This window comes from Prescottella subtropica, assembly GCF_005434945.1.
Classification (GTDB): Bacteria; Actinomycetota; Actinomycetes; order Mycobacteriales; family Mycobacteriaceae; genus Prescottella; species Prescottella subtropica.
Genome location: NZ_SKCH01000014.1, coordinates 1 through 57,671, shown reverse-complemented (window position 1 = coordinate 57,671; position 57,671 = coordinate 1). Strand labels below are relative to the sequence as shown.

Below are 57,671 nucleotides of genomic sequence, written 5' to 3'. Positions count from 1 at the left end.
GGACTGGTACGACGCCGTCCGCGCGGTGCAGGGATACGAGGCGTGGCAGCAGTACGGCGGTTGGGTGTCGACGGCGACCGGGTCGCTCGGCGACGAGGCCCGCGCGAACTTCCTCGACGCGGCGAAGGTGTCGGAGTCGACGTACCGGCGGGGTCTCGCCGAGGTGGAGGCGGCGGCACGCGTCGTCCACGACGTCGTCGGCGACCGGGTGCTGCTCGTGCCGGCGACCGCGTCACCGGCCCCGTCGACGACCGACGATCCGGCGAATGTCCGTGTCGCCGCCCAGTTGCGGACCACCGGCCTGCTGACGTCGATCGCGGCCGTCGCCGGGCTGCCGGCCGTCACGGTTCCGGTGCGCACCGACGGGTTGCCGGTCGGGCTGTCGGTGATCGGCCCGGCCGGGCGGGACCGCGACGTGCTCGCACTTGCCGCGAAAGCTGCCGGCATCATCGGTTGAGGGCCGAATCGGTTGAGGGCCGAGCCTGTCGAGTGCCAAGGTAGGAGACGAGGGCCTCCTGGAAGTGGGAGGCACCGGCTCGAAGGACACCGTCATGAGCCGACCGTTCGACGCCCCCTGCCGGACCCGCTGCCTCGCTGCCGCACTCGCCGTGGTCGCCGCGGCGGCACTGGGCGGCTGCCGCACCGTGGCAGACCCGCCACCGGACATCGACCCGTCCACCACCCCGACCGAGACGATCGATCCGGGCAACCCCCAGCCGAGCACACCGACGACCAGTCGGTGGGGTCCGTTCGACGAGGGCCAGATCCATGGCCCCGTCCCCCCGACCGCCGTCCCGCCTGCCCCGTGACGGCGCACCGGACCGGCCTGGTCGTCGCGGGCGCCGGGGCGCGCGGCGCGTACGAGGCGGGCGCCCTGTCGGAACTCGTGCCGTGGATGGCGTCGACCGGGCCGCGGCCGAGCGTGTTCGTCGGCACCAGCGCGGGCGCCCTCAACGTCGTCGCCCTCGCCGGACTCACCCATCTCACCCCGGTCGAGGCGGTCACCCAGCTCACCGAGACGTGGTCGGCGGTGCGCCTGCACGACGTGTTCGGCCTCGCCAGCGGCATCGATACCGGCGCCCGCTACCTGGGGCAGCTGACCGGTGTCCGTACCCGACTGCCGAGCCTGCTCGACACCGAGCGCCTGCGGGGACGGCTGTCGGAGTGGCTGCCGCTCGACACACTGCACCGTAACGTCGACGACGGCCTCGTGGCCGCGGTCGCGGTGACCACCACATCCGTCGCGACGGGCGGCACCGTCGTGTTCGTCGAGAAGCACCCGTCGGTGCCGTTGCCGCCGCCCGACACCGGACGCGACATCACGTACGTCGAGACCCGGCTCACCGTCGACCACGTGCTGGCGTCGGCGGCGGTGCCACTGCTGTTCCGGCCCGTGCAGGTGCGTGAACCGGAACGCTGGACCGGCTGGTACGTCGACGGCGGCCTGCGCCTGAACGCACCGCTGAGCCCTGCGATCGCGTTCGGCTGCGACCGGCTCGGAGTGGTCGCGACCCAGCCGATGACCCGGACCGTGTCCCCGCCGCCGCGGGCCCGGGGCCGGACCCACGGCGAACCGGCCGGTGACGGCGTGCAACCCGACGTGTACGCGGTAGGGGCGCTGGCGATGCGGGTGCTGCTCGCCGACCGGATGATCGAGGATCTGCACCGACTCGCCGGCGCCCCCGACCCGGTCGACATCGTGTTCGCCGGTCCCCCGGCCGACCGGCGCGGCGACATCGCCGCGCTCGCCGACGACGCGTTCCGCACCCGCTACGGAACGTTCGGCATGGCTCGCAATCCGTCGATGTGGATGCTGTCCCGGCTGATCGGCGGGGATCCCGACGACCACGGCAACCTGCTCAGCTACCTGTTCTTCGATCCGGCGTTCACCCGGCGCGCGGCCCGACTGGGACGCCGGCACGCGCGGCACCTGCTCGGTACGAGCACCGGCGACGGATGACCCGTCACGACGACGTCCGGCCCGAGACCACGTCCGCGAGCACCGTCGCCTCGCTGATGTCGACCGCCTTCGAAGCGGTGAGCAGAGTCAGGGTGTGGTCGCGGGCGAGGTCCCGCAGATGGTCCACGGCGGCCGCATGCTCGGGTTCGGTGAGTTCGTCGAGGTAGCGGCGGGTGAACTCGTCGAACCGGCCGGGTTCGTGCCCGTACCACTTGCGCAGATCGGTCGACGGCGCGATCTTCTTGCACCACTCGTCGAGGTGGGCGCGGTCCTTGCTCATGCCGCGCGGCCAGATCCGGTCGACGAGCACCCGGGTGCCGTCGTCGGGGTCCGGATCCTCGTAGATCCGGCGTACCTGGACATGTTCCGACTTCGTCGACATCGCGTTCCCTCCCACGATCGGGGCGTGTGTTCGAGCCAACCAGTCCTCCCGGGCACCGTCAACGGCATCCCGGTGGGGTGCGCCGCGGCCCCACCGGTGCCATCCTGGACATGCATCGGCACGTCACGTGCCGCGACATGTCACGACCCGAGGAGGTGGGGACGCCATGAAGTCCGGTCACAGTCTCAGTCCCCATCCGACCGCGCCCGCGGCGCGGACGACCGAAGGGTCGCCGTCATGTCCACCACCGTCACCTTCACCGTTGCAACACCGACACTGCCGCAGCTGACCCCGACCCCGTCCCGGATGTCCGGGGCCGCCGACACGATCTCAGCGGCCGTGGCGCTCGGCAGTCTCACCGGCACCGTCGTCGGCGCCGCGGTCGGCGCCGTCGTCGGCGGGACCGGAACCGCCGTGACCGGCATCCTGCTCCCCGAATCCGTCGCCGCAGCCGTCGGCGGCGCGATGGTCGGTGCGTCGATCGGGGCGTTCGTCGGCACCGTCACCGTCGGCAGCATCGCCCTGGTCGGGGTATCCGCCCTGCTCGTACACGACGCTCTGGCGGCGTAACGTCGAGGTCATGGGCCATGTCGATCGCCCTGCCCCTGATCGACCCTCCGGTTCCACACCGGATGCCCGTGGGGCGGGCAACACCTCCGTTTCCGATCATCGTCCGAGGCTCGAGTCCGGCGACGACGTCCTCGATCCCGACACCTGGGCCGGGCGCATCCCGCACACCGGCGGGATCGCCCCCCGCCTGCGCATCGGCCGCGACAGATGGTTCAACGTCCTGTGGCTGCTGCCGATCGGATTCGTCGCGATCATCACCGCCGTCGCGATCGCCAAGGGCGTCCACAACATCCCGGCGATGCAGGACTTCATGGTGCGGCATCCGGGCACCCACGTGCCCGCCGAACTCGAGGAACACCAGGGCTTCCCGGCCTGGGTGCAGTGGCAGCACTTCTTCAACCTGTTCCTGATGACGTTCATCATCCGGTCCGGTCTGCAGATCTTCGTCGACCATCCGCGGCTGTACTTCACCCGCGACTGCACCCCCGACAAGGAGTGGCTGCGCGTCCAGCACCGGGTGCCGAAGGGTCGCGTGTGGACCGCGAAGGAGGATTCCGTCGGCCTGCCCGCCCAGGTGGGGCTGCCGGGCATCCGGCACTCGATCGGCCTGGCCCGCTGGTGGCATCTCGGCGCCGACGTGCTGTGGCTGCTCAACGGGATCGTGTTCTTCGTGCTGCTGTTCACGACCGGGCAGTGGCGGCATCTGGTGCCGTCCAGTTGGGAAGTCTTCCCGAACGCGGTGACCGTCCTGGTCCGCTACCTGTCGCTGGACTGGCCACCCGACAACGGCTGGATCGTCTACAACAGCCTGCAGCTGCTCACCTATTTCCTCACGGTGTTCGTGTTCGCGCCGCTCGCGGTGCTGTCCGGGCTGGCGATGTCGCCGGCCCTGTCGACCCGGTTCCCGTGGATCAGCAAACCCCTCAACATCCAGTTCGCGCGCTCGATCCACTTCCTGGTGATGCTGTGGTTCGTGCAGTTCATCATCATCCACGTCACGTTCGTGGTGACGACGAGCGCGCTGCGGAACCTCAACCACATGTTCGCCGGACGCGACGACGACTCGTGGATCGGGTTCGTCGTCTTCTGCGTCGCGATGACCGTGACGGTCGTCGCGTGGGTTGCCGCGACCCCGTTCACGTTCCGGCATCCACGCGTGGTGCAGCGCGTCGGATACGCGTTGATCGGGCCGTTCCAGCGGCTGTTCGAGTACGTGAACCCGAAGCCCGGCGCCTACACCGACGACGACATCTCGCCGTACCTGTGGCCCAACGGCACCACCCCCGACAGCGCCGAGTACAAGCACTTGGCGGAGACCGACTTCCGGGACTACCGGCTGCGGGTCTTCGGGCTCGTCGAGCACCCCGTCGAACTGTCCCTCGCCGACCTGCACGCGCTGTCCCACCACGAGCAGACCACGCAGCACTTCTGCATCCAGGGCTGGTCCGGGGTCGCGAAATGGGGTGGGGTGTCGATGCAGACGATCCTCGACCTCGTCCAGCCGCTACCCGAGGCGAAATGGGTGGTGTTCTACTCGCTCGCCGACGGCTCCGACGGCGGCACCTACTACGACGCCCACCCGATCGAACAGATGAGCCACCACCTGACGATGCTCGCGTACGACATGAACGACGAACCCCTCACGTTCGATCACGGGGCGCCGCTACGGCTGCGCAACGAACTCCAGCACGGCTTCAAACACGTCAAATGGGTCGGCGCGATCGAGTTCGTCCGGCACTTCTCCGAGGTCGGCGGCGGCCACGGCGGCTACAACGAGGACCACGAGTACTACGGCCACCGGCAATCCATCTGAGCGCGACCCGCCGCGGGCCACCCGACGAAAGGACCCATCGTGCTCTCTCTCTCGGAATCATCGCCTGGATCGTCATCGGCGGCCTCGCCGGCTGGATCGGCAGCAAGATCATGAAGACCGACGAGCAGATGGGCATCCTGCTCAACGTCGTCGTCGGCATCGTCGGCGGGCTCATCGGCGGCTTCATCCTCAGCGCATTCTTCGACGTCGAGAGCGGCGGCTGGACCTTCAGCTTCCTGACCTGCCTGTTCGGCGCGATCATCCTGCTGTACGTGGTCAAACTCGTGACCGGGCGGCGCTGACGCGGCTCACATCGCCAGCAGTTGCGCCTTGCGGGCCGGCGACGCGAACGACGCCTCGATCGAATTGCGGGCCAGGGTCTCCGTCTCGGCGTCGGTGAGGGCGAGCCGCTCCCGCAGCTGCGCGAAGTTCACGCCGACGTCCCCGCCGAAGTAGGCGGGGTCGTCGGAGTTGACCGTCACCTTCAGGCCGGCGTCCAGCATCGCGCGCAGCGGATGCTCCTCGAGCGACTCCACCACACACAGCCGCACGTTCGACAGCGGGCACACCGTCAGCGGGATCTCCTCGTCGACGAGCCGCTGCACGAGTTCGGGGTCCTCGAGGCAGCGCACCCCGTGGTCGACGCGTTCGACCCCGAGCAGATCGAGCGCCTGCCGGATGTAGTCGGGCGGGCCCTCCTCCCCGGCGTGCGCGACGGCGTGCAACCCCTCCGCGCGGGCGCGGGCGAACACGTCCTCGAACAGGGTCGGCGGGTTCCCGACCTCCGCCGAATCGAGCCCCACCCCGATGATCGGCGCCCGCAGCCGCAGCAGCTCGCCGAGCACCGCTTCCGCGTCGTGCACGGGCTGGTCCCGCAGGAACGACGCGATGAGACCCGTGCTCACCCCGAACTCGCGTTCGCTGACCGCGAGGACGTCGAGGATGCCGTCGAGCGCCACCTGCAGCGGCACGCCCCGGGCGGTGTGCGCCTGCGGATCGAAGAAGATCTCCGCGTGCCGCACCCCGGCGGCCGCGGCCCGGCGCAGATAGTCGCGGGTGAGGTCGGCGAAGTCGTCCGCCGTGCGCAGCACCGCCAGATTCGCGTAGTACAGGTCGAGGAACGACTGCAGATCCGTGAACTCGTAGCGGGCCTCGAGGTCGGCGAGCGAGCCGTACGGCAGGTGCATCCGGTTCCGTTCCGCGAACGCGAAGATCAGCTCCGGTCCGAGCGCCCCCTCGAGGTGCAGGTGCAGTTCCGCCAGTGGTGTCCCGGTCATCTCGTTCAGCGCTCCTTCGTCGCGCAGTTCGCCTCCAACCATCGTCGCACCGTCCGACGGTCGACCCGGCCCGTGGCACCGCGCGGCAGGGCCGGGGCACTCACGCACAGCCGCGGCGGCAACCGGTGACCGAGCGGCACGTCGAGGAAGTCGCGGACCGCGTCGAGCCGCAGATCGGTTCCAGACTCGGGGACCACCAGCACCCCCAGGTCCGGACCACGGTCGGTGTCGACACCGACCGCGACGGCCTCCGCCACCCCGGCACAGCCGAGCACCGCCTCCTCGATCTCCCGGCCGTAGACGACGCCGCGGGGGATCTCGACGGCGTCCGCGGCCCGTCCCGCCACCCGCAGTCCACCGTCCGCCCCGATCCGCACGACGTCCCCGGTGTGCAGCCAGCCGCCGGCGGTCGTGCGGGCGGTGCCGTCCGGGTCCGCCCAGTAGCCGCGCATCACGCTCGGGCCGCGGCACCACAACTCCCCCGCCCCGCCGTCGTCGTCGGCGACCACGAACTCCATGCCGCCGTGCAGCAGGTCGGTCCCGTCCCGGTGCGGCGTCACCGGCAGCACCATGCCCGCGCCACCGGTCTCGGTCATCCCCCACCCGGAGACGATCTCGGCGCCGGGAAACAGCTGCTGCAGTCGGACGATCGTCGCCACCGACAGCGGTTCGTCGTCGAGTGCGACGACCCGCACCGCCGCCGCATCCGTCGACGCGGCCGCGAGCCGCCGCGCGAGGGACGCCGTCACACTCACCCGGTCGACCATCTCCGTGGCCAGGACCCGCAGCAGCGCGTCGGGGTCCGGATCCGGCACCAGGACGACGGTGCCGCCCGACGCGAGGATCGGCAGCACCTGCGCGACGCACGCCGACGCCGCGCCCATCGGCACCAGCACCGCGTGCCGGTCGCCGCCGCGGGTGCCGCGGCTCCGGAGCACCGCCTCGATCGTCGACAGCACGTTCTCGTGACTCAACTCGACACCCTTGGGTGGGCCGGTGGTGCCGCCGGTGTAGAACAACAGCGCCGAATCCTGCGGGGCCGCACCGTCGTCGATGAACGGGGTGCCGTCCGGGAACACGGTGCCGGCGTCGAGGACGAGGATGCTGCCGCTGTCGGCGACGATGTGCCGCACCTGCTCGGATCCGTGTCCGGGATGCACGGGCACCGGCACGCCGCCGGCGAGGAGCACCCCGAGGAACGCCTGGACCCACCGCGCCCCGTTCGGCATCCGGATCGCGACCCGGTCGCCGATGGACACGCCCTGTTCGAGCAGTCCTCCGGCGATCCGGGACGCCGACGTCCACAGCTGCCCGTACGTCAGCCGGACGCCACCGGTCTCGACGACGGCCTCGCGGGACGCGTACCGGTGCGCGGCGGTGTCGAGGAGTTCGGTGAGGCACGCCGGGAGCCCGGTGAAGTGCAGCAGGCCGTCAGGCCGGCGGACGATCGACGACACAGGCCACCTCCACGCGTCGGGAATGGCCACACTATATGACTCAGATCACATTTCCGTCGCGTGAACGGCCCGCCCGAACGTGTCCGGGTCGCTGATCAGCCAACTGTGGCAGCCCGCCACCCGGTGCACGTGCGGGTCCCGCAGCGCCCGCCGCAACGACTCGAAACTCGCCCGCGGAATGAACGTGTCGCCGCGGCTCCACAGCAGGGTCGTCAGAACGCCCCGATCGGCCACGCACGCCGCCTCCGTGCGCAGGTCGGCGCTGCGCGCCAGATCCCCGATCCGCCACACCGACCCCGGCGCGCGCAGCGCGTTGCGCAACGCGTCACCGCCGATCGACGCGAGCGTGGACGCCGGGGTGCCCGAGACGATCGTGTCCACGGCGGCCGAGGTCACCCACCGCCACAACGGCCGGTGCCGGATCTCGCGGACCGTCCCGTCCGGCGACCACGAACCACCGCCGACCGAGTTGACGAGCACCAGACGCGACACCCGGTCGCCGAGCGCATGCGCCGACGCCAACCCCACCCCGCCGCCGAACGAATGACCGACGACCGTGACGGGCTCGTCCACCCCGGCCGCGTCGAGGAACTCCCCGACCCAGCGTGCGTACCCGTCGAAGCCGTCGCCCGACGGCGCCAGCGGGTCGGTACCGCCGAACCCCGGCAGTGCCGGCGCGTACACCCGGTTCCCGGATGCGGCCAGGGCCGCGATCGCACCGCCGTACGTGCGGTGGGTGAGACCGAACCCGTGCAGGAAGACCACCGGCCGGCCGGAACCGGCCACCGTGTACGCCACCGACCGGCCGTCGACCGCCGTCTCCCGTACACACGAGGGAGCGGCGGGAGCGATCGTCGGGCGCGGGTAGGCGGTGCTGCGCATCGGGGGAACCTCGTCTCGTGCGATCGGTGGGAACCGATCCAGAGTCGCGTCCTGCACCCACCCCGCACGACCGTAGAACTACCCGGTTCGGATACGTGTTCTCCCGGTGGCCGGCGCTGCGCTCACGTGGCCTGTTCGTTGCCGTGCTCGACCACCCACGCCGCGATCTGGGTCCGGGACCCGAACCCGAGTTTCGCGAGCACCCGCTCGACGTGTCCCTCGGCCGTGCGCGGCGAGATCACCAGGGTCTCGGCGATCGCCCGGTTGGTCATCCCCTGCGCGACCAGGTCCGCGACCTGCCGTTCCCTGCGGGTCAACGCGGGCGGGGCCTCCGCCGGCACCACGATCCGCAGGGGCGCGGTGGGCGCCTCCGTCTCGCTGCGGGTCAGCATCGGCGCCCCACCGAACCCGCCGGCCCGCCCGGTACCGGTCCGCCCGAGCGCGAAATCGACGGCGTCGGCGAACCGGAAGCTGCCGCCGCGCGCGAATGCCGCGTCGAACGCCCGATCCCCCAGCAGTCGTCGGCACTGCCGACGGCATTCCTCCGGATACGCGAGCATCGTCGGAATCAACACCGGGGGCACCCCCATCTCGCTGCGCAACGCGTGCGCGGCCCCCGACAGGACCGCACCCCGCTCCCCCTCCCGCGCATCGGCGGCCGCCCACGCCAACGACTCGAGGCATCCGGCACCGATGAAGGTGTCGTCCACCGACCAGCACAGCGGCACCGCATCGGCGAACAGGCCGACGGCACGCGCCCGCTCCCCCTCCCGCCACAGGGACAACCCGAGCAGATACATGGCCTGGGCCCGGAACTGGTGTTCCCCCCGCGCCCGGGTGAGGTCCAGCACCTCCTCGTGGCAGGCCCGGGCCAGCGCGATGTCCCCGACCATCCCACCGGCCAGCCCCAGCGCCTCGAGCGCCCGGATCAGCTGGTAGACGTCGGCGGCCGACCGCAGTACCGGCAGGGCCCGGCGCAGGTCGGCGAGTGCGGGTTCCAGATCGCCCCGGTACAGGCTCAGCCGTCCGGCCGCGTGCCGGGCGGCGGCCTCGAGCACGCGGTTCCCACTCGCGTCCGCCAGCTGCTGCGCCCGCTGCACGAGCGCCGTCCCCGCCGCGAAATCCTCCTGCATCGCCGCCAGCTGCGCGGCCCCGCCGAGCGCCGCCACGAGCACCGGCGGCGACTGCTCCCGGTCCTCCGCCTCCAGCACGCGGGTGAACCAGCGGCGTCCCTCGGTCAACGTTCCCCGGCAGAACCACAGCGGGAACAGTGCACGCACCATCCGCACCCCGCGTGCCCCGTCCCGCACACAGAAGTCCAGTGCGTCACGCAGGTTCGCGTCGTCCCGGGTGAGCCGGTCGATCAGCTCCACCTGGCGGGGGCCGACCCAGTTGTCGTACGAGAACTCGGCGAGCCGCAGATACCAGTCCCGGTGCCGGCGGCGGCACTCGTCGACCTCCCCCGACTCCGCGAGTTTCTCCCTGCCGTAGTCGCGCACCGTCTCGAGCATGCCGTACCGGGTCGACGCACCTGTGCCCTCGACGGTGAGGATCGACTTGTCGACCAGCGACGTCAGCAGATCGAGTGTCTCCGTGGACGCCGCCGCGTGCGCGCACACCCCCTCGACGGCGTCGATCCCGAACCCGCCCGCGAACACCGACAGCCGGTTCCACAGGCCGCGTTCGACCGGCGTGCACAGGTCGTAGCTCCAGTCGATGGACAGTCGCAGCGTCTGCTGCCGGGTCGGCGCCCCCCGGCTGCCCGCGGTGAGCAACCGGTACCGGTCGGTGAGCCGCTCGAGGATCTGCTGCGGCGACAGGACCCGGACCCGGGCCGCGGCCAACTCGATCGGCAGCGGCAGCCCGTCCAGCCGGTGGCAGATCTGCGCGATCGCGACCCGATTGTCTTCCGTGGCAGCGAACTCGGGCACCACCGCCTGCGCCCGCTCCACGAACAGGGTCACCGACTCGTACCGGGGCAGCGCCGCCAACGCCGGCGGCGCCCCCGGATCCGGCACCGGCAACGGCTCGACCCGCAGCACCGACTCGCCACCCACCCCCAGACCCTCCCGGCTGGTCGTGAGGATCTGCAGGGTCGGGCAGTCCCGCAACAGCACGTCGACGAGTTTCGCCGCCGAATCCACCAGATGCTCGCAGTTGTCGAGAACCAGCAGCGCGGTACGTCCGGCCAGATGCTCGACCAGCAGGTCCGTCGGGGAACTCGCCGCCTGCTGGTGCAGGCCCAGTGCGGACGCAACCAGGTCGGGAACCGATTCGGGGTCGTGGAGTTCCGCGAGTTCGACCAGCCACACCCCGTCCGGGAACTCCGATGCGACATCGTGCGCGACGTGCAGCGCGAGCCGGGTCTTCCCGACTCCCCCGATGCCGGTCAACGTCACCAGCCGGGACTGGACGAGTTGCCGTTTGGCGGCCGTGGATTCACGGCGGCGCCCGACGAACGTGGTCAACGACGACGGCAGGTTTCCCGTACCGCCTCGACCGCTGCTGCGTACCGCTCGCGACATGGACCGCCACTCTCCCTAGTCCCCGCGAATTCGACGGTACCCGGCCACTACCGTTGTCGGCGTGGACTCGCATCAGATCGACATCGTCCGGCTCGCGTGGGCGCGGGAACTCGGCCTCCCCGATCGGGCGTTCGATACCACCGGGGTCCGGCACGTCCGGGTCGACGACACCGCGGACCGGATCCGGTTCGTGTCGATCGCCGGGGCCGCCGCCCTCGTCGGGCCGGACTGGGCGATCGAACGCGCCCACGCACTCACCGACGACGACCTCGCCGCACCGGGCGGTCTGCTCGCCCTCGCCAAGGACCGGTCGGGGCGCGGATCGGGACCCGTCACTCTGGCCTGGGCCGCCGATTTCGGAGCGGAGACCGCAATCGCCGATCCCCTGATCTCCCACGACCCCGAGCATGCGCGGGTCCTCGAATCGGCATGCCCACCCGACGACGTCGCCGAGGCCGCCCGCACCGGCCGGACCGCGTGGTTCACCGTCCTCGACGCGGAGCACCGACCCGTCGCCTCCGCCGGATACGCCGAGTGGCAGGGCATCGTCGCCGACATGGGGGTGCTGACCGACCCTGCGGCCCGGCGCCGCGGATACGGCGCGACCGCCGGACTTCTCGCGACGAACGACGCCCTCAACACCGGTCTGGTCCCGCAGTGGCGAGCACATCTCGACAACGTCGCGGCTCGCCGGCTGGCGGCTCGACTCGGTTACGAGGAACTGGGAACGGCCGTCTCGATCACGGTGCCGCGCAGTACCGTGTGAGAGGCGTCTGCAACCGGAGTCGATCCGCCGAGGAGCTGATCCGATGAGCGACAACGATGCGGAATTCACCCGCGACATGCACTACCTCACCACCCGGGTCACCGAGGACGGCCGCGACGGCTACCCGGTCGAACCCGGCAGGTACCGGCTGGTCGTCGCGCGGGCCTGCCCGTGGGCGAACCGTGCGATCATCGTCCGCCGCCTTCTCGGACTGGAAGACGTTCTGTCCATGGGGATCTGCGGCCCCACCCACGACGAGCGCAGTTGGACGTTCGACCTCGACCCCGGCGGCGTCGACCCGGTCCTGCAGATCCCCCGGCTGCAGGACGCCTACTTCGCGCGGGATCCGGACTATCCGCGTGGGATCACGGTGCCCGCGATCGTCGACGTCCCGACCGGGCAGGTCGTCACCAACGACTTCGCGCAGATCACTCTCGACCTGTCGACGCAGTGGCGGCAGTTCCACCGTGAGGGTGCCCCGGACCTGTATCCGGTGGATCGACGCGACGAGATCGACGAGGTCGCCGAGTTCGTGTTCCGCGACGTCAACAACGGCGTCTACCGGTGCGGGTTCGCCGGCTCGCAGGACGCGTACGACGAGGCGTACGACCGGCTGTTCGCCGGCCTCGACCGGCTCACCGACCGACTCTCGACGCAACGATTCCTGGTGGGCGACACCATTACCGAGGCCGATGTGCGGCTGTTCACCACCCTCGTCCGGTTCGACGCCGTCTACCACGGCCACTTCAAGTGCAACCGCAGCAAGCTGTCCGAGATGCCGGTGCTGTGGAACTACGCGCGGGACCTGTTCCAGACCCCCGGGTTCGGCGACACGATCGACTTCGACCACATCAAACGTCACTACTACATGGTGCACACGACCATCGATCCGACGCGGATCGTCCCGAAGGGTCCGGACCTGTCGCACTGGCTCGAACCGCACAACCGGGAGGCCCTCGGCGGCCGGCCGTTCGGCGACGGCACCCCACCGCATCCACCGCGCCCCGACGAGGTCGTGCCCGCCGACCACTGGGCCGCCACCACGCGTACCTGAACCCGGCCCGCCGACGTGCCTATAGTCGGTGGTCCGGAATGTGGAGATCGAGGGACAGCGAGACGAGGACCGCAGATGGCCGAACAGTTGGGGCGGATCGAGTCGACCGTCGCCGCCGTCCTCGACAACGCGAGCCGGTTGCAGGCGCCGGCCGTCGCCGCGTACGTCGCCCGGGTCCGCCGCGCCCACCCCGACGAGACGCCCGCGCAGATCGTCGAGCGCATGGAGAAGATGTTCCTCACCGCCGTGACCGGCAGCGGCAGCGCGGTCGGTGCCGCCGCCGCCGTCCCCGCGGTGGGCACCGTCGCGTCGATCGCCGCGGTCGGCGCCGAGACGGCGTTCTTCCTGGAAGCGTCGGCGCTGCTCACCCTCGCGATCGCCGCCGTCCACGGCATCTCGCCGCACGACCATCGGCAGCGCCGCGCCCTGGTGCTGTCCGTCGCGCTCGGCGAATCCGGGATGGAGATCGTGGAACGGGCCACCGGGCTGACCGCCACCAACTGGGCGCGGCTCGTCACCGGACGGATCCCGCCGCAGACCATGAAGGCGATGAACTCGTCCCTCGTCCGCAAGTTCGTCACCAAGTACGCCGCCAAACGCAGCGCCCTCATCCTCGGCAAACTGCTGCCCGCCGGGGTCGGTGCCGTCATCGGCGGCGCCGGAAACCGTGCGATCGGCCGCGGTGTCGTCGACAATGCCCGGGACGCCTTCGGCCCGACACCGCGGGTCTGGCCCGACCACCTCGACCGGCCCGACGGGCGACCGGGACTGTACGTCGTGCCGCCCCCGGACGCCCGCCGCGACCTGGGATCCTGACCGGGGATTCCACGAGCATCCTCCGGGAGGACACCGTGCGCACCGCGAGCACCGACCGACCCCACGTCGTCACCGCCGGGTCCGGCGACCGGACCGTCGTGCTGCTGCACGGCTACTCCGACCACGGCGGCACCTGGCAGAAAGTGCTGCCCACGCTCGCCGAGCAGTACACGGTGCTCGTCGTCGACCTCCCCGGATTCGGGCACAGCTCCGGCACGTGGCGGGAACCGCTCATCGACAGTTACGTCGAGGCCCTCTCCGGCCTGGTCGACGACCGCACCGGCCCCGACGCCCCCGTCAGCGTGATCGGCAACTCGCTCGGCGCCGTCACCGCACTGGCATGGGCGTCGGCCCGACCCGACCAGGTCGCCGACGTCGTCCTGTCCGACATGCCCGGTGTCGCGCCGATTCCACGGACGTGGACGCGAGGCGTCCAGTTCCGGGTCGAACGGCTCACCCAGTTGCTGTCCGCCCCCGTCCCCGACCGTGTCGTCCAGCAGATGGTCGGCGCGCTGTACGCGACAGCGGCACTACGGCACCCGCTGCGTGCCGACGCGAGCGTCCGCGCCGGCTACACCCGGCACTACGCGACACACCGTCAGGTCGCGGATCTGCTGGCCCTCGGCCGGGTCGTGATCCGAGAGATCGCCGCCCTGCCGATCCCGCAGATGATCGACGACCTCGCGATGCCGGTGCTGCTGCTGTGGGGTGCGAACGACCTGCTCACCCCGGCCCGCGCCGCCCGGCGCATCACCGTCACCGCCGACCGGCGGGTGGCCGTCATCCCGGACTGCGGGCACTGCCCGCAGCTGGACTGTCCGAGCGAGTTCCTCGCCGAGATACTGCCGTTCCTGGCCCGGGGGGACGATCGGATCCGTCGGTACAGTTGACGGCATGCCGGGGGCGCGTCGCACGTCGATCACACGATTCGCGGCCCTGTGCGCGCTCGTGTTCGGTGTCCTCGCGATGCACCACGTGACGACGACGCCGCTCGACCCGGTCCCCCGACACGACACGACGCATGTGTCGGTGTCGGTGCAGGACTCCCCCGCCCCCGCCGACGGCACTCCCGCCCCCGATCACGGACGCGACCACGCCGGCTTCCACCTGTGCCTGGCGGTCCTGCTCGCGGCGGCACTGGCCCTCGGGGTGTGGCTGCTGCTGCGCACCGCCCGCACCCCCCGCTCCCGGCCGCGGGGTCCGTCCGACCCGGCTGCCGGTGCCGGACGCGCACCCCCGTTCGCGCCCACCACCTCGACGATGCTGTCGACTCTGTGCATCCTGCGGGTGTGACAGGGCCACTGCGGCGCGGCACATCGCCGTTCCGGCCGCAGTCCGGCCCCACACGTTTCACGACCCACGGAGTACAACCATGAACACCACCCGCATCCTCGTCGGCATCGGCGCGGCCGCCGCCACCGTCACCCTCGTCGCCGGCTGCTCGAGCAGCGGCTCCGGCGACACCACGGCCACGAGCACCACGGCCACCACCACCGTCACCGCACCCGCCCAGGCCGGCGCCCACAACGACGCCGACGTCGCGTACGTGCAGATGATGATCCCGCACCACCAGCAGGCCGTGGAGATGGCCGAGATGGTGCCGTCCCGCAGCAGCAATCCCGATCTGATCGCGCTCGCCACGCAGATCGAGCAGGCGCAGGGCCCCGAGATCGGGCAGATGCAGGGCTGGCTGACCGCGTGGGGCGTGGCCGATCCGTCGCATGCCGGTATGGATCACGGCGGCACGGATCACGGCGGCATGATGACCGCCGGGCAGATGCAGGCCCTCGACACCGCGACCGGACCCGAGTTCGACCGCATGTGGCTCGAGATGATGATCGAGCACCACGACGGTGCCGTCGACAGCTCGGACGACGTCCTGCAGACCGGGGAGAGCGAGCAGGTGCGGGCTCTGGCGCAGCAGATTGTGGCGAGCCAGCAGACCGAGATCACGCAGATGCAGAGCATGCTGGACAACTAGTTCCGGTCGTCGCGCGTCCGCTGCCCATCGGTGGTGGGCGCGCGGCAGGTCCTGTCGGTCCGCCGGACTACGGTTGACCGCGATGGCTACTCAGGACACACAGACGGTGGCCGACGGCTCCCGCGGCTGGATCGGACGACTCGCGGCACAGTGCTGGCACCACCGGCGGACCGCGGTCGGCGCGCTCACGGTCACGGTGGTCGCCGCCGTCATCGACATCACGTTCCCGCTGCTGACGAAGGTGGCGCTCGACGCCGCCGCGGCCGGTGAGGCCACCGCGACCCGCGTCATCGGCGGAATCGCGGTGCTGATCGCGCTCCTGGCGTGTGTCCGCTTCGCCTGCCAGTACGGGCGGCGGATGCTCGCCGGACGACTGTCGCTGGACGTCCAGCACGATCTGCGGCTCGGCCTGCTCGGCTCGCTGCAACGTCTCGACGGCCGCGGCCAGGACCAGATCCGTACCGGGCAGGTGGTGTCCCGTTCGATCACCGACCTGCAACTCGTGCAGGGGCTGCTGGCGATGGTGCCGATGTCGGCGGGGGTGGTCCTGCAGTTCGTCCTCGCGCTGGTGATCATGGCATGGCTGTCGCCGCTGCTCACCGTGGTCGCGCTCGTCACCGTCCCGTTGGTCGCGCTCGTGGTGTATCTGGTGCGGCCGCAACTGTTCGCGGCGACGTGGTCGGCGCAGCAGCGGGCCGCGGATCTCGCGCAGCACGTCGAGGAGACCGTCACCGGGGTCCGGGTCGTCAAGGGGTTCGGGCAGGAGTCCCGGTCCGTCGACCAGCTCGAGGGCCTCGGCCGCACCCTGTACGCGCAGCGGTTGCGGGCCGCCCGGATCAACGCCCGCTTCGCCCCGTCGATGGCGGCGATCCCGCAACTCGGGCTCGTCGGGGTGATCGCGCTCGGCGGCTACCTGGCGTTGCACGGCACCATCACCGTCGGCACGTTCCTCGCGTTCGCCACCTACGTCGCCACGATGACGGCCGCGACCCGAACCCTGTCGCAGGTCGTGATCATGGCGCAGCTGTCGCGGGCCGCCGTCGAACGCGTCTACGAGGTGATCGACACCGAACCGGACGTGTCCGATCCGCCGCATCCGGTCGACCTGCCGGACGGCCCGCTCGGGGTGCACCTCGACGCCGTCGGTTTCGGGTTCGCCGCGGACCGGGCGGTGCTGGACGGCCTCGACCTCACCGTCGCGCCCGGCGAATCGGTCGCGGTCGTCGGGCCGGCCGGATCCGGTAAGACCGCGCTGTCGCTGCTGCTGCCCCGCTTCTACGCCCCCGACTCCGGAACGGTGTCCCTCACGTCCGACGGCCGCGGCTACGACGTCGCCGACCTGCGCGCCGAACAGCTGCGGGAGGCCGTCGGCCTGGTGTTCGACGAGCCGTTCCTGTTCTCCGACACGATCGCCGCGAACATCGCCCTCGGCCGGCCCGACGCCACCGACGACGAGATCCGGGCCGCCGCTCGCCTCGCGCAGGCCGACGATTTCATCGAGGCCCTGTCCGACGGCTACGACACCGTCGTCGGGGAACGCGGACTGACCCTGTCCGGCGGGCAGCGGCAGCGGGTCGCGCTGGCCCGGGCGCTGCTCGTGGATCCGCGGGTGCTGATCCTCGACGACGCGACGTCCGCGGTGGACGCCGAAACCGAGGCCGCGATCTTCGACGCCGTCCGGGCCGGGCGTCGCCGCACCACCCTGATCCTGGCGCACCGCCGTTCGACCCTCACCCTCGCCGACCGGGTCGCGGTCCTCGACGGCGGCCGCATCGTCGATATCGGCACCGTCGACGAACTCGATGCCCGCTGCGCCCTGTTCCGCACGCTGCTGGCCGCACCCGACACCGACGGGGACGACGGGTCCGCCGCCGCGACCTCCGCGCCGGCGACCGAGCCGACCACGGCACAGTTGTGGCCGGACGTCACCACCACCGACGGTGACCGGGCCGGGACCGGCACCGACCCGGGCCGCCCCGGCGGCGGCCACGGCGGCCCGATGGGCGGCGCGCTCGGCGGTGTCGCGGTCACCCCGGAACTGCGGCGGGCCGTCGAGAAACTCCCGCCGGCGACCGAGGACCCGCGCACCGACACCGCCCGGATGCGCCGCGACGACCCCGAGTTCCGGCTCGGGCGGCTGCTGCACCCGGTGCGGTGGCTGCTCGCCGCTGTCGTGGCGTGCCTGGCACTGGATTCGCTGATCGGCATCACGTTCCCGTCGATCGTCCGGTTCGCGATCGACCGGGGTGTGGTCCCCGGCGACTACGGCCCGCTGTGGGCGGCCGCGGCCGTCGGCACCGTCCTCGCGGCCGTCGCCTGGTTCGTCGTCGCGGCGCTCACCGTGATCACCGCCCGCGCCGGTGAACGTGTCCTGTTCGGGCTGCGGGTCCGCAGCTACGCGCACCTGCAACGACTCGGACTCGACTACTACGAGCGGGAACTGTCCGGCCGGATCATGACCCGGATGACCACGGATGTCGACGCGCTGTCGTCGTTCCTGCAGACCGGCCTGTCCACCGCGATCGTCGCGCTGCTCACGCTCGCCGGGATCGCAGTGGCACTGCTCGTCACCGATGCCGCGCTCGCGCTCGTCGCGCTGGCCGCGCTGGTGCCGCTCACCGTCGCCACGCTCGTGTTCCGGCGGGTGTCCAGCAGCGCGTACAGCGTCTCGCGGGAACGGATCTCGCTGGTCAACGCCGAATTCCAGGAGAACGTCGCCGGCCTGCGGGCCGCGCAGGCGTACCGCCGGGAGGAGTTCGCGGCGCAACGGTTCGCCGAACGGGCCGACGGCTACCGGCGCAGCCGCATGCGGTCGCAGCGCGCGATCTCGGTGTACTTCCCGTTCATCACGTTCCTGTCCGATCTGGCGTTGGCGGCGGTCGTGTTCGCCGGCGCGCAACGGGTCGCCGACGGCGCCACCACCGCCGGTACCCTCGTTGCGTTCGTGCTGTACCTGGGTCTGCTGTTCGGTCCCGTCCAGCAGTTGTCGCAGGTGTTCGACGGGTACCAGCAGGCCGATGTCGGACTGCGCCGGATCGGCGAGTTGCTCGCGACCCCGAGTTCCATCGAGGCCGCCGAACCGGGGGACACCGCCCCGCTCGACGGGCGGCTGCGCGGCGACGTCCGGTTCGACGACGTGACGTTCCGCTACCAGGGCGCCGACTCCGACGCCCTCACCGGCATCGACCTGTATATTCCCCCGGGGGCGACGGTCGCGCTCGTGGGCCGCACCGGTGCCGGCAAATCGACCGTCGTCAAGCTGCTGGCCCGGTTCTACGACCCGACGTCCGGCGCGGTCCGCGTCGACGCCGAGGATCTGCGCCGCTACCCGCTGCACGCCTATCGTGGCCGGCTCGGTGTAGTCCCGCAGGAGGCGCACCTGTTCACCGGGACCGTCGCGTCCAACATCGCGTACGGGCGTCCGGACGCGAGCCGCACCGAGATCGAGGACGCGGCCCGCGCGGTCGGCGCCCTCCCCACTGTCGCCGCGCTCGACGGCGGCATGAACCACCCGATCGGGGAACGCGGGCAGGGTCTGTCGGCCGGACAGCGTCAGCTGATCGCTCTCGCCCGCGCGGAACTGGTCGATCCGGACCTGCTGCTGCTCGACGAGGCGACCGCCACACTCGACCCCGCCACGGAACGACTGGTCCTCGAATCGAACCGTCTGGTCACTCGGAAACGCACGTCCGTGGTGGTCGCGCACCGGTTGGCGACCGCCGCCCGCGCCGATCTCGTGGTGGTCGTCGACGACGGCCGGATCGTCGAAACCGGTGCGCCCGACGCACTTCGACGAACCGGCGGACACTACGCCAGGCTCTGTGATGCATCCGCGCGCGAAGACGGGAATAATTCGTCGGCGAGAACGGTCACCGATGGTGATCCCATCGCAACAATGTGAGACTGCTGACACGCGGCGGACCGGATGGCCGTGCCCGGCGCGTGGACGTTAGCCTCATGTGTATAGGCGCTCTGATCGGGTACCGAAAAAGAAACGAGGCGAACACCTGCCGTGAGCAGCAGCTCTACTTCCCAGTTCGGACAGAACCAGTGGTTGGTTGACGAAATGTACCAACGGTTCCAGGATGATCCCTCATCCGTGGACGCCAGTTGGCACGAGTTTCTGACGGATTACTCGCCCGATGCGGCGAACGCGGGCAGCAACGGCGACGTCGCCTCGTCCGCGAACGGTGCAGCCACGGCCCCCGCGGCTCCGGCAGCCCCGGCCGTGCCGGCCCCCGCCGCACCGAAGGCCACGACTCCTCCCCCGGCTCCCGCATCGGCGGCCCCCGCGAAGCCTGCTGCTGCTGCTCAGGCTGCCCCGAAGGCCGCAGCCAAGGCCGAGCCGGCGACCACCGACGCCCCCAAGCAGGACTCCAATCAGGTCCTGCGCGGTGCGGCCGCCACCGTGGCCCGCAACATGTCGGCGTCGTTGAGCATCCCGACCGCGACGAGCGTCCGTGCCATTCCGGCGAAGCTGATGTTCGACAACCGCATCGTCGTCAACAACCACCTGGCCCGCACCCGTGGCGGCAAGGTCTCGTTCACCCACATCCTCGGTTACGCGATCGTGCAGGCGGTCAAGGCGTTCCCGAACATGAACCGGCACTTCGCCGAGGTCGACGGCAAGCCGAACGTCGTCACCCCGGCACACACCAACCTGGGTCTGGCGATCGACCTGCCGGGCAAGAACGGCAGCCGTTCCCTCGTCGTCGCCGCCATCAAGGGCTGCGACGAGATGAACTTCGTGCAGTTCTACACCGCGTACGAGGACATCGTCCGCCGTGCCCGTGACGGCAAGCTCACCGCCGAGGACTTCTCGGGTGTCACGGTCTCGCTGACCAACCCCGGCGGCATCGGCACCGTGCACTCGGTGCCGCGTCTCATGCAGGGTCAGGGCGCGATCATCGGCGCCGGCGCGATGGAGTACCCGGCCGAGTTCCAGGGTGCCAGCGACGAGCGCATCGCCGAGATGGGCGTCGGCAAGCTGATGACGCTGACCTCGACGTACGACCACCGGATCATCCAGGGCGCCGAGTCCGGCGACTTCCTGCGCACGATCCACAACCTGCTGATCTCCGACGAGTTCTACGACGAGGTCTTCCACTCGCTGCACATCCCGTACGAGCCGGTCCGCTGGCGCAAGGATGTCCCCGAGGGCGCCGTCGACAAGAGCACCCGTGTGCTCGAGCTCATCGCCGCGTACCGCAACCGCGGTCACCTGATGGCCGACACCGATCCGCTGCAGTTCGTCAAGGACAAGTTCCGCAGCCACCCGGACCTCGACGTCATCACCCACGACCTGACGCTGTGGGACCTGGACCGCGAGTTCAACGTCGGCGGCTTCCACGGCAAGACCCGGATGAAGCTGCGCGACGTCCTGTCGATCCTACGGGACGCGTACTGCCGGCACACCGGTGTCGAGTACACGCACATCCTCGAGCCGGCCCAGCAGGCGTGGCTGCAGGAGCGTGTCGAGGCCAAGCACGTCAAGCCGACCGTCGCCCAGCAGAAGTACATCCTGAGCAAGCTCAACGCCGCCGAGGCGTTCGAGACGTTCCTGCAGACCAAGTACGTCGGCCAGAAGCGGTTCTCGCTCGAGGGCGCCGAGTCCGTCATCCCGATGATGGACGCGATCATCGACCAGGCCGCCGAGCACCAGCTCGACGAGGTCGTCATCGGCATGCCGCACCGTGGTCGGCTCAACGTGCTCGCGAACATCGTGGGCAAGCCGTACTCGAAGATCTTCACCGAGTTCGAGGGCAACATGAACCCGGCGGCCGCGCACGGCTCCGGCGACGTGAAGTACCACCTGGGCGCCGAGGGCACCTACATCCAGATGTTCGGCGAGAACGACATCAAGGTGTCGCTCACCGCGAACCCGTCGCACCTCGAGGCGGTCGACCCGGTCCTCGAGGGCCTGGTCCGCGCCAAGCAGGACCTGCTGGACAAGGGCCAGGACGGTTTCACCGTCATGCCGCTGATGCTGCACGGTGACGCGGCGTTCGCCGGTCAGGGTGTCGTGGCCGAGACCCTGAACCTGGCACTGCTGCGCGGCTACCGCACCGGCGGCACCGTGCACGTGGTCGTCAACAACCAGGTCGGCTTCACCACCGCCCCGGAGCACTCGCGTTCGTCCGAGTACTGCACCGACGTCGCGAAGATGATCGGCGCCCCGATCTTCCACGTGAACGGCGACGACCCCGAGGCGTGTGTCTGGGTGGCGCAGATGGCCGTCGACTTCCGCGAGAAGTTCGGCAAGGACGTCGTCATCGACCTGATCTGCTACCGCCGTCGCGGTCACAACGAGGGCGACGACCCGTCGATGACGCAGCCGGCGATGTACGACCTGATCGACACCAAGCGCAGCGTCCGCAAGAGCTACACCGAGAACCTGATCGGCCGCGGCGACATCTCCCTCAAGGAGGCCGAGGACGCCCTGCGCGACTACCAGGGCCAGCTCGAGCGGGTGTTCAACGAGGTCCGTGAGCTCGAGAAGTTCACGCCGGAACCGTCGGAGTCGGTCGAGCTCGACCAGACCCCGCCGGCCCGTCTGACCACCGCGGTGGACGCCGCGACGCTCGCCCGCATCGGCGACGCGTTCGTGAACGTCCCCGAGGGGTTCACGGTGCATCCGCGCGTCAAGCCGGTCATCGAGAAGCGTCACGAGATGTCCCGCACCGGCAAGGTCGACTGGGCGTTCGCCGAGCTACTCGCGTTCGGTTCGCTCGCCGAGCAGGGTGCGCTGGTGCGTCTGGCCGGCCAGGACTCTCGTCGTGGCACGTTCACGCAGCGGCACTCGGTCCTCATCGACCGCAAGAACGGCGACGAGTACAACCCGATCGCGGACCTCGCGACGAACGCCGACAACGGCGGCAAGTTCATGGTCTACGACTCGGCGCTCACCGAGTTCGCGGGCCTGGGCTTCGAGTACGGCTACTCGGTCGGCAACCCCGACGCCCTGGTGCTGTGGGAGGCGCAGTTCGGCGACTTCGTCAACGGCGCGCAGACCATCATCGACGAGTTCATCAGCTCCGGTGAGGCCAAGTGGGGCCAGCTGTCCGACGTCGTGCTGCTCCTGCCGCACGGCCACGAGGGCCAGGGCCCGGACCACACGTCCGGCCGTATCGAGCGCTTCCTGCAGCTGTGCGCCGAGGGATCGATGACGGTGTCGATGCCGTCGACGCCCGCGTCGTACTTCCACCTGCTGCGTCGTCACCACCTGGACGGCATCCGCCGCCCGCTCGTGGTGTTCACGCCGAAGTCGATGCTGCGCAACAAGGCCGCGGTCTCCGAGCTCGAGGACTTCACCACCGGCAAGTTCCGTTCGGTGTTCGAGGAGCCCACGTACGAGGCCGGCGAGGACCGCAGCAAGGTCAAGCGCGTGCTGATGACGTCGGGCAAGATCTACTGGGAACTGCTCGCGAAGAAGCAGAAGGAGAACCGCGACGACGTCGCGATCGTCCGGGTCGAGCAGCTGTACCCGATCCCGCGCCGCCGCATCGCGGAGACGCTGGACCGCTACCCGAACGTCACCGAGTTCTTCTGGGTCCAGGAGGAGCCGGCGAACCAGGGTGCATGGCCGTTCCTCGGCCTGGCCCTGCCGGAGTTGCTGCCCGAGAAGCTCGCGGGCATCAAGCGCGTGTCGCGTCGTGCCATGTCGGCCCCGTCGTCGGGTTCGAGCAAGGTCCACGCCGTCGAACAGCAGGAGATCATCGACACGGCGTTCACGCCGACGAAGTGACGCTGTAGCAGTACCTGTCCGGAAGGCCCGTCCACTCACCCGAGTGGACGGGCCTTCCGGCGTTCCGGTGCAGGCTCGCTCCCCCGCGTTTTGCGCACTTGTCGCGCTGATTCGCCCACGCAGCCTCGCGACAAGTGCGCGAAACACGGGTTCGGGTAACAGGATTCGCGACAAGTGCGCGAAACGCGAGTCAGGGGGTGCCGAGGAGCACCGCGGCCATCTCGGAGCTGAGGGCGACGGCGGGCAGGGCGGTGACGTGCAGTTCGATGAGTTCGTCGCGGGTGATCTGCGGATCCTGCAGCCACGTGATGGTGGCTTCTTCGACGAACGCGATCCACCCGCGTACGGACAGCACGATGCGGGCGGTGGGGTCGATGCCGAGGGTGGGGAGTTGGTCGACGACGCGTCGGGCCATCTCGGTGCGGGTCGCCTCGAACACCTCGCGCATGGCGGGGTCGCCGCTGGCGGTGCCGCGCAGCAGGGACACGTAGGTGTCGCGGTTCTCGGAGACGTAGTCGACGTACGACGCCATGACGTCGCGCAGGATCTCGATCGGTTCGAGGTCGAGGTTCGGTGCGGTGCGGGCGAGCATGTCGGTGCTGGTGTGCCGGACGATCGCGACATGGAAGTCGTGTTTGGACCCGAAGTAGTGGAACAGCAGCCCGCGGGAGACGCCGGCCTGGTCGGCGATGTCCTCGACGGAGATCTGTTCGAGGGGCCGCTCGGCGAGCATCCGTACGCCCAGGTCGATGAGTTGCGCCCGCCTCTCGTCCGGGCTGAGACGGGTGCGTTTGACGGGGTCCATGCGACACACCTTACTGAACGGGAGTCAACAACTGTTGACGGCCGGTCAACAGCGCCCTACGCTCCCATACATGAGTCTTCCAGTCACAGATACCTCCGCCCGGGCCGCGGACGCGCGCCAGGTCGACACACTGATCATCGGCAGCGGCTTCGCAGGCCTCGGCGCTGCTATCAAGCTGGCCCAGGAGGGCAAGAGTAACTTCGTGGTACTCGAGCGCGGCTCCGAGGTCGGCGGCACGTGGCGCGACAACACGTATCCGGGTGCCGCGTGCGATGTGCCGTCGCACCTGTACTCGTACTCGTTCGCGCTCAACCCGGAGTGGACGCGGTCGTTCTCGCCGCAACCCGAGATCCAGAACTACATCTCGTCGGTGGCCCGCCGGTACCACGTCCTCGACAAGCACATCTTCGGCTGCGAGGTGCAGTCCGCGCACTGGAACGCCGCCGCCGCCCGCTGGGAGGTGCAGACCTCGAAGGGGAGCTTCGTCGCGAAGGTCGTCGTCGCGGCGGTCGGCGCGCTGTGCGAGCCGTCGCTGCCGGACATCGCCGGTATCGAGGGGTTCGAGGGCGAGATCTTCCATTCGGCGCAGTGGAACCACGACGCCGATCTGGACGGCAAGCGGATCGCGGTGATCGGCACGGGCGCGTCGGCCATCCAGATCGTCCCGCAGCTCGCACAGAAGGCCGCGCAGTTGGACGTGTACCAGCGCACCGCACCGTGGATCCTGCCGCGCGCCGACCGCGAGTACACCCGGGCCGAGCATCTGGCGTTCAAGTACCTGCCCGGTTTCCAGAAGCTGTGCCGCACCGGCATCTACTGGATGCGCGAGACGCAGGTCGTCGGTCTCGCGAAGGCCCCGGTGTTCATGAAGCCGCTGCAGTTCGTCGCCGAGCGGCATCTGCGCCGGCAGATCAAGGACAAGGCGCTGCGCCGCAAGGTGACCCCGAACTTCCGGATCGGCTGCAAGCGCATGCTGATCTCCAACAACTACTATCCGGCGCTCGCGCAGCCGAACGTCGACGTCGTCACCGACGGTATCGCCGAGGTCCGCTCGCATTCGATCGTCGACCGCACCGGCGCCGAACGGGAGGTGGACGCGATCGTGGTGGCCACCGGTTTCCACGTCACCGACTCCCCCACGTTCGCCGGCATCTTCGGCAAGGACGGCCGTTCGCTCGCGGACACGTTCGACGAGACCGGCATGCAGGGGTACAAGGGGTCGACGGTCGCGAACTTCCCCAACATGTTCTTCCTGGTCGGCCCCAACACCGGTCTGGGACACACGTCGATGGTGTTCATGATCGAGTCGCAGGTGAACTACGTGGTGGACGCGATCAAGCTGATCGACCGCTACGACATCGCCACGATCGAGGTCCGCAAGGACGTGCAGGACGCGTACAACCGCGGGCTGCAGGCCAAGATCTCCAAGAGTGTGTGGAACAACGGCGGCTGCGCCAGTTGGTATCTCGACAAGCACGGCAACAACACGACGCTGTGGCCGGGCTTCACGTTCGAGTTCCGTTCCCTCACCAAGCAATTCGACCTCGGCGCGTACCGCAGTGTGGCCGCGGGCGATCTGCCGGCCCCGGCGGTCGCCGCGCGGGACGCCGCACCGGATCTCGACACCGAACTTTCCGATCTCGACGACGACAAGGTGGTTGCACAGTGAGCGAGTTCGCAGGCAAGGTATGCGTCGTCACCGGCGCAGGATCGGGTATCGGCCGGGCGCTGGCCCTGAACCTGGCGCACAAGGGCGCGAAACTCGCTCTGTCCGACATGGATTCGACCGGCCTGGCGGAGACGGTCCGGCTGGTCGAGGCGACCGGCGCGGAGGTGAAGTCCGATCATCTCGACGTGACGCAGCGGGAGGCCGTCCTGTCCTACGCGGACGCGGTGGTCGCGCACTTCGGGACGGTGAACCAGGTGTACAACAACGCCGGTATCGCCTTCCACGGCGAGGTGGAGCGCTCGGAGTTCAAGGACATCGAGCGCATCATGGATGTCGACTTCTGGGGTGTCGTCAACGGTACGAAGGCGTTCCTGCCGCATCTGATCGCGTCCGGTGACGGGCATGTGGTGAACGTGTCGAGCCTGTTCGGCCTGTTGTCGATTCCGGGTCAGAGTGCCTACAACGCAGCGAAGTTCGCGGTCCGCGGGTTCACCGAGTCGCTGCGTCAGGAGATGCTGATCGCGAAGCATCCGGTGCAGGTGACGTGTGTGCACCCCGGTGGTATCAAGACCGCGATCGCCCGCAACGCGACGATGCCGGACGGCGACGACCAGGTGACGTTCGCGCAGTTCTTCGACAAGCATCTCGCGCGCACCACCCCGGAGGATGCGGCGAAGACCATCGTGAACGGGGTCCGGAAGAACAAGCCGCGGGTGCTGATCGGCGCGGACGCGAAATTCCTCGACGCGTGGGTGCGGATCGTCGGCCCCAGCTACCAGCGGGTGGTCGCGTTCGTCACCGCGAAGGTGCTGCCCACCGGGCGCTGAGGGAATGGCTCGGCGGTCAGAGGTGGTCGCCGAGCCACTCCCCCGCGGCGTCGGCGGACGAGGCCTCGCCGGCGTCGATCCGCGCCACCATCGTGTCGAGGTCGGCGGCGGTGAGCTGCAGGACCACACTGAGGCCCTTGATGTCGTCGGCGCCCAGTCCGCCGCTGCGGAACAGCGGTAGTACGTCGGCGTCGGCGACCTCTGCCACCGCGAGGTCGGCGGGCAACGCCCGCGACAGGGCCGCGAAGACCGGGTCGGTGCCGTCGGCGGCGTCGGCATCGACACCGGCGTCGGTATCGGCGACGCGCGCATCCGGCTCGAACCAGTGCAGCAGCGGTTCGGTGCGTTCGGGTACCAGGGTGACCCGGTCCGCGTCGAGTGCGGCGATGCGGTCGGCCCGGTCCCCGAGCCCGAGGACGAGTTCGACGGCGCGCCCGGAGGAGTCGAGCGCACCGGCGTAGAGGCGGGCGATCAGTTCGTTCTCGGTGGTGGCGGAGGCGCCGATCCGGACGGGGTCGGGGGTGGCGGGCCCGGCGACGGCACTGGTGGTGTCGACGCTGCAGCCGGTGAGGACGGCGACGGCCAGTGGTAGCACCGCCCAGCGGGCCGCCCGGGTGTTGTGTGTCGCTTCCACCGTCTCGTCTCCGATCTCGTGTGCGTCGTGCCGCGTCCATCGTCGCAGGCCTCGAACGCCGAGCGCCCCGGCCGTCCAGGTGGACGGCCGGGGCGCTCGGATACGGTGCGCGGGAACGCTATGCCACGCCCTCGTCCTTGGCGGCCTGCGCGACGGCCGCGGCGACGGCGGGGGCCACGCGCGGGTCGAGCGGGCTGGGGACGATCTTGTCGACGGCGAGTTCGTCGCCGAGGACCGACAGGATCGCGTCGGCGGCGGCGAGCTTCATGCCCTCGGTGATGCGGCGGGCACCGGCGTCGAGGGCGCCCTTGAAGACGCCGGGGAACGCGAGCACGTTGTTGATCTGGTTCGGGAAGTCGCTGCGCCCGGTGGCGACGATCGCCGCATACTTGCTCGCGATGTCGGGGTGGACCTCGGGGTCCGGGTTGGACATCGCGAAGATGATGGCGTCGGCGGCCATCGTCGCGATGATCTCCTCCGGCACGGTGCCGGCGGAGACACCGAGGAACACGTCGGCGCCGTCGAGGGCCTCGATGATGCCGCCGGTGCGGCCGGCCGGATTGGTGCGGGCCGCGAGGTCGACCTTGATCTCGTTCAGGTCGCCGCGGTCGGCGGAGACGATGCCCTTCGAGTCGAGGACGGTGATGTCCGTGACGCCGGCGGCGAGCAGGATGTTGGTGCAGGCGACGCCGGCGGCGCCGGCACCGGAGACCACCACGCGCAGTGCGGCGATGTCACGGCCCTGCACCTTGGCGGCGCCGCGCAGCGCGGCGAGCGCGACGATCGCGGTGCCGTGCTGGTCGTCGTGCATGACGGGGCAGTCGAGGGCCTCGATGACGCGGCGTTCGATCTCGAAGCAGCGCGGCGCCGAGATGTCCTCGAGGTTCACTGCACCGAAGCTCGGACGCAGCCGGACGAGGGTTTCGACGATCTCGTCGGGGTCCTTGGTGTCGAGCACCAGCGGGATGGAGTTGAGGCCGGCGAAGTTCTTGAACAGCGCCGACTTGCCCTCCATGACCGGCAGCGACGCGCGGGCGCCGATGTCGCCGAGGCCGAGGACGGCCGAGCCGTCACTGACCACGACGACCAGGCGGCTGGTCCACGTGTAGCGGTCGACGAGGGTTTCGTCGGCGTGGATCGCGCGGCTGACCTGCGCGACGCCGGGCGTGTACGCGATCGAGAGCGCACGCTGGGAACCGAGGGGCGCGGTGGTCTCGACCGAGAGCTTGCCACCGATGTGGCCCGCAAAAATATCCTCGTCGGTAATTTCGACCTTTGGCGTTACGGAAGCTTCAGACACAGGGGACACGATGACACTCCTCTTGAGACCGGACTCACTCGGGTCCTGGTTACTGAGAAGTAACCGGATCGGCGTGGATAAATCCGACACGGCACTTCGAGCACAGGATTGATCGTTTGCTACTACCGGGGCGCGCGGTCGGCCGCACCACTGCCGGAGCGTGATGGCGCCGGGCGGGGGTTGGGCCCTGGCACAAGTTCTGCCACCTTGAAACCTCTTGCGACGGCCGGTCGGCTCGCGCGCGAGAGTGCACTGATTCTGCACCATCGGCGGGCAGTGATCAAATCCGTCGGATCGGTCAGCGCCTCACCGAAACCGGCCCCCACCTGTGAGGATGTGCCGGCAGTCACGTCCACCATTGGGTCCACAGCAACAGTCCGGTAACCGCGAGGACCGCGGTCGAGGACGCTGCTGCCGCGACCCCGCGGCGACGGTCGGCGAGCACCTGCAACACGATCACGACGACGCTCGCGGCGACGTGCGCGGCGAGCGATTCGCGTCCCGGACCGGGGAAGTCGCGGTTCGACGCGAGGTACGCGACTCCCGCGACGACGGCGGTGAGGACGACGACGCCACCGGCGATCACCCCCGACAGCACGCGCAACATCCGCACGGCCCACGCGTCCGTGCGGCGTACACCGGTGCCGTATCCGCGGTAGCTCACAGCACGGGCACCCCGGACGTGCGGGCGACGAGCGCGTCGAACGATTCGGGGTCGGTGGTGTGCCGGCCGAGCTCGATTGTCTTGTTCGTCCCGTGGTAGTCGGACGATCCGGTGGCGACCAGGCCCAGTTCCCGTGTGAGAGAACGCAGGAGCGCCGCATCGTCGGCGTGGTGGTCGGGGTGGTCGACCTCGAGTCCCCCGAGTCCGCGGTCGGCGAGTTCCCGGATGTGGTCGAGGTCGAGCAGCCGTCCCCGGCTGCGGGCCCGTGCGTGCGCGATCACCGTGACCCCGCCGGCGGCCGCGACCATGTCGACGGCATGTTCGAGCGGGGTGTCGGCCTTCTCGACGTAGTAGGGGCTGCGGGTCGACAGCAGGTCCGTGAACGCGGCACCGATGCTGTCGACGATCCCGGCCCGGACCAGCGCCCGGGCCAGGTGCGGACGTCCGACCGAGGGGCCGGCGTCGGCCATCACGGTGTCGGCGTCGATCGGCAGGCCCGCGGCCTCCATCTTCCCGGCCATCGCCCGCAACCGGGCCACCCGTTCACCGCGCAGCCGTTCGCGTTCGACGGCGAAATCCCGTGCGCTCGGGTCGAACAGGTACGCGAGCAGGTGCACGGCCACCGGCCGGCCGTCCTCGCCGCGCCCCTCGCACGACATCTCCATGCCCCGGACCAGACGCATCCGCGGCGGCAGGGCCGCGGCCGCGTCCGCCCAGCCGGCGGTGGTGTCGTGGTCGGTGATCGCGAGAACGTCGATCCCGGCCTCGGCCGCCGCGGCCACGAGTTCGGCCGGGGTGTCCGTGCCGTCGGATGCGGTCGAATGGGTGTGGAGATCGATGCGCACGACAGCCAGTGTGTCAGGTCGGCCGTTACAGGGTGGCGGCGCCGCGAGCCGGATCGCGGATGTCGATGCCCGCCTCGGTCCACGCGTCCCGCAGTGCGGCGGCGCCCCGCACCCGCACCCACGCGGCCTCGGTACCGGTCAGCGGCGCCACCTCGAGGAAACGCACCGGATCCATCGGATCCGGCAACGTCAGGTCCGGGATGTCGCTCTCGCCGAGCAGCACTGCCGTGAACGGTGCCCCCGTCCACAGCGGCTCCCCCAGGTCGATCAGCGAGTCCGGGCGCAGCACGATGCCCTCGACCGCCGGCGACGCCGCCAGCACCGCGAGGGTGCGGTGCACACTGGACGCCACCCCGGCGCCCCCGGACAGGGTGAGCACCAGTTCGGCGCGCGGGCCGCGGGTCGGGTCGGCGACCATCTCGCTCGGGTCCCCCATCGGGTGCCGTGCGCAACCGAGGGTGGCGTAGCGGACGGGCGAGTCACCGTCACCGGGATAGCGCAGGACGTCGATCGGTTCGAGTCCCAGGAACGTCACCGACGCGGCGGTCGGGTCGGCGCCGGGCAGGTGCCGGTCGAGGTGGGCGCGTACAGCGGCGGCAACGTCGGTCACCCGTCCATCCAACACCAGGGGGTACCCGGCCCCGGACCGGGTGGATCCTCCCACCCACAGGGACACCGTTTGGCGGCCCCGCGGCCGTCGCGGTAGCCAGGGTTCACCGAATCTCTGGAGTTCCCTTGTCTCTGCACCCGACGCCGCCCGTGACCGCGACACCACCGAAGCCGCTGCTGACCGCCACCCTGTGCTTCGTCATCCTCGTGGTGTCGACGCAGCAGACCGTCGTCCTGCCGTTGGCGTCGATCATCGGACACCAACTGGACGCCGACGCGACCGCGGTCGGCTGGACGCTGACCGCCGGGTTCCTCTCGGCGGCCGTGATGACGCCGGTGGCCGGGCGGATGGCGGATCTGCGCCGTAAACGCACCGTGCTGCTGGCGGTCCTGTCGATCGTGCTCGCCGGATCGCTGCTCGCGGCGCTCACCGAATCGTTGCCGCTGCTGATCGCCGCCCGGACCCTGCAGGGGGTGTCGTTCGCCGCGTTCCCGGTGTGTCTGGCGATCCTGCGGGCGGAACTGCCGGCGCAGCGGTTGACGTCGGCGATGGGGTTGCTGTCGGGCACCCTCGGGTTCGGCGGTGCCGTCGGCATGGTCCTGATCGGGCTCGTGGTGCCCCCGGACGGCGACTACCGGCGGGCATTCTGGCTCGCGACGGCCCTGACCGTGATCGCGATCGCCGGGGTGGCGGTGGTCGTGCCCGCCCGCGTGAATCAGGTTCGGGGACGGGTCGACTGGGCGGGTGCCGCACTCCTGGGTGTCGGTCTGGTCCTGGTGTTGCTGCCCCTGTCGGAGGGCGGCGGCTGGGGCTGGACCTCGCCCACCACGATCGGGTGCGCGCTCGCCGGGATCGTCGTGCTGGCCGGATGGTTCGTGTTCGAGCGGCGCAGCGACCAGCCGCTGGTGCCGACGTCGATGCTCACGCACCGGCCGGTCGTCTGCACGCACGTCGCCGGAGTGTTCGTCGGGGCCGGGATGTTCGTCAACATCACCGCACTCACGTATTTCGTGCAGACGGACCGTGCCGTGTCCGGGTACGGCTTCGACGCCACCCCCATGCATGCCGGGCTGGTCTACATCCTGCCGGGCGCGTCGGTCGGCGTCGTGGTGTCGATGTGCAGCGGAGTCCTCATCCACCGGTTCGGTGCCCGCACCGTCATGACCGGCGCCGGTGTCCTCGGGGTCGCCGGCTTCTGCGCGCTGATCCTCGCGCACGACGCGACGTGGCAGGTGGTCGCCGCGTCGATGGTGACGTCCGCGTTCACGAGCCTCGGCTACGCCGTGATGCCGGCCCTCCTGGTCGCCGAGGTCCGGCCGGAGCTGACCGGGGTCGCGAACAGCGTCAACTCGATCGCCCGGACCGTCGGCAGTTCGGTGGCCAGCGCACTGCTGGCCACGATGCTCGCGGCGGCGGTCACGTCACCCGACGGAGGCGGTCCGGTTCCGGCCGCGGTGTGGGTGTACGTCGCCGCGTTCGGGTTCGGTGCGGTGTGCGCGGTGGCGGCGACGCTGTGCGTGTTCGTGGGCACCGCGCGCCGGCACGGCCCCGAGATCGACGGCCGTCCTCAGAGCGCGAGCCGGGCGAGCATGTCCCGCGCGGACTCGGCCGTCTTGGGATCGCACAGCACGTCGTAGCGTCCGGCGACGAGCTGCATCGTCGACGAGAAGTCGCGGGTGCCGCGGGTCGTCGCGTACGGGATGGTCGTGGAGATCAGCCCGAACACGATGCCGCCGACGATGCCGACGGCCAACGGGCCGAGCACGTTGCCGGTGAAGACGCCCAGCAGCAGGCCGAAGAACACGCCGAGCCACGCACCCGAGACGATGCCGCCGCCGATGACCTTGGGCCATGTCAACCGGCCCAGGACCCGCTCGACCTGCATGAGGTCGACGCCGACGATGGTGACGTCCTCCACCGGGAACTGCTGGTCGGACAGGTAGTCCACGGCCCGCTGCGCCTCGGCATACGTCGGGTACGAGCCGATCGGCCAGCCCGTGGGCGGCGTCGGCAGCCCCCGGCCGCGGTTGGGCTGTGAGAGTGGATTGGTCATCGTCTTCGTCTCCTGCTCGGCGGCGCACACTATGTCCGGTTTTACCGATACCCGGTACTCGTTTCAATTGTGCCCGCCGCGCCACGGCGGCGCCTACCCGTTGTCGGGCGGGGTGAAACTCGATGTCCGGGTCATGCCGGCGGCGCGACCCTTCGCCGAGATCACGAGCGCCATCTTGCGACTCGCCTCGTCGATCATCTCGTCACCGAGCATCACCGCGCCGCGCGCGCCACCGGCCGCGGACGTGTGGAACGCGTACGCGTCGAGGATCAGCTCGGCCTGGTCGAAATCCTCCTGGCGCGGGCTGAACACCTCGTTGGCGGCGTCGATCTGGGTGGGATGGAGCACCCACTTGCCGTCGAAACCGAGGGCCGCGGTGCGCTGCGCCGACCGCCGGAACGCCTCGACGTCCCGGATCTGCAGGTACGGGCCGTCGATCGCCTGCAGGTCGTGGGTGCGGGCCGCCAACAGGATCGTCATGAGGATGTGGTGGTAGGCGTCGCCACGGTCGTAGCCCTCGGGTTGCTCGCCCACGACGAGGGTGCGCATGGCGATGCTGGCCATGAAGTCGGCCGGACCGAACACCAGCGTCTGCACCCGCGGGCTCGCCGACGCGATCGCGTCGATGTTCCGCAGTCCCACCGCGTTCTCGATCTGCGGTTCGATCCCGATCCGGCCCACCTCGAGGCCGTTGGCCTTCTCGATCTGCGTGAGCAGCAGGTCCAGCGCCTGGACGTGACTCGCATCGGGCACCTTGGGCAGCAGGATCGCGTCCAGGTTCGCACCGGACCCCGCGACGACCGTGGCGACGTCGGCGTGCGTCCATTCGGTGGTCCAGTCGTTGACGCGCACGACCTTGAGCTGCTCACCCCAGCCGTCCTCGTTCAACGCGTCCACGATCCGCCCGCGCGCCTCGGCCTTCGCGATCGGCGCGACCGCATCCTCGAGATCGAGGAAGAGTGCGTCGGCGGGAAGCCCTTTCGCCTTGTCGATCATCTTGCGACTCGAGCCGGGCACCGCCAGGACCGATCGACGAGGCCGGAAGCGAGTGGTCATGATCGGCTGCCCTCCGAATTCAGTGCGGCACGAGGCGAGGAATTAGCCTTCTCATCATGGCAGCTGTGAACAAGGTCTTCGCAGCCAGGCTCGCCGGCCTGGTGGTCCTCGGACCGGACGGCGAATCGATCGGCCGGGTACGGGATGTGGTGCTCACCATCCGGATCGGCCGACAACCCCCGCGCGTTCTCGGCCTGGTCCTCGAAATGTTCACCCGCAAACGAATTTTCGTGCCGATGCTGCGGGTCACCGCGATCGAGCCGGGATCGGTGACCCTCAAGACCGGCAACGTGAGCCTGCGCCGGTTCGACCAGCGTCCCACCGAGATCCTGGCCCTCGCCCAGGTTCTCGATTCGCACGTCCGGATCGACGACCCCGAGGTCACCGGAACGATCGGGGCCGACGTCGTCGTCGTCGACCTCGGCATCGAGCTGACCCGCACCCGCGACTGGGTGGTCTCGCGGGTCGCGGTCCGCGCGCACCGCGGCCGGCTGGGCCGGCGGTCCGCGATCCACGTCGTCGACTGGCCGCACGTCCACGGCCTCACCCCGACCGCGCTCGCGATGCCCGGACAGGGCGTCTCGCAGTTGCTGATGCAGTTCGAGGGCATGCGGCCGGCGGACGTCGCGCACGCGATGCGGGAACTCCCGGAGAAACGCCGCCACGAGGTGGCGCTCGCGCTCGACGACGAACGCCTCGCCGACGTCGTGCAGGAGTTGCCCGCCGACGACCAGACCGACCTGCTGCTGCACCTCGAGGTGGAGCGGGCCGCCGACGTCCTCGAGGCGATGGACCCGGACGATGCCGCCGACGTCCTCGGCGGGCTCCCCGCGACCGACGCGGAATCGCTGCTGCAGCTGATGGATCCGGAGGATTCCGAGCCGGTGCGACGCCTGCTCGAGCACTCCCCCGACACCGCGGGCGGCCTGATGACCCCGGAGCCGGTCGTGCTCACCCCGTCGACGACGGTCGCCGAGGCGCTGGCCCGGGCCCGCAACGCCGACCTGACCCCGGCGCTCGCGAGCATGGTGTTCGTGGTCCGGCCGCCGACGGCGACCCCGACCGGCCGCTACCTCGGCTGCGTGCACCTGCAGCGGTTGCTGCGCGAACCGCCCGCGTCGCTGGTCGGCGGTGTCCTCGACGACGACCTGCCGCGACTCGACCCCGAGGATTCGCTCACCACGGTGACCCGGTTCTTCGCCACCTACAACCTGGTGTGTGCACCCGTCGTCGACGACGAACATCACCTACTCGGCGCCGTCACCGTCGACGACGTCCTCGACCATCTCCTGCCCACCGACTGGCGTGAAGAGGAAGACGACGATGAGTGAACTCGGCGGTCGCCAGCGGCTCGACACTCCCCGCGGCACGCGCGGCCTGCGACTCCACATCGACGTCGAGGCCGTCGGCCGGGTCAGCGAATCCATCGCCCGGTTCCTCGGGACCGGACGCTATCTCGTGATCCAGACGGTGATCGTGATCGTGTGGATCGTCCTGAACATCTCCGCGGTGCGACTGCAGTGGGATCCGTACCCGTTCATCCTCCTCAACCTCGCGTTCTCGACGCAGGCCGCGTACGCGGCACCGCTGATCCTGCTGGCGCAGAACCGGCAGGAGAACCGGGACCGGGTGTCGCTCGAGGAGGATCGGGCCCGCGCCGAGCAGACGAAGGCGGACACCGAGTTCCTGGCCCGCGAGCTCGCCGCGCTGCGTCTGGCGGTCGGTGAGGTCGCGACCCGCGACTATCTGCGCCGCGAACTCGACGACATCCGGCAGTTGCTCGTCGAGCGGGACGACACCACCCGTTCCACAGCACGACGCGTCACCGATATGTAACGTGTGTCACAGCGTTCGAGATGTTCCCGTCGGAGCATCCGGAATGTGCTGTGTGAGTGTGGATGCAGGTGTCCTGCAAGGAGGGGTCCTAGCGTGCGTGTCCGTGGAATCGTCGGTGTGTCCGCCCTCGTTCTCGCCGGAGTCGTGACCGCAGCGTCATCGGCCGGCGGCGTGTTCGACACCCCGGACCCGGTGACGCAGGTCGCGGCGCCCGCCGCGAGCACCGGCCCCACCACTGCCCCACCGCAGGCGCAGGCCGCGCTGATCCCGACCGTGGGGATCGTGCCGTCCGCACCGCGCCCCGAACGGCAGTTGCGCACCGCGGACCAAATCCCGGCCGCCGCGGCAGCAGCCCCCTCGGCAACCTCCGCGGCCCCCGGGTTCCCGCTGTCCACCGCACCGCGCAGCGTCCCGGTGCCGGTCGTCGTCGGCCCGCTCGGCATCCCGGAGATCGTCCTGAACGCCTACCGGGCCGCCGAGCTGACGATGGCGAGCACGCAGCCGAACTGCGGGCTGCCGTGGCACCTGCTGGCCGGGATCGGGAAGATCGAGTCGAACCATGCCGGGGGCGGGCAGACGGACGCGTCCGGCACCACGATCACCCCGATCCTGGGCCCCACCCTCAACGGCCACCTGGCCGGCAACGAGATCATCACCGACACCGACGGCGGTCTGCTCGACGGCGACGCCACCCACGACCGTGCGGTCGGCCCGATGCAGTTCATCCCGAGTACGTGGGCGCGGTACGCGTCCGACGGCAACGGTGACGGGGTCGCGAATCCGAACAACGTGTTCGACGCGGCCCTCGCTTCGGCCCGCTACCTGTGCGCCGGCGGCCTGGATCTGCGCGATCCGGCGCAGGAGTCGCGGGCGGTGCTGCGCTACAACAACTCCACCACCTACCTGGGCAACGTCCTGGCGTGGTCGGTGGCCTACCGGTCCGGCGGCACCGCGGCCCCCGCGGTGCCCGTCACCCCGGTGCCGCCGCAACGGTCCGCCGACTCCGAGATGGATGTCGCGGCGCCGCTGCCGTCCGATCCGGCCGCCCCCTCGACGCCGGCCCCCACCGACGGCGCGGTCCCGCCCACCACCGACGGCGCCCCGGTTCCGGCGTCGATGCCGGCCCCCCTCCGGCTGCCGGAGATCCCTGGCCTGCCGGAACTGCCGTGCCTGCTGTTCTGCCCGCCGCCGACGGCCCCGTGACGGCAGGCCCGTGTGAGCCTGTGCATACCATGGTGGGCATGTCAGCCCTGACCGAGACCGCCGTCCGCACCGCACTCTCGAAGGTGCAGGACCCCGAAATTCGTAAACCCATCACGGAACTCGGGATGGTCAAGAGCATCGAGATCGGTGACGACGGCAGCGTCGACATCGGCATCTATCTGACGACGGCGGGCTGTCCGCTGCGCACCGAGATCACCGAGCGGGTCACCAAGGCCGTCGCCGACGTCGAGGGCGCCGGCACCGTCCGGGTCGAACTCGACGTGATGAGCGACGAGCAGCGCACCGAGCTGCGCCGGTCGCTGCGCGGCGACTCCACCGAACCGGTGATCCCGTTCGCCCAGCCCGGCTCCCTCACCCGCGTGTACGCGGTGGCGTCCGGCAAGGGTGGTGTCGGCAAGTCCAGCGTCACCGTCAACCTCGCGGCCGCGATGGCCGCGAAGGGCCTGTCGGTGGGTGTCCTCGACGCCGACATCTACGGCCACTCGGTGCCGCGCATGCTCGGCACCGACGCCAAGCCCACCCAGGTCGAGCGGATGATCATGCCGCCGGTCTCGCACGACGTGAAGCTCATCTCCATCGCCCAGTTCACGCAGGGCAACACCCCCGTCGTGTGGCGCGGGCCGATGCTGCACCGCGCGCTGCAGCAGTTCCTCGCCGACGTGTTCTGGGGCGACCTGGACGTGCTGCTGCTGGACCTGCCGCCCGGCACCGGTGACGTCGCGATCTCGGTGGCCCAGCTCGTTCCGGGCGCCGAGATCCTGGTCGTGACGACACCGCAGCAGGCGGCGGCCGAGGTCGCCGAGCGGGCCGGCGCGATCGCGTTGCAGACCCGTCAGCGCATCGCCGGTGTCGTGGAGAACATGTCGTGGATGGAACTGCCGGACGGCACCCGCATGGAGGTGTTCGGTTCCGGTGGCGGTCAGGCGGTCGCCGACCGACTCACCCGCGCGGTCGGCGCGAACGTTCCGCTATTGGGTCAGATCCCGCTCGAGCAGGCGGTCCGGGAGGGCGGCGACGCCGGTACACCGATCGTGCTGAGTGCCCCCGACTCACCGGCAGGTTCCGCACTGCGGGCGATCGCCGACAAGTTGTCCGTCCGGTCGCGTGGCCTGGCCGGGATGTCGCTGGGCATCGACACCGTCCGGCATCTCTGAGCGACCGCCGACCACCGGCCGGCCGGGCGTCGCGTCCTACGTGGCGTCCGGGTCGACCGGCGGGCGTTCGCCCGCCGTCAGCGGCTTCTCGGCCGGGGTCGACCCGTTCTTCGGGGGTGTGCCGTCGAAGTTGCCGGTGAGGATCGAGTCGTCGCCGTCGAGGAGATGCTTGGTGATGACGGCGCGCGGACTCATGCCGCGCAGTTCGTTGAGATCCGCCAGCGGCTTGCGCAGGTCGTCGAACTCGGGGCCGAGTTCGTCCTTGAGCTGCTGACTCGCGCCGCTCGCGTAGTCGCGGACCTGACGCATGGTCTTGGTGACCCAACCGACGGCCCCGGGGAGCCGTTCCGGTCCGAGGATCACGAGCGCTGCCACGAGGAGCACCATGAATTCGCCCCAACCGATGTTGCCAAACACCGCTTCAGAGTACGTGGTCACGGCCCGAATATCTCGTGTGATCGTCGAAATTCACCCGAATATCACGTACCGGCCATCGGCGGTCAGTCCGATGTCGGGGTGACCTGCACGTCCACGATCCGTCCGGAGCGCACCAGTTGCACCCCGACCGGCTGACCGACGGTCTGCTCGTGGACCGCGACGACGAGCTCGTCGGCGCTGCCCACGGTCCGGTCACCGACCTCGACGATCACGTCGCCCTCGACGATCCCGGCCCGCTCGGCGGGGCTGCCGGACTGCACGTTGGCGACCTCGGCGCCGCTGGTGGCGTCGTTGACGACGGTGCGGGCGTTGACCCCGATCTCCGGGTGGTGCATGACGCCGGTGCGGATCAGTTCCTGCACGACGGCGGTGACGTCGTCGATGGGGATGGCAAAGCCGAGGCCCACCGAGCCGCCGCTCTGCGAGCGGATCGCCGAGTTGATGCCGACGACCCGGCCCTCCATGTCGATCAGCGGGCCACCGGAGTTTCCGGGGTTGATGGCGGCATCGGTCTGGACGGCGTCGATCACCGCGTCGGTGTCGGTGCCCTCCCCGGTCAGCCGCACCGGTCGGTCCAGGGCGCTGACGATGCCCCGGGTGACGGTCCTGCTCAGGCCCAGCGGCGAGCCGACGGCCACGACGTCCTGCCCCACCTGCACGTTCGACGATTCACCGAGTCGGGCGACGGTGAGGTTCGTGGCGTCGGTTCTCAGGACCGCGAGATCGGTCTTGGTGTCGCGGCCGACGATCTGCGCGGGCACCTTCGTGCCGTCGGAGAACGTGACCCGGATGGACGCGTCCGCCGAGTCCGCCGCCATGGAGACGACGTGGTTGTTGGTGACGATGTAGCCGCCGCCGTCGACGACGACCCCGGATCCGGTGCCGGACTGATCGCCGCGCGACACCTGGATCGACACCACCGACGGCAGCACGGCGTCGGCGACCTCCGCGACCCGGCCGGCGGGGGTGTCGCCGGACCCGGACCGGGACAGGGTGACCCGGTTGCCGGTGAGGGCGCCGCGGTCGGCGGTGGCCGCGACGGCGACGAGTCCGCCGACGAGCCCGATACCGAGGGACAGTGCCGCCAGGATCGCGAGGGCCTTGCGTTCGACCCGCTCCCCGAGCAGCACGTCGCGGACGGTCAGTTTCGGCGCGTCGGGCAGCGGCGGCGGGGCCGGAGTGTCCTGCCCCGGCGCACCCAGGTGTACCGGGGCCGCCGGGTCGCGCCACGGGTCGGCGGGCGCGGCGACGGACTCGGCGGCGGCGGGTTCCGGTCCGCGCTGCAGCGAGTCGGGGGCACCGTGCGGGCGGCCGAACGCCTCCGCGAGGACCGCGTCGGGCGGGCCGACGTGCACGACCCCGTGTTCCTGTGACGACGGCGACGGCGACGAGGGCAGGGGCGGCGTGCGAGGGCCGAACGGTCCGGCCACGTCGTCGGGGCGGCCGAATGCCTGTGCGGCGGCGTCGTCGACGTCCGGCCGGTAGATCGGTCGGGGCGCGAGTCGGCTGCGCTCGGGTGCGTCGTTCACGCGTGCCAGTATCGCCGAAATCTCAGCGCCGACGGCGGAACGGCCACCGGCGCGCGAGATCACCGTCGGGATCGAACGAGATGATGCCCGGCGCGGGCCGCGGCGGCACGGGGTCCGGGTCGGGTTGGTGACAGCGCGGAATCTGGCTCAGCACACCGAGCAGGGAGCTGGGCATCGACAACTCGGATGCGGCCCGGCGCAACGCGATCCGGGCCTGCTGCTGCGCGTCGACCTCCGACGCACAGTCCGGGCACACCGACAGGTGCTGGGAGGCCCTCAGGTAGGCGTTCATGCGCAGTTCGCCGTCGACGTACGCGGCGATCGCTTCGCTCGCCAGATGCTCGGTCGACCCGAACCTGCGAGGTCCACGCGTCTGCGTCATCGAAGCCTCCATCCCTACCCCACGCCGATCTGTCCGGACTCCACCTTGCCACCGGCCGCGAGATGCTCGCGCAGCGCCTGCCGTCCCCGGTGGATACGGCTGCGGACGGTACCCAGTTTGACGCCCAGTGTGGCACCGATCTCCTCGTACGACAGGCCCTCGATGTCGCACAGGACGACGGCCGCACGGAACTCGGGGGCCAGCGAGTCGAGTGCGGACTGCAGGTCCGGGGCGAGCCGGGCGTCGTGGTAGATCTGCTCGGGGTTCGGCGAGTCCGACGGCACCCGGTCGTAGTCCTCGGGCAGCGCCTCCATCCGGATCCGGTTGCGGCGGCGCACCATGTCCAGGAACAGGTTGGTGGTGATGCGGTGCAGCCAGCCCTCGAACGTGCCGGGCTGGTAGTTCTGCAGTGACCGGAACACGCGGATGAACGTGTCCTGTGTCAGGTCCTCGGCGTCCTGGGCGTTGCCGGACAGCCGGTAGGCGAGCCGGTACACGCGGTCACCGTGCTCGCGGACGAGTTCGTCCCAGGACGGCATCGCGGCCTGGTCCCCCGTGGCGTCGAACGCGGCCGTGCCCGTCGGTGCGGGCGCGTCGCCGGAGATCGGGAGTGTGCGTTCGGCGTCGATCATGTGGATGGGTGGATCCTCCTACTCGGGACCGCGGATCACGTGACGTACGGGTTGTGGGCTTCAACTCCCGGGAACACGGATTTGTTCCCGGCCACTGCCCACGTGGCTCGTCTGTGTGATCGTCCCGCCGTGCGGTCTTCTCGTCCGGCGTTGCATTCACCCTGTCGGGTGCCGATATGTGGGCACTATGAGCAAGCTGAGGGTCGGCTGAGAATTTCGCCGGCCGTCGGCGGCGGCGGGCTATGCGAGCGAGCCGTGACGACGGTGCGCTCCCACCCGGCTAGCCTTTACCGCGTGTACACGAACGCCGAACGGATTCTCACCCACACCGAGGACATGGTCCTCGAGGACGAGATGCTGGCCACCGCACGCGATCGGGCCGTCGAGCTCGGCGCTGTTCCGGTACCGCCCCCGGTCGGGGCGGCGCTCGCCCTGTTCACCAGGATGCTCGACGCGAAGACGGTCGTCGAGGTCGGTGCGGGTGCCGGCGTCAACGGGCTGTGGCTGCTGCGCGGCATGCGTGAGGACGGCGTACTCACCACGATCGACAGTGAACCCGAGCATCAGCACGCCGCGAAGCAGGCCTTCCGACATGCGGGGGTCGCGCCGTCACGGACCCGGCTGATCAACGGCCGCGCCCTCGACGTGCTGCCGCGGCTCGCGGATTCCGCGTACGACCTGGTGTTCGTCGACAACGTCCCCGAGGATCTGCCGCATTTCGTGCGTGAGGGTGTGCGACTGCTACGTCCCGGCGGGGTGATCGTCCTGCACAACGCGCTGCTCGGTGGCCGCATCGTCGACCCCGGCCAGCGAGATGCCGCCACGGTCGCGGTCCGGGAGGCCACCCGGACGATCGGCGACGACGACCGTCTGACCCGGGTGCTGTTCCCGGTGGGTGACGGGCTGCTGTGCGCCGCCCGGCTGTGACGGTGCGCTGAGCGGATCGGCCCGTCAGATCCAGACGCCCTTGCCGATCGTCACGACACCGCCGTTGCTGACGGCGAACCGCTGCCGGTCCCGTTCGAGGTCGACGCCGATGATCTCGCCCTCGCCGACGACGACGTTCTTGTCGAGGATCGCGCGGCGGACGACGGCCCCCTTGCCGACCCGCACGCCGGGCATGAGGACGCTGCCCTCGACGGTCGCGCCGTCCTCGACCATGACGTTGGAGCTGAGGACCGAGTTGCGGACGGTGGCCGCGGACAGGATCGACCCGGCCCCGACCACCGATTCCTGGGCGAGTCCGCCCTTGACGAACTTGGCGGGCGCAAGGTTCTCGGCGCCGCCGCGGATGGGCCACCGCCGGTTGTACAGGTTGAACACCGGGTGCACCGACACCAGATCCATGTGGGCGTCGTAGAACGCGTCGATGGTGCCGACGTCCCGCCAGTAGCCGCGGTCACGGTCCGTCGCCCCGGGCACCACGTTGTTCTTGAAGTCGTAGACGGATGCGAGTCCGGCGTCGACGAGTGCCGGGATGATGTCGCCGCCCATGTCGTGGTCGGAGTCGGAGTTCTCGGAGTCGGCACGGATCGCGTCGACGAGCACCTTGGTGGTGAACACGTAGTTGCCCATCGACGCGAACGTGACGTTCGGGTCGTCGGGGGTGCCGGGCGGGTGGGCGGGCTTCTCCAGGAACTGGGTGATGCGTCCGGACTCGTCGCTGTCGATGCAGCCGAACGCGTACGCCTCGCTGCGCGGCACCCGGATCCCGGCGACGGTGACCCCGGCGCCGGAGTCGATGTGGTGCTGCACCATCTGCTCGGGGTCCATCCGGTACACGTGGTCGGCGCCGAACACCACGATGTACTCGGGGTCCTCGTCGTAGACGAGGTTGAGTGACTGGAAGATCGCGTCGGCGCTGCCGGTGTACCAGCGCGGGCCGAGTCGCTGCTGCGCCGGCACCGGGGTGATGTACTCCCCCGCGAACCCGGACAGCCGCCACGTCTGCGAGATGTGCCGGTCCAGCGAATGCGACTTGTACTGGGTGAGGACGCAGATCCGCAGATACCCGGCGTTGACGAGGTTGCTGAGCACGAAGTCGATCAGCCGGTAGGCGCCACCGAACGGGACGGCGGGCTTGGCCCGGTCCGCGGTCAGCGGGTAGAGGCGTTTACCCTCGCCGCCGGCGAGCACGATCCCGAGCACATGGGGCTGACTCCTCACACGGTCAACCTATCGGGCGGGCACCGACCGCCGCCAGCGTTGCAGGGAACGGGGCCGGGAGGTGGCCGAGGGCGGGTTCCGCCGGATACGTTCAGCCGGTGCGCGTTGCGATGATGACGAAGGAATATCCCCCCGAGATCTACGGCGGCGCAGGGGTCCACGTCACCGAACTCGTCACCCACCTGCGCGGCCTGTGCACCGTCGACGTGCACTGTTCGGGGGTTGCCCGCAACACCGCGACCGTGCACGCACCCGATCCCGGCCTGGCCGACGCCGACCCGGTGCTGCGCACCCTGTCCACCCAGCTGCGGATGGCGCACGCCGCCGCCGGCGTCGACATCGTGCACTCCCACACCTGGTACACCGGCCTGGCCGGCCATCTGGCATCGCAGCTGCACGACGTCCCCCACGTGGTGACGGCGCATTCGCTCGAGCCGCGCCGGCCGTGGAAGGCCGAGCAGCTCGGCCCCGGCTACCGGGTCTCGTCGTGGTCCGAGCGCACCGCGTTCGAGCATGCCGACGCCGTCGTCGCGGTCAGCGCCGGTATGCGCGCCGACGTGCTGGCGACGTACCCGGCGATCGACCCGACACGGGTCCACGTGGTGCACAACGGGATCGACACCGACGTCTGGCATCCCGGACCGGTCCCCGGCCGGTCGGTGCTCGACCGGTACGGCATCGACCCGCGCCGTCCGATCGTCGTGTTCGTCGGCCGGATCACCCGACAGAAGGGCCTGCACCACCTCGTCGCGGCGGCCCACCTGTTCGATCCGTCGATCCAACTGGTGCTGTGCGCGGGCGCACCCGACACCCCGGAACTGGCGGCCGGGACCGCCGCCGCCGTCGCCGCACTCTCCTCCCGACGGTCCGGTGTGGTGTGGATCCACGACATGCTGCCCACCGATCAGGTGCGCGAGCTGCTTTCCGCGGCAACAGTGTTCGTGTGCCCGTCGGTGTACGAACCGCTGGGCATCGTCAACCTCGAGGCGATGGCCTGCGAGACGGCCGTCGTCGCGTCCGATGTCGGCGGCATCCCCGAGGTCGTGCAGGACGGTGTCACCGGCAGGTTGATCCACTACGACAGCTACGAGCCGGACGCGTTCGAGCGTGCCCTGGCCGCGGCCGTGAACGACGTCGCGACCGACCCGGGCCGGGCGGCCGCGATGGGGCGGGCCGGGCGGGTGCGGGCGACCGCCGAGTTCTCGTGGACGCGGATCGCCGAGCAGACGCTCGTGGTGTACGCGGACGTGCTCAGTCGCCGGTAGCGGTGCGCCGGTAGGTCGAGACGACGACGGACGCGGTCACCGCGAACGGCTCCGGCAGCACGGCGATCGCCTCGGCGCGGCGTTCCGGCGTCAGGTGCCGGGCCGACGGCCCCATCCCGACGAGGTTCTCGATATCACGGTGCGACAACAGCATCCGCACCTCGACCGGCGTGCGATCGAGACGGTCGAAGCGTCCGGCCACGGTCTCGCCGAGCCGTTCGACCTTGCGGTCGTCCACCCGGACCATGCCGAGCAGATCCACGAGTTCGTGCAGATGCCGTTCGGTGGGGGTGAGCACGACCAGGATGCCGCGCTCGGCGAGTACCCGGTCGATCTCGGCGGCGTTGCGGGGCGCGAACACCGACAGCACGTGGGTCAGGACGTGGTCGCGGACGGGGAGTTGACGCCACACGTCGGCGACGACGGCGGCAGCCCGCGGATGGGCGCGGGCCAGACGCCGGGCCGCCGGCTTGGACACGTCCAGTCCGACGCCGTGCGCGGACGGCGACGCGTCGAGCACCCGCGCGAGATAGTGGCCGGTACCGGCGCCGACCTCGAGGATCCGCGGCGGCACACCCGCGCCGGCGGTCTCGACGACGGCGTCGGCGACCGCATCCATGAGGGGCGCGAAGTGCCCGGCGTCGAGGAACGCGACGCGGGCGGCGATCATGTCGGGGCTGTCGCCGGTGAACTTGCTGGCGGCACCCGTCAGCAGGGTCACGTACCCCTGCCGGGCGATGTCGAAACTGTGGCCCCGTGCGCACACCAGGGTGCGCGCGGCGTCGGCCTCGCCTGCCGTGAGGTCGAGTCCGTCACCGCATTGCGGGCACGCGAGTAGCGCGCACACGTCGGCAAGCACCTGTACTGCCGTGCCTTTCGGAAGAAAACGTTCCGATTCACCGGTGAAGACGACGGCCGGGTCTTTTCGACCCGGCCGTGCACGTCTTCGACGGGAATCAGCTGGTGACACCCTTGAGTTCGTCCCCGAGCGCCGCAGCTTCCTCCGGCGTGAGTTCGACGACCAGACGTCCGCCGCCCTCGAGCGGAACCCTCATGACGATTCCTCGTCCCTCTTTGGTTGCCTCGAGGGGACCGTCCCCGGTCCGGGGCTTCATGGCCGCCATCCTCTGCTCCCTCCACATCTGCGCCGGCTTTCACGAGCGCCTCGGACTACCTGGCTGACTACCTGGCCGCCTCACCGGCAGTCGGCGAGGCTCGATACTCCATTCTTCCCTATCGAGCGGGTTGCCGGGAAGCGAGGCGCGGAAACCGCTCGAATCAGACAGTGCTACGGGGGCGGTTCGACGCAGCACGACGCCAGATGGTCGTCGACCATGCCGGTGGCCTGCATGAGCGCATATGCGGTGGTAGGGCCCACGAACCGGAACCCGCGCCGCTTGAGTTCGGCGGCCATCGCCGTCGACTCCGGGGTGATCGCCGGAACCTCGTCGACGCGCGTGAACCGTCGCGCGCGCCGCGGCGGCGCGAACGACCACAGCAGGGTGTCCAGGTCGGTGCCGTCGAGGCCGAGGACCGTCCGCGCGTTGGTGACGACGGCCGCGATCTTCGCGCGGTTACGGACGATCCCGGTGTCGGCGAGCAGACGCGCGACGTCGGCGGCCCCGAACTCGGCCACGACCGCCGGATCGAAACCTGCGAACGCCGTCCGGAACGCCTCCCGCTTGCGCAGGATCGTGATCCACGACAGACCGGACTGGAACGCCTCGAGGCACAACCGCTCGAACAGTGCGTCGCGGCCGTGCAGCGGCCGACCCCATTCGTGGTCGTGGTAGTCGCGGTAGATCCGGGTGCCGTCGGTGTCGACCGCCCACGGGCAACGCTCGGTCACCGCGTCTCCTCCCCCGGCTCCCGCCCGCCGTCCCGTTCCGCCAATTGCGCACGCAGCGAGTCGATCTCACGGCCGAGCCGTTCGAGCGCCCAGTCCACCTCGCTGGCCTTGTAGCCGCGCAGCGTCTGCTGGAACCGCAGCCCCTGCACGTCGGCACCGGTGACACCGTCGGCGGGGAGCACCGTCGCGGTGGTGCCCACCGGCAGCGCCGGCAGGTCCTCGGAACGACCGAACACCGCGCTCACGACCAGGTAGAGCAGACCCCCGACCGCCGCCATGATCAGCAGGTACAGCAGCAGTGTCAGCATGCCCCGATCCTGTCACGAACCACCGACACGCACCGTGTTCATCGGGGGTCGGTCGGCGAGGGAGACGTCGGTGTGCACCGGCAGGAACGAGTCGCCGGCGGCGACGAACTGGGTCAGCCCGCCGCCGGTGTCGTCGAGGCCGCAGCGGCGCAGCATCGTGCCGATGATCTGCCGGCTCATCACCCCGAGTTCGGACAGCGGCCGGTTGCGATGCTTGCGCACCCCCAGGTTGACCTGCCCGATCGCACCGAGTCCGAGGCGGTCGTACGTGTCGAGCAGCAGCCCGATCTCGACGCCGTAGCCGGGCGCGAACGGCACCGCCGACAACAACTCCCGGGTGCCGGCGTACTCGCCGCCGAGCGGTTGCAGGACGCACGTCAGTTCGGGGCGCAGGGCCGCGAGCATGGGCCGGGCGACCAGTTCGGTGACCCGTCCGCCGCCGTTGGCGTCCTCGGCGCCGCCGGACCGCAGTGGCCGCCGGTAGTAGCCCTTGACGAGGTGGATGCCGTCGCCGGTGAGCAACGGGCCGAGCAGTTTCGGGACGAACGCGGGATCGGGGTCGACGAGGTCGGAGTCGACGAACGCGATCAGGTCGCCGGTGCTCGCGGCGATCGACCGCCACAGCACCTCCCCCTTGCCCGGCACCGGCGGCAGGCCCGGCACGGCATCCTCACGGCTGACGACGGTCGCCCCGGCGGCCCGCGCCCGGGCGGCGGTGCCGTCGCACGATCCGGAGTCGAGGACGATCAGTTCGTCGACCAGTCCGCCGAGCAGCGGATGGATGGTGTCGACGACCCCGGCGACGGTCCGCTCCTCGTTGAGCGCGGGCAGCACCACCGACACGGTGCGTCCGGCCTTGGCGCGTTCGAGGTCGGCGACGGACCAGTCAGGCCGGTCCCAGCTGTTGGTGTCGGTCCAGGTGCGGGACGCGTCGACGATGCTCACGCCAGCCCCCGCACCGTGCGGACGGGTGCCCGAGTTCCGGCGATCGCGGCGACCATGTCCACCACCCGCCGGGTCGAGGCGACCTCGTGGACGCGGAAGACGCGCGCGCCCCCGGCGGCGGCGAGCGCGGTCGCCGCGAGGGTGCCCTCGAGCCGGTCGGTCAGTTCGACACCGAGGGTCTCGCCGACGAAGTCCTTGTTGCTCAGCGCCATCAGCACCGGCCACCCGGTGTCGACGAGTTCGCCGACGCGGCGCAACAGTTCGAGCCCGTGGAAGGTGTTCTTCCCGAAGTCGTGGGTGGGGTCGATCAGGATCGCATCCGGTTTCACCCCGAGTTCCGACGCGTGTTCGGCGGCCCGGACCACCTCGTCGACGACGTCGGCGACGACGTCGGTGTAGCGGACCCGGTGCGGCCGGGTGCGTGGGACGGCCCCGCCGGTGTGCGAGCAGACGATGCCCGCGCCGAGTTCGGCCGCCACCTCCACCAGGTGCGGGTCGGCACCGGCCCACGTGTCGTTGATCAGGTCGGCACCGGCGCCGCACGCGAGCCGGGCGACCTCGCTGCGCCACGTGTCGACGCTGATGATCACGTCGGGGTGGCGGTCCCGGATGGCCTCGACGAACGGGACGACGCGGCGGGTCTCCTCGCCGGCGTCGACCACCGCGCCGGGGCCGGCCTTGACGCCGCCGATGTCGACGAGGTCCGCCCCCTCGGCGACGGCCCGGTCGACGGCCGCCATCGCCGCGTCGTCGGAGAAGGTGGCGCCGCGGTCGTAGAACGAGTCGGGGGTGCGGTTGACGATCGCCATGACGAGCGCACGATCGGCCGCGACCGGCCTACCGCACAGGGTGGGCAGGACCTGGCCGGGGGCCGCGGTGGCCGCGAGGACGGGGCGGGATGCCATGTCCCCATACTCGCATGACGCGGATCGCACTACGCCCCGGGCGCGGTGCCCTCCGCGACCGCGCGCACGTACCCGTCGTAGGTCGGGACGTAGCCGTCGGCCCGGCCGGCGAGCACGTACAGCCGGTCGACGGCCGGCGCGTAACCCTCCTCGCGCAGTTCCACCTTGCGGCTCTTGAACGTCGACGTCGTCTCGAGGGATTCGACGACACGGACGAACAGCGGGACCGCGTACACCGGGAGCCGGTCGAACAGGTCCGCAGCGAGGCGGGCGCCGTCGAAGTCGTGGCCCGCGCCGAGTGTCACCGCCGCCATGCCGGCCTTGCCGTCGGTGCCGTCGACGGCGACGCCGTACACGACGGCCTCCGCGATCGCCGGGTGCGCCGACAGCGCGCCCTCGACCTCGGTGGTGGCCACGTTCTCGCCCTTCCAGCGGAACGTGTCGCCGAGCCGGTCGACGAACGCGACGTGGAAGTAACCCTGCCGGCGCACCAGGTCACCGGTGTCGAACCAGCAGTCGCCGCCGCGGAAACCGTCCCGGACCAGCTTGCTCTCGCTGGCGGCGGCGTCGGTGTAGCCGTCGAACGGGGACCGGTCGGTGACCTTGGACAGCAGCAGCCCCACCTGCCCGGCCCGGACCTTGCGCAGCCGTCCGTCGGGGTGGCGTCGGGCCCGGCCGGTCTCCGGATCGAACTCGACGACCGCGTACGGCAGCGGGCACAGTCCCGCGGTCTGCTCCATACCGAGTGCGTTGACGAACGCGATGTTGCATTCGCTGGCCCCGTAGAACTCGGCGACCCGGTCGATGCCGAACCGCTGGGTGAACTCGGTCCAGATCTCCGGGCGCAGCCCGTTGCCGACGATCAGCCGGATGTCGTTGTCTCGGTCGGTGGGCCGGGCCGGTTGGTTGAGCAGGTACCGGCACACCTCGCCGATGTAGACGAACGCGGTCGAGCCCTCGGCTCGCGCGTCGTCCCAGAACTTCGACGCCGAGAACCGGCGGCCGATCGCGAGCGTCGCCCCCGACGACAGCACCGACGACAGCGACACCGTGAGCGCGTTGTTGTGGTAGAGCGGCAGCGCACAGTACAGAACGTCGTTGCGGCGCAGACGAACTCCCATCGCACCGATCCCCGACATGCTCTTGAGCCAGCGGTAGTGGCTCATCAGGCTGGCCTTCGGCAGGCCCGTGGTGCCCGACGTGAAGATGTAGAACGCGCGATCCTTCGCCTGGATCCGCTCGCACACAGCGGGATTCGACGGATCCGCGGCCTCGGCTTCCCGGTCGAGTTCGGCGTCGGAGAGCACGGTCTTCGCGTGCGGTTCCCCGCGGAGCGACGCGACGGCCTCGGCGCACTCGTCGCCGACGACGAGGACCCGGCTGTCGAGCAGCGTGAGGCTGTGCGCGAGCACGTCGCCGCGCTGATTGTGGTTGAGCATGCCGGCGACCGCGCCGAGCTTGACGGCCGCGAGCGTGACCAGCAGCGTCTCGGGGCGGTTCTTCATGAGGACACCGACGACGTCGCCGTGGCGGACCCCGTGCCGCGCAAGGACGTCCGCGTACCGGTTGACGGTCTCGTTGGCGTCGCCGTATGTGATCGAGCCACCCTCGAACCGGAGGAACGGCCGATCCGGCTGCCGCCGCGCCAGGTCCTGGAACACCCGGCCGATGGACACCCGGTCGGTGGGCCGGCGAGTCAGCCCGAGCGCGCCCCGGGCCAGCGTCGGGAGTTCGGCCACCATCGACGGAAGCTGCCGCACCAACTGGGTGAGATCGATCGTCGAAGCGGCGGCATCGGAACTCATCGGCATCCTTCTCAGGGCGGGAACGGGACGTTTCTTACTTCACAGTAACCTTTGCGTCCCGCCCCCGGAACCCCTCGACAGGAACCACTTTCACCTGGTACAGGCGTCCATCGCCGACTCGACGTCCCCGGTGACGACCAGCCCGTCGAGTGCCTGCTGCGCCACGAATCCGCCCGCCTTCAGTCCCTCGAGCCAGTCCAGCAGGCCACGGAAATGGCCGACGGGATCGAGCATCACCACCGGCTTGTCGTGCATGCCCAGGTAACCGGCCGTCCACGTCTCGAACAGCTCCTCGAGCGTGCCGATGCCGCCGGGTAGCGTGACGAACGCGTCGGCCCGCTCGTCCATGATCCGCTTGCGTTCCCGCATGGTGTCGGTGACGATCAGCTCGTCCGCGTCGACGTCGGCAACCTCCTTGTGCACGAGCGCCTTCGGGATGACCCCGACGGTCCAGGCGCCGGCGTCGCGGGCCGCGGCCGCCACCGCGCCCATCATCGAGACGTTGCCGCCCCCGGACACCAGCTGCCAGCCGCGCCGCCCGATCGCCGCACCCACCTCGGCCGCCAGTTCCAGGTACCGGTCGTCGACCGGCCCGGACGCGCAGTAGACGCAGACCGCGAACTTGCCGTCGCCCGTCACCGGGCTCACCACTCGTCCTCGTCGCCGAGCAGTGCCGCCGCGTCCACACCCTGCTGGGATTCGACGACGATCCGCACCGCCTCCTCGACACTGTCGGTGACATGGATGAGGTCGAGGTCGCCGGGCGAGATCTTCCCGGTGTGTTCGAGGGAGCCGCGCAGCCAGTCCACGAGACCGGACCAGAATTCGGTGCCCATGAGCACGATCGGGAACCGGGTGACCTTGCGGGTCTGCACCAGTGTGAGCGCCTCGAACAGTTCGTCGAGGGTGCCGAAGCCGCCGGGCATGCAGATGAACGCCTGCGAGTACTTGACGAACATCGTCTTGCGGGCGAAGAAGTAGCGGAAGTTGACGCCGAGGTCGACCCAGTCGTTGAGGCCCTGCTCGAACGGCAACTCGATCCCGAGGCCGATCGAGTAGCCGCCGTTCTCGCTGGCGCCGCGGTTGGCGGCCTCCATGACACCGGGCCCGCCGCCGGTGATGACGGCGTACCCGGCCGCGGCGAGTGCCGCACCGAGTTCCCGGGACTGCGCGTACTCGGTGGTCCCGTCGCCGGTGCGGGCCGAACCGAACACGGTGACCGCGCGCGGCACCTCCGCGAGCGCGCCGAACCCCTCGACGAACTCACTCTGGATACGCAGCACCCGCCACGGGTCGGTGTGGACCCAGTCGGTCGGCCCACGCTGGTCGAGCAGTCTGCGGTCCGCGTTGGTGAACTCGTCCTTGCGGTCACGCCGCAGCATCACCGGGCCGCGGTGCCGGACCGAGGCGTGCCGGTGGTGCGCCTCGGCGGCGTTGTTCTCTGATGCCATGCGGCCAGGCTATGTTGTCGGGCCGGGCGATCAGGCGGACAGGTAGCCGCGCAGCACCGCCGTGACGTCCGTGATCTGCCCCACCGGAACATGCTCGTCCCGCTTGTGTGCGAGATTCGGATCACCGGGACCGTAGTTGACGGCGGGGATCCCCAGCGCGGAGAACCGGGAGACGTCCGTCCACCCGTACTTGGCCCGGTACTGCCCACCGGCCGCCTCGATGAGCGCGGCGGCCGCCGGGTTCGCCAGCCCCGGCAGTGCACCGGCGGAGGAGTCGGTGACCTCGAAGCCCAGACCCAGCCCGTCGAACACCTCGCGCACGTGTGCGATCGCCTGCTCGACGCTGCGGTCGGGCGCGAACCGGAAGTTGACGTCCATCTCCGCGGCGTCGGGGACGACGTTGCCGGCGATGCCGCCGGAGATCCGGACCGCCGACAGGCCCTCGCGGTAGACGCAGCCGTCGATGTCCACCGACCGCGACTCGTACGCCGCGAGCCGCTCGAGGACGGGCGCGAACTTGTGGATCGCATTGTCGCCCAGCCACGACCGCGCCGAATGTGCGCGCGTCCCGGACGCCGTCAGCCGCACCCGCAGCGTGCCCTGGCAGCCGGCCTCGATGAAACCGGCCGTCGGCTCGCCGAGGATCGCGACGTCGGCACGCAGCCACTCCGGCAGGTCGCGTTCGATCCGGCCGAGCCCGTTGTACTGCGCGGCGATCTCCTCGCAGTCGTAGAACACCAGCGTCAGGTCGTGGGCGAGGTCGGAGACGGTGGCCGCCAGATGCAGGAAGACGGCGTCCCCCGACTTCATGTCGACGGTGCCGCAGCCGTGCAGCAGATCACCGCGCTCGTCGACGGTGCGGCGGGACGGCACGTTGTCCGCGATCGGCACAGTGTCGAGATGACCGGCGAGCATCACCCGGCTCGGCAGCCCCCGGTTCGTGCGGGCCAGGACCGCGTTGCCACTGCGGATCACCTCGAACCCGGTGGTCTGCTCCCGCAGGGCGGCCTCGACGACGTCGGCGATCACGCCCTCGTCCCGGGACACGCTCGGGATGTCCACCAGCGCGGCGGTGAGATCGATGGGGTCGGCGTGCAGATCGAGGAGGCTCACCGTCCCAGACTAGGGCGTCGCGTAACCTGTGTATCCGTGAGTGCACAGGGAGCAACTGCAGTAGGCGTCGCCAACGTGACCGCGTCGGGCACGGTCCTCGACACCTGGTACCCCGCCCCCGAACTGGGCGAGTACCCGGAGAACGGAACCGTCGCGCTCGAGGGCACCGACATTCCGTCCGACCTGGCGCTGCTCGCCGGTAAGGACGAGGCCCGCGAGGTCGATCAGGTGGTCGTCCGCACGACGATCACCGACCTGTCGGCGCCGCCGGTCGACGCGCACGACGCATACCTGCGCCTGCACCTGCTGTCGCACCGCCTGGTGGCGCCGCACGGCGTCAACCTCGACGGACTGTTCGGTCTGCTCGTGAACGTGGTGTGGACCAACTTCGGTCCGTGCGCGGTCGACGGCTTCGAGCTGGTCCGCTCGCGGCTGCGGATCCGCGGCCCGGTCACCGTGTTCGGGGTCGACAAGTTCCCCCGCATGGTCGACTACGTCGTGCCGTCCGGTGTCCGCATCGCCGACGCCGACCGGGTCCGTCTGGGCGCGCACCTGGCGTCCGGCACCACCGTCATGCACGAGGGCTTCGTGAACTTCAACGCCGGCACGCTCGGCAACTCGATGGTCGAGGGCCGCATCTCGGCCGGTGTCGTCGTCGGTGACGGCTCCGACGTCGGCGGCGGCGCGTCGATCATGGGCACGCTGTCCGGCGGCGGCAAGCAGGTCATCTCCGTCGGCGAACGCTGCCTGCTCGGCGCCAACGCCGGTCTGGGGATCTCCCTCGGCGACGACTGTGTCGTCGAGGCCGGCCTGTACATCACCGCCGGCACCAAGGTCACCGGTCCGGACGGCACCGTCGTCAAGGCCGCCGACCTGACCGGCCGGTCGAACATCCTGTTCCGCCGCAACTCGGTGTCGGGTGCCGTCGAGGTCGTCCCCCACAAGGGCACCGGTGTGGAACTGAACGCGGCACTGCACGCCAACGACTAGTGAGCGGCAGTGACACCCCGACCGCGCTCGGGCACGGTCTCAAGGTCCGCCATCTGACGATGATGGGTCTCGGGTCGGCCATCGGCGCCGGTCTCTTCCTCGGGACCGGCGTCGGCATCGCGAAGGCCGGCCCGGCCGTCCTCGTCTCCTACGTCATCGCCGGTTTCGTCGTGGTGTGCGTCATGCGCATGCTCGGCGAGATGGGCGCCGCGGTACCGGCCAGCGGATCGTTCTCGCACTACGCGCGCATCGGCATCGGCGAGTGGGCCGGTTTCACGATGGGCTGGCTGTACTGGTTCATGCTGATCATGGTGCTGGGCGCCGAGATCACCGGAGCCTCCGCGATCGTGAACGACTGGCTGCCGGGCGTCCCGCAATGGGTGATCGCGCTGGTGTTCGTGACGTTCTTCGCGGTCGTGAACCTCGCGAAGGTCAGCAATTTCGGCGAGTTCGAGTTCTGGTTCGCGGCCCTGAAGATCGCCGCGATCATCGGGTTCCTGATCGTCGGCACGCTGCTCGTGTTCGGACTGCTGCCCGGCACCGACCCGGTCGGGTTCACCCACTTCCTCGGTGACGGCGGGTTCATGCCCAACGGCTTCGCCGGTGTCGCCGCCGGTCTGCTCGTGGTGGCGTTCGCGTTCGGCGGCATCGAGATCGTCACGATCGCCGCCGCCGAATCGAAGGACCCGGAACGAGCCATCGGGACCGCGGTCCGCAGCGTCATGTGGCGGATCAGTGTCTTCTACGTCGGCGCCATCGCGATCATGGTGTTCGCCCTGCCGTGGAACGATCCCGAACTGGTGGACAGCCCGTTCGTCGCCGTCCTCGAACTCGCGAACATCCCGTACGTGGCGGGCCTGATGGAACTCGTCGTGGTGATCGCACTGCTGTCGGCGTTCAACGCGAACGTCTACGGCACCTCCCGCATGGCGTTCGCCCTCGCCCGCCGCGGAGACGGCCCCCAGGCGCTCGGCGCCCTGTCGAAGTCCGGGGTGCCCACCAACGCGGTGCTGCTGTCGGTGTTCTTCGGGTTCGTCAGCGTCCTGCTGAACTGGCTGCTCCCCGACTCGCTGCTCGGCATCCTGCTCAACGCGGTCGGCGCGGCCCTGCTGGTGATCTGGGTGTTCATCGTTGTCGCGCACCTGCGACTCCGACGACGCCTCGAAGCCGAGGGCACCCTGTCGGTGCGGATGTGGCTGTTCCCGTACCTGAGCTACCTGACGCTGGCGCTGCTGGCCGCGTTCGTGGTGCTCATGCTGTTCGACGGCGACGCCCGCAAGCAGTTGATCTCCACGAGTGTGCTGTTCCTGGTGATCCTCGTGATCGGCCTGATCCACGGGCGGCGCAAGGCTGCGGCCGGATCGGGCACACCGGGCGCTCCCGCGGCGTAACGTCGGCGATCATCGCCGCCGCCCGCAGGAGGACCCCGCGTGAGTTTCATCGTCGTCGACCGGCCCCGCGACAACGTCGCCCTGGTGACCCTGAACCGTCCGGAGCGGATGAACGCGATGGCGTTCGACGTGATGGTGCCGTTCCGGGAGGCGCTCGAGGAGATCAGCAACGACAACACGGTCCGCGCCGTCGTGATCACCGGCGCGGGCCGCGGCTTCTGTTCCGGCGCCGATCAGACGTCCGCCGGCTCGGTCCCGCACACCGACGGGCTGACACGTCCCACGGTGGCGTTGCGGTCGATGGAACTGCTCGACGACGTCGTGTCGACGCTGCGGAAGATGCACCAGCCGGTGATCGCGGCGGTCAACGGTGCCGCGATCGGTGGCGGATTCTGCCTGTCGATGGCCGCCGACATCCGGCTCGCCGCACCCGGCGCGTACTTCCGGGCGGCCGGGATCAACAACGGTCTGACGGCCGGCGAACTGGGCCTGAGCTATCTGCTGCCGCGGGCGATCGGGGCGTCCCGGGCGTTCGAGATCATGCTCACCGGCCGGGACGTCGACGCCGACGAGGCCGCCCGCATCGGACTGGTGTCCCGGATCGTCGCCGGCGAGGACCTGCTCGACGACGCCTTCGACCTCGCCCAGCAGATCGCGCGGTTCTCCCGCCCCGGCGTCGAACTCACCAAACGCACCCTGTGGTCGAGCCTGGACGCGTCGTCGCTCGCGCAGCACATGAACCAGGAGGGACTCGGCCAGCTGCTGATCCGGCTGCTCACCGACAACTTCGAAGAAGCGACCCTGGCGCGGCGTGAGAAGCGGGAGCCGGTGTTCCGGGACGCGCGGTGATGCGGTTCTGTGCGTGGAATTACACGCACAACAGTCCCGTAACCTTCGTAAGCCTCCACGGAGGGTTACTATGCCTGAAATGCAAGGCACAGGAGGAGACGTGTCGCGGCCACGCAGAAGCACCCCCACCCGAAACGCCCCTGTGCCGGAAATTGCACGCCTGGGTGAACGTTTCGCCGACCGCCGGGTGGAACTACGCCTCACCCAGCAGACGGTGGCCGACCTGGCCGGCGTCTCCCGGTCCAGCGTGCAGGCACTCGAGTACGGCACCGGCTCGGTGAAACTGGCCTCCGTCGTCGAAATCGCCGATGTTCTCGGGCTTCGACTGCACGCGTCGAGTTCGGCCGAGACAGAGCACCGATGACCGGCGTTCCCGCTGCCGATCTCCGGGGAATCGCCCGGGCCGACGTGTACGTGGGTGACAGCGCTGTCGCCACCCTCACACGCACCCCTCGCGACGACATCGCCTTCGCATACATCGACGGCGCGCGACCTTCGACCGGACGAGCCGGATCGGTGTCGTGGTCGCTGCCGCCGGACAGCGACTACCCCTTGACCACGACCGGCGGGGCGGTGCCGCCGTTCTTCGCGGGACTGCTCCCCGAGGGTGTACGCCTGGGCGCGGTGGCCGCCTCGACGAAGACCTCGTTCGACGACCACCTGACACTGCTACTTGCGGTGGGATCCGACACGATCGGCGACGTGCGGGTCGTCCCCGGTGGCACCACCCCGCTAACCGGCTCTCCCATGTTCTCGCCCGACCAGGACACCGACTTCCGGCAACTGTTCACCAGACTGGCCGGGTCCGTCGAGGAGGACCCCGTCGCCCTGTCCGGCGTCCAACCCAAAGTCAGTGCCGCGATGTGGTCGGTACCCACGATGACGCTTCGCGGTCCGGCGATCCTCAAACTCACTCCCCCGACCGGCTTTCCGAGGTTGTCCGAGAACGAACACTTCTTCATGCGCATGGCTGCCGACTGCGGGATCCGGGTCCCCGACACTCGGCTGATCAACGACTCCGACGGGCGCAGCGGGCTGCTGGTGGCCCGCTTCGACCGTTCGGCCACCGCGCGGATCCCCCAGGAGGACGCGTGCCAGGTCGCCGGCCTGTACCCGGCCTCGAAATATCGCATGAAAGCGGAATCGGCGATCACGACGCTCGCCGACGCCTGCGCTCGCGGCGGCGGCTCGAACCGGGCCGCGACACTGGAACTGCTTCGGATCGTGGCTTTCTCGTGGCTCATCGGTAACGGAGATCTGCACGGGAAGAACCTGTCCGTCCACGCACCCGACGGCCTCTGGCAACCGACGCCCGCGTACGACCTACTCACCACCCAGCCGTACACCGGCTGGAAGGATCCGATGGCGTTGCCTCTGTACGGCCGCGCCAATCGCATGACGAGAGCGCACTTCGTCGATGCCGGTAGCCGTCTCGGCCTCCGCGAACGTGCCGTCACCCGCATGCTCGACTCGATGGTCGACGCGGCGCGGCCGTGGCCCGATCGCTGCGATGAGATCGGATTCTCCGACCGCGACAGTGAACGGCTCGCGCGGATGCTCGACACCCGCATCGCAAGCCTCAGCTGAGTCGCGCGTCGCCGAGGCCACCCGGCTCACCTGCCGTCTGGGACTGCCCCCACTTCAGTTGACTCATGGGGTGGAGAGGCTCAAGCCGCGTGTGCGGCCTGATTGATTGTCTCAAACTCGATCGGGGTGAGCTTCCCCAGGCGCCGCTGGCGGCGCTTGCGG

General features: G+C 70.2%; 56 protein-coding genes (1 of these 56 running past the window's edge). 28 read left to right on the top strand and 28 right to left on the bottom strand.

The window, feature by feature from the left end:
* The 3 genes from E0497_RS13620 to E0497_RS13610 all read left to right on the top strand — a co-directional run.
* Window positions 1-457, top strand: partial view of an amidase family protein gene (locus E0497_RS13620; protein WP_137725342.1) — the 3' portion only. It extends 854 nt beyond the left edge of the window; the window shows 457 of its 1,311 coding nt (coding positions 855-1,311); its start codon lies beyond the left edge, outside the window; its stop codon occupies window positions 455-457.
* Window positions 458-551: 94 nt separating this feature from the next.
* Complete coding sequence (locus E0497_RS13615) at window positions 552-809, top strand: hypothetical protein (protein ID WP_137725341.1); 258 nt, start codon at window positions 552-554, stop codon at window positions 807-809.
* A complete protein-coding gene (locus E0497_RS13610; protein WP_137725340.1) occupies window positions 806-1,960 on the top strand; it encodes a patatin-like phospholipase family protein in 1,155 nt (384 codons plus the stop codon). The genes E0497_RS13615 and E0497_RS13610 overlap by 4 nt, the downstream gene beginning before the upstream one ends.
* A 4-nt stretch (window positions 1,961-1,964) precedes the next feature.
* On the opposite strand, the gene E0497_RS13605 is transcribed toward E0497_RS13610, so the two are convergent.
* Window positions 1,965-2,342 (bottom strand): DUF488 domain-containing protein, encoded by a 378-nt coding sequence (locus E0497_RS13605; protein WP_137725339.1) that lies wholly within the window; start codon window positions 2,340-2,342, stop codon window positions 1,965-1,967.
* Window positions 2,343-2,579: 237 nt separating this feature from the next.
* Here E0497_RS13605 and E0497_RS13600 point away from each other — a divergent pair, with 237 nt between their 5' ends.
* The 3 genes from E0497_RS13600 to E0497_RS13590 are packed head-to-tail and all read left to right on the top strand — an operon-like array spanning window position 2,580 to window position 5,027.
* Entirely contained in the window at window positions 2,580-2,912 is a 333-nt protein-coding gene (locus E0497_RS13600; protein ID WP_137725338.1) for a hypothetical protein, read from the top strand.
* 10 nt (window positions 2,913-2,922) lie between these two features.
* The gene (locus tag E0497_RS13595) at window positions 2,923-4,725 is read left to right on the top strand and encodes a molybdopterin-dependent oxidoreductase (protein WP_137725337.1); all 1,803 of its coding nucleotides are present in this window, start codon (window positions 2,923-2,925) and stop codon (window positions 4,723-4,725) included.
* Window positions 4,722-5,027 (top strand): GlsB/YeaQ/YmgE family stress response membrane protein, encoded by a 306-nt coding sequence (locus E0497_RS13590; RefSeq protein ID WP_241665876.1) that lies wholly within the window; start codon window positions 4,722-4,724, stop codon window positions 5,025-5,027. Before E0497_RS13595 ends, E0497_RS13590 begins: the two co-directional genes overlap by 4 nt.
* A 6-nt stretch (window positions 5,028-5,033) precedes the next feature.
* Here the strand turns inward: E0497_RS13590 and E0497_RS13585 are convergent, their stop codons facing one another.
* The 4 genes from E0497_RS13585 to E0497_RS13570 form a co-directional block, all read right to left on the bottom strand.
* Window positions 5,034-6,002, bottom strand: a complete 969-nt coding sequence (locus tag E0497_RS13585; protein WP_137725335.1) for an adenosine deaminase — start codon at window positions 6,000-6,002, stop codon at window positions 5,034-5,036.
* A gap of 5 nt (window positions 6,003-6,007) precedes the next feature.
* Window positions 6,008-7,459 carry a class I adenylate-forming enzyme family protein gene (locus E0497_RS13580; protein ID WP_241665870.1) on the bottom strand — a complete coding sequence of 484 codons (1,452 nt, stop codon included), beginning with the start codon at window positions 7,457-7,459 and terminating at the stop codon, window positions 6,008-6,010.
* A gap of 45 nt (window positions 7,460-7,504) precedes the next feature.
* Window positions 7,505-8,341 (bottom strand): alpha/beta fold hydrolase, encoded by an 837-nt coding sequence (locus tag E0497_RS13575; protein ID WP_137725333.1) that lies wholly within the window; start codon window positions 8,339-8,341, stop codon window positions 7,505-7,507.
* 122 nt (window positions 8,342-8,463) lie between these two features.
* Window positions 8,464-10,866, bottom strand: a complete 2,403-nt coding sequence (locus tag E0497_RS13570) for an ATP-binding protein (protein ID WP_137725332.1) — start codon at window positions 10,864-10,866, stop codon at window positions 8,464-8,466.
* 61 nt (window positions 10,867-10,927) lie between these two features.
* Between E0497_RS13570 and E0497_RS13565 the strand changes: the two genes are divergently transcribed.
* The 8 genes from E0497_RS13565 to E0497_RS13530 all read left to right on the top strand — a co-directional run bounded on the left by E0497_RS13565 (window position 10,928) and on the right by E0497_RS13530 (window position 23,227).
* Window positions 10,928-11,632, top strand: a complete 705-nt coding sequence (locus E0497_RS13565) for a GNAT family N-acetyltransferase (RefSeq protein WP_137725331.1) — start codon at window positions 10,928-10,930, stop codon at window positions 11,630-11,632.
* A gap of 43 nt (window positions 11,633-11,675) precedes the next feature.
* On the top strand, window positions 11,676-12,686 hold the full coding sequence (locus E0497_RS13560; RefSeq protein WP_137725330.1) for a glutathione S-transferase family protein: 1,011 nt from the start codon (window positions 11,676-11,678) through the stop codon (window positions 12,684-12,686).
* A gap of 75 nt (window positions 12,687-12,761) precedes the next feature.
* Complete coding sequence (locus E0497_RS13555) at window positions 12,762-13,502, top strand: hypothetical protein (protein WP_137725329.1); 741 nt, start codon at window positions 12,762-12,764, stop codon at window positions 13,500-13,502.
* A 35-nt stretch (window positions 13,503-13,537) separates the two neighbouring features.
* Window positions 13,538-14,392, top strand: a complete 855-nt coding sequence (locus tag E0497_RS13550; protein ID WP_137725328.1) for an alpha/beta fold hydrolase — start codon at window positions 13,538-13,540, stop codon at window positions 14,390-14,392.
* A gap of 4 nt (window positions 14,393-14,396) precedes the next feature.
* Entirely contained in the window at window positions 14,397-14,795 is a 399-nt protein-coding gene (locus E0497_RS13545) for a DUF6153 family protein (RefSeq protein ID WP_137725327.1), read from the top strand.
* A 79-nt stretch (window positions 14,796-14,874) separates the two neighbouring features.
* Entirely contained in the window at window positions 14,875-15,483 is a 609-nt protein-coding gene (locus E0497_RS13540; protein WP_137725326.1) for a DUF305 domain-containing protein, read from the top strand.
* Between the two features lie 82 nt (window positions 15,484-15,565).
* Complete coding sequence (locus E0497_RS13535; RefSeq protein ID WP_137725325.1) at window positions 15,566-19,384, top strand: ABC transporter ATP-binding protein; 3,819 nt, start codon at window positions 15,566-15,568, stop codon at window positions 19,382-19,384.
* 111 nt (window positions 19,385-19,495) lie between these two features.
* Window positions 19,496-23,227, top strand: coding sequence for a multifunctional oxoglutarate decarboxylase/oxoglutarate dehydrogenase thiamine pyrophosphate-binding subunit/dihydrolipoyllysine-residue succinyltransferase subunit (locus E0497_RS13530; protein WP_137725324.1), 3,732 nt, complete (start codon window positions 19,496-19,498; stop codon window positions 23,225-23,227).
* A 190-nt stretch (window positions 23,228-23,417) separates the two neighbouring features.
* On the opposite strand, the gene E0497_RS13525 is transcribed toward E0497_RS13530, so the two are convergent.
* On the bottom strand, window positions 23,418-24,032 hold the full coding sequence (locus tag E0497_RS13525; RefSeq protein WP_137725323.1) for a TetR/AcrR family transcriptional regulator: 615 nt from the start codon (window positions 24,030-24,032) through the stop codon (window positions 23,418-23,420).
* A 70-nt stretch (window positions 24,033-24,102) separates the two neighbouring features.
* Here E0497_RS13525 and E0497_RS13520 point away from each other — a divergent pair, with 70 nt between their 5' ends.
* Window positions 24,103-25,701, top strand: a complete 1,599-nt coding sequence (locus E0497_RS13520) for a flavin-containing monooxygenase (RefSeq protein ID WP_137725322.1) — start codon at window positions 24,103-24,105, stop codon at window positions 25,699-25,701.
* A complete protein-coding gene (locus tag E0497_RS13515) occupies window positions 25,698-26,528 on the top strand; it encodes an SDR family NAD(P)-dependent oxidoreductase (protein WP_137725321.1) in 831 nt (276 codons plus the stop codon). Before E0497_RS13520 ends, E0497_RS13515 begins: the two co-directional genes overlap by 4 nt.
* A gap of 16 nt (window positions 26,529-26,544) precedes the next feature.
* Here E0497_RS13515 and E0497_RS13510 read toward each other — a convergent pair whose 3' ends face one another.
* The 5 genes from E0497_RS13510 to E0497_RS13490 all read right to left on the bottom strand — a co-directional run bounded on the left by E0497_RS13510 (window position 26,545) and on the right by E0497_RS13490 (window position 30,581).
* Window positions 26,545-27,162: a type 2 periplasmic-binding domain-containing protein gene (locus E0497_RS13510; RefSeq protein WP_137725320.1), complete on the bottom strand. Its 618-nt coding sequence runs from the start codon at window positions 27,160-27,162 to the stop codon at window positions 26,545-26,547.
* A gap of 118 nt (window positions 27,163-27,280) precedes the next feature.
* Window positions 27,281-28,471 (bottom strand): NAD(P)-dependent malic enzyme, encoded by a 1,191-nt coding sequence (locus E0497_RS13505; RefSeq protein ID WP_137725319.1) that lies wholly within the window; start codon window positions 28,469-28,471, stop codon window positions 27,281-27,283.
* A gap of 337 nt (window positions 28,472-28,808) precedes the next feature.
* Window positions 28,809-29,126: a hypothetical protein gene (locus E0497_RS13500; protein ID WP_241665869.1), complete on the bottom strand. Its 318-nt coding sequence runs from the start codon at window positions 29,124-29,126 to the stop codon at window positions 28,809-28,811.
* A complete protein-coding gene (locus tag E0497_RS13495) occupies window positions 29,123-29,971 on the bottom strand; it encodes a PHP domain-containing protein (protein WP_137725318.1) in 849 nt (282 codons plus the stop codon). The genes E0497_RS13500 and E0497_RS13495 overlap by 4 nt, the downstream gene beginning before the upstream one ends.
* Window positions 29,972-29,996: 25 nt before the next feature.
* Complete coding sequence (locus tag E0497_RS13490) at window positions 29,997-30,581, bottom strand: suppressor of fused domain protein (RefSeq protein WP_137725317.1); 585 nt, start codon at window positions 30,579-30,581, stop codon at window positions 29,997-29,999.
* A gap of 125 nt (window positions 30,582-30,706) precedes the next feature.
* Here E0497_RS13490 and E0497_RS13485 point away from each other — a divergent pair, with 125 nt between their 5' ends.
* Window positions 30,707-32,218 (top strand): MFS transporter, encoded by a 1,512-nt coding sequence (locus E0497_RS13485; protein WP_241665868.1) that lies wholly within the window; start codon window positions 30,707-30,709, stop codon window positions 32,216-32,218.
* Here E0497_RS13485 and E0497_RS13480 read toward each other — a convergent pair.
* Both E0497_RS13480 and E0497_RS13475 read right to left on the bottom strand, forming a co-directional pair.
* The gene (locus E0497_RS13480; protein ID WP_137725316.1) at window positions 32,149-32,634 is read right to left on the bottom strand and encodes a general stress protein; all 486 of its coding nucleotides are present in this window, start codon (window positions 32,632-32,634) and stop codon (window positions 32,149-32,151) included. The genes E0497_RS13485 and E0497_RS13480 overlap by 70 nt on opposite strands.
* Before the next feature lie 93 nt (window positions 32,635-32,727).
* Window positions 32,728-33,690, bottom strand: a complete 963-nt coding sequence (locus E0497_RS13475) for an HpcH/HpaI aldolase/citrate lyase family protein (protein ID WP_137725315.1) — start codon at window positions 33,688-33,690, stop codon at window positions 32,728-32,730.
* A gap of 56 nt (window positions 33,691-33,746) precedes the next feature.
* Here E0497_RS13475 and E0497_RS13470 point away from each other — a divergent pair, with 56 nt between their 5' ends.
* The 4 genes from E0497_RS13470 to E0497_RS13455 all read left to right on the top strand — a co-directional run bounded on the left by E0497_RS13470 (window position 33,747) and on the right by E0497_RS13455 (window position 37,904).
* Window positions 33,747-35,021: a magnesium transporter MgtE N-terminal domain-containing protein gene (locus tag E0497_RS13470; protein ID WP_137725314.1), complete on the top strand. Its 1,275-nt coding sequence runs from the start codon at window positions 33,747-33,749 to the stop codon at window positions 35,019-35,021.
* On the top strand, window positions 35,014-35,526 hold the full coding sequence (locus E0497_RS13465; RefSeq protein ID WP_137725313.1) for a DUF1003 domain-containing protein: 513 nt from the start codon (window positions 35,014-35,016) through the stop codon (window positions 35,524-35,526). Before E0497_RS13470 ends, E0497_RS13465 begins: the two co-directional genes overlap by 8 nt.
* A gap of 93 nt (window positions 35,527-35,619) precedes the next feature.
* The gene (locus E0497_RS13460; protein WP_137725312.1) at window positions 35,620-36,729 is read left to right on the top strand and encodes a lytic transglycosylase domain-containing protein; all 1,110 of its coding nucleotides are present in this window, start codon (window positions 35,620-35,622) and stop codon (window positions 36,727-36,729) included.
* A 38-nt stretch (window positions 36,730-36,767) separates the two neighbouring features.
* Window positions 36,768-37,904 carry an Mrp/NBP35 family ATP-binding protein gene (locus E0497_RS13455; protein ID WP_137725311.1) on the top strand — a complete coding sequence of 379 codons (1,137 nt, stop codon included), beginning with the start codon at window positions 36,768-36,770 and terminating at the stop codon, window positions 37,902-37,904.
* Window positions 37,905-37,940: 36 nt separating this feature from the next.
* Here the strand turns inward: E0497_RS13455 and tatB are convergent, their stop codons facing one another.
* The 4 genes from tatB to sigE form a co-directional block, all read right to left on the bottom strand.
* Window positions 37,941-38,321, bottom strand: coding sequence for a Sec-independent protein translocase protein TatB (gene tatB / locus E0497_RS13450; RefSeq protein WP_137725310.1), 381 nt, complete (start codon window positions 38,319-38,321; stop codon window positions 37,941-37,943).
* Between the two features lie 83 nt (window positions 38,322-38,404).
* Window positions 38,405-39,871 carry a S1C family serine protease gene (locus tag E0497_RS13445; RefSeq protein ID WP_421958345.1) on the bottom strand — a complete coding sequence of 489 codons (1,467 nt, stop codon included), beginning with the start codon at window positions 39,869-39,871 and terminating at the stop codon, window positions 38,405-38,407.
* 22 nt (window positions 39,872-39,893) lie between these two features.
* Entirely contained in the window at window positions 39,894-40,253 is a 360-nt protein-coding gene (locus E0497_RS13440) for a zf-HC2 domain-containing protein (protein WP_137725309.1), read from the bottom strand.
* A gap of 14 nt (window positions 40,254-40,267) precedes the next feature.
* On the bottom strand, window positions 40,268-40,885 hold the full coding sequence (gene sigE / locus E0497_RS13435) for an RNA polymerase sigma factor SigE (RefSeq protein ID WP_137725308.1): 618 nt from the start codon (window positions 40,883-40,885) through the stop codon (window positions 40,268-40,270).
* Window positions 40,886-41,179: 294 nt separating this feature from the next.
* Between sigE and E0497_RS13430 the strand changes: the two genes are divergently transcribed.
* On the top strand, window positions 41,180-41,812 hold the full coding sequence (locus E0497_RS13430) for an O-methyltransferase (protein ID WP_137725307.1): 633 nt from the start codon (window positions 41,180-41,182) through the stop codon (window positions 41,810-41,812).
* A gap of 24 nt (window positions 41,813-41,836) precedes the next feature.
* Here the strand turns inward: E0497_RS13430 and glgC are convergent, their stop codons facing one another.
* Window positions 41,837-43,051, bottom strand: coding sequence for a glucose-1-phosphate adenylyltransferase (gene glgC / locus E0497_RS13425; protein WP_137725306.1), 1,215 nt, complete (start codon window positions 43,049-43,051; stop codon window positions 41,837-41,839).
* A 98-nt stretch (window positions 43,052-43,149) separates the two neighbouring features.
* Between glgC and glgA the strand changes: the two genes are divergently transcribed.
* Entirely contained in the window at window positions 43,150-44,316 is a 1,167-nt protein-coding gene (gene glgA / locus E0497_RS13420) for a glycogen synthase (protein WP_137725305.1), read from the top strand.
* On the opposite strand, the gene E0497_RS13415 is transcribed toward glgA, so the two are convergent.
* The 10 genes from E0497_RS13415 to dapE all read right to left on the bottom strand — a co-directional run bounded on the left by E0497_RS13415 (window position 44,303) and on the right by dapE (window position 52,692).
* On the bottom strand, window positions 44,303-45,175 hold the full coding sequence (locus E0497_RS13415; RefSeq protein ID WP_137725304.1) for a putative RNA methyltransferase: 873 nt from the start codon (window positions 45,173-45,175) through the stop codon (window positions 44,303-44,305). The two genes, glgA and E0497_RS13415, sit on opposite strands and share 14 nt — an antisense overlap.
* Before the next feature lie 97 nt (window positions 45,176-45,272).
* Window positions 45,273-45,440, bottom strand: coding sequence for a DUF3117 domain-containing protein (locus E0497_RS13410; RefSeq protein ID WP_003931055.1), 168 nt, complete (start codon window positions 45,438-45,440; stop codon window positions 45,273-45,275).
* 164 nt (window positions 45,441-45,604) lie between these two features.
* Window positions 45,605-46,165 carry a DNA-3-methyladenine glycosylase I gene (locus tag E0497_RS13405; RefSeq protein WP_137725303.1) on the bottom strand — a complete coding sequence of 187 codons (561 nt, stop codon included), beginning with the start codon at window positions 46,163-46,165 and terminating at the stop codon, window positions 45,605-45,607.
* The gene (locus E0497_RS13400; RefSeq protein WP_137725302.1) at window positions 46,162-46,473 is read right to left on the bottom strand and encodes a DivIVA domain-containing protein; all 312 of its coding nucleotides are present in this window, start codon (window positions 46,471-46,473) and stop codon (window positions 46,162-46,164) included. The genes E0497_RS13405 and E0497_RS13400 overlap by 4 nt, the downstream gene beginning before the upstream one ends.
* Before the next feature lie 12 nt (window positions 46,474-46,485).
* Entirely contained in the window at window positions 46,486-47,418 is a 933-nt protein-coding gene (locus E0497_RS13395) for a glucosyl-3-phosphoglycerate synthase (RefSeq protein WP_137725301.1), read from the bottom strand.
* On the bottom strand, window positions 47,415-48,323 hold the full coding sequence (folP, locus tag E0497_RS13390; protein WP_137725300.1) for a dihydropteroate synthase: 909 nt from the start codon (window positions 48,321-48,323) through the stop codon (window positions 47,415-47,417). The genes E0497_RS13395 and folP overlap by 4 nt, the downstream gene beginning before the upstream one ends.
* A 29-nt stretch (window positions 48,324-48,352) precedes the next feature.
* A complete protein-coding gene (locus E0497_RS13385; RefSeq protein WP_137725299.1) occupies window positions 48,353-50,134 on the bottom strand; it encodes a long-chain-acyl-CoA synthetase in 1,782 nt (593 codons plus the stop codon).
* A gap of 84 nt (window positions 50,135-50,218) precedes the next feature.
* Window positions 50,219-50,776, bottom strand: a complete 558-nt coding sequence (locus E0497_RS13380) for an LOG family protein (RefSeq protein WP_170312972.1) — start codon at window positions 50,774-50,776, stop codon at window positions 50,219-50,221.
* A complete protein-coding gene (locus E0497_RS13375) occupies window positions 50,773-51,579 on the bottom strand; it encodes an LOG family protein (protein WP_137725297.1) in 807 nt (268 codons plus the stop codon). Before E0497_RS13375 ends, E0497_RS13380 begins: the two co-directional genes overlap by 4 nt.
* Before the next feature lie 30 nt (window positions 51,580-51,609).
* The gene (gene dapE / locus E0497_RS13370; protein ID WP_137725296.1) at window positions 51,610-52,692 is read right to left on the bottom strand and encodes a succinyl-diaminopimelate desuccinylase; all 1,083 of its coding nucleotides are present in this window, start codon (window positions 52,690-52,692) and stop codon (window positions 51,610-51,612) included.
* A gap of 36 nt (window positions 52,693-52,728) precedes the next feature.
* On the opposite strand from dapE, the gene dapD reads away from it, so the two are divergent.
* The 5 genes from dapD (at window position 52,729) to E0497_RS13345 (ending at window position 57,509) form a co-directional block, all read left to right on the top strand.
* Window positions 52,729-53,682, top strand: coding sequence for a 2,3,4,5-tetrahydropyridine-2,6-dicarboxylate N-succinyltransferase (gene dapD / locus E0497_RS13365; protein ID WP_137725295.1), 954 nt, complete (start codon window positions 52,729-52,731; stop codon window positions 53,680-53,682).
* 59 nt (window positions 53,683-53,741) lie between these two features.
* Window positions 53,742-55,073: an amino acid permease gene (locus E0497_RS13360; RefSeq protein ID WP_241665875.1), complete on the top strand. Its 1,332-nt coding sequence runs from the start codon at window positions 53,742-53,744 to the stop codon at window positions 55,071-55,073.
* Between the two features lie 39 nt (window positions 55,074-55,112).
* Window positions 55,113-55,922, top strand: a complete 810-nt coding sequence (locus tag E0497_RS13355; protein WP_137725293.1) for an enoyl-CoA hydratase — start codon at window positions 55,113-55,115, stop codon at window positions 55,920-55,922.
* A 142-nt stretch (window positions 55,923-56,064) separates the two neighbouring features.
* On the top strand, window positions 56,065-56,286 hold the full coding sequence (locus E0497_RS13350; protein WP_241665867.1) for a helix-turn-helix domain-containing protein: 222 nt from the start codon (window positions 56,065-56,067) through the stop codon (window positions 56,284-56,286).
* Window positions 56,283-57,509, top strand: a complete 1,227-nt coding sequence (locus tag E0497_RS13345; protein ID WP_137725291.1) for a type II toxin-antitoxin system HipA family toxin — start codon at window positions 56,283-56,285, stop codon at window positions 57,507-57,509. Before E0497_RS13350 ends, E0497_RS13345 begins: the two co-directional genes overlap by 4 nt.
* Window positions 57,510-57,671 lie beyond the last annotated feature (162 nt).

Bases quoted from the DNA above. Each gene is read 5' to 3' on its own strand.
- E0497_RS13555 (WP_137725329.1), top strand. From the start codon at position 12,762: ATGGCCGAACAGTTGGGGCGGATCGAGTCGACCGTCGCCGCCGTCCTC.
- E0497_RS13520 (WP_137725322.1), top strand. From the start codon at position 24,103: ATGAGTCTTCCAGTCACAGATACCTCCGCCCGGGCCGCGGACGCGCGC.
- E0497_RS13375 (WP_137725297.1), bottom strand. From the start codon at position 51,579: ATGGCATCAGAGAACAACGCCGCCGAGGCGCACCACCGGCACGCCTCG.
- E0497_RS13480 (WP_137725316.1), bottom strand. From the start codon at position 32,634: ATGACCAATCCACTCTCACAGCCCAACCGCGGCCGGGGGCTGCCGACG.
- E0497_RS13540 (WP_137725326.1), top strand. From the start codon at position 14,875: ATGAACACCACCCGCATCCTCGTCGGCATCGGCGCGGCCGCCGCCACC.
- E0497_RS13360 (WP_241665875.1), top strand. From the start codon at position 53,742: ATGATGGGTCTCGGGTCGGCCATCGGCGCCGGTCTCTTCCTCGGGACC.
- E0497_RS13545 (WP_137725327.1), top strand. From the start codon at position 14,397: ATGCCGGGGGCGCGTCGCACGTCGATCACACGATTCGCGGCCCTGTGC.
- E0497_RS13385 (WP_137725299.1), bottom strand. From the start codon at position 50,134: ATGCCGATGAGTTCCGATGCCGCCGCTTCGACGATCGATCTCACCCAG.
- E0497_RS13455 (WP_137725311.1), top strand. From the start codon at position 36,768: ATGTCAGCCCTGACCGAGACCGCCGTCCGCACCGCACTCTCGAAGGTG.
- E0497_RS13560 (WP_137725330.1), top strand. From the start codon at position 11,676: ATGAGCGACAACGATGCGGAATTCACCCGCGACATGCACTACCTCACC.
- sigE (WP_137725308.1), bottom strand. From the start codon at position 40,885: ATGATCGACGCCGAACGCACACTCCCGATCTCCGGCGACGCGCCCGCA.
- E0497_RS13475 (WP_137725315.1), bottom strand. From the start codon at position 33,690: ATGACCACTCGCTTCCGGCCTCGTCGATCGGTCCTGGCGGTGCCCGGC.
- E0497_RS13470 (WP_137725314.1), top strand. From the start codon at position 33,747: ATGGCAGCTGTGAACAAGGTCTTCGCAGCCAGGCTCGCCGGCCTGGTG.
- E0497_RS13595 (WP_137725337.1), top strand. From the start codon at position 2,923: ATGGGCCATGTCGATCGCCCTGCCCCTGATCGACCCTCCGGTTCCACA.
- E0497_RS13440 (WP_137725309.1), bottom strand. From the start codon at position 40,253: ATGACGCAGACGCGTGGACCTCGCAGGTTCGGGTCGACCGAGCATCTG.
- E0497_RS13345 (WP_137725291.1), top strand. From the start codon at position 56,283: ATGACCGGCGTTCCCGCTGCCGATCTCCGGGGAATCGCCCGGGCCGAC.
- E0497_RS13575 (WP_137725333.1), bottom strand. From the start codon at position 8,341: ATGCGCAGCACCGCCTACCCGCGCCCGACGATCGCTCCCGCCGCTCCC.
- E0497_RS13605 (WP_137725339.1), bottom strand. From the start codon at position 2,342: ATGTCGACGAAGTCGGAACATGTCCAGGTACGCCGGATCTACGAGGAT.
- E0497_RS13410 (WP_003931055.1), bottom strand. From the start codon at position 45,440: ATGGCGGCCATGAAGCCCCGGACCGGGGACGGTCCCCTCGAGGCAACC.
- E0497_RS13600 (WP_137725338.1), top strand. From the start codon at position 2,580: ATGTCCACCACCGTCACCTTCACCGTTGCAACACCGACACTGCCGCAG.
- E0497_RS13585 (WP_137725335.1), bottom strand. From the start codon at position 6,002: ATGACCGGGACACCACTGGCGGAACTGCACCTGCACCTCGAGGGGGCG.
- E0497_RS13535 (WP_137725325.1), top strand. From the start codon at position 15,566: ATGGCTACTCAGGACACACAGACGGTGGCCGACGGCTCCCGCGGCTGG.
- folP (WP_137725300.1), bottom strand. From the start codon at position 48,323: ATGGCATCCCGCCCCGTCCTCGCGGCCACCGCGGCCCCCGGCCAGGTC.
- E0497_RS13400 (WP_137725302.1), bottom strand. From the start codon at position 46,473: ATGCTGACACTGCTGCTGTACCTGCTGATCATGGCGGCGGTCGGGGGT.
- E0497_RS13570 (WP_137725332.1), bottom strand. From the start codon at position 10,866: ATGTCGCGAGCGGTACGCAGCAGCGGTCGAGGCGGTACGGGAAACCTG.
- E0497_RS13465 (WP_137725313.1), top strand. From the start codon at position 35,014: ATGAGTGAACTCGGCGGTCGCCAGCGGCTCGACACTCCCCGCGGCACG.
- E0497_RS13525 (WP_137725323.1), bottom strand. From the start codon at position 24,032: ATGGACCCCGTCAAACGCACCCGTCTCAGCCCGGACGAGAGGCGGGCG.
- E0497_RS13615 (WP_137725341.1), top strand. From the start codon at position 552: ATGAGCCGACCGTTCGACGCCCCCTGCCGGACCCGCTGCCTCGCTGCC.